This is a genomic window from Rhodoferax sp., assembly GCF_018780565.1.
Classification (GTDB): Bacteria; Pseudomonadota; Gammaproteobacteria; order Burkholderiales; family Burkholderiaceae_C; genus Rhodoferax.
In genome coordinates this window covers 57672-100587 of the sequence record NZ_JADMJN010000004.1, presented here as the reverse complement: position 1 = coordinate 100587, position 42916 = coordinate 57672, and the positions used below count along the sequence as shown (strand labels likewise).

Annotated in this window: 35 protein-coding genes (1 of these 35 running past the window's edge); 11 read left to right on the top strand and 24 right to left on the bottom strand. The window is 60.4% G+C overall.

What is annotated here, in order from left to right:
- Positions 1-910: FMN-binding glutamate synthase family protein (locus IV109_RS07485; RefSeq protein WP_296694489.1), on the top strand; the 910-nt coding region annotated here is incomplete at its 5' end.
- Here the strand turns inward: IV109_RS07485 and IV109_RS07480 are convergent.
- From IV109_RS07480 to argS, 8 genes are all read right to left on the bottom strand, one after another.
- On the bottom strand, positions 891-1301 hold the full coding sequence (locus IV109_RS07480) for a putative toxin-antitoxin system toxin component, PIN family (RefSeq protein WP_296694487.1): 411 nt from the start codon (positions 1299-1301) through the stop codon (positions 891-893). The two genes, IV109_RS07485 and IV109_RS07480, sit on opposite strands and share 20 nt — an antisense overlap.
- Positions 1298-2581: a class I SAM-dependent RNA methyltransferase gene (locus IV109_RS07475; protein ID WP_296694485.1), complete on the bottom strand. Its 1284-nt coding sequence runs from the start codon at positions 2579-2581 to the stop codon at positions 1298-1300. Before IV109_RS07475 ends, IV109_RS07480 begins: the two co-directional genes overlap by 4 nt.
- Positions 2578-4179, bottom strand: coding sequence for an RNA polymerase factor sigma-54 (gene rpoN / locus IV109_RS07470; protein WP_296694483.1), 1602 nt, complete (start codon positions 4177-4179; stop codon positions 2578-2580). The genes IV109_RS07475 and rpoN overlap by 4 nt, the downstream gene beginning before the upstream one ends.
- Before the next feature lie 85 nt (positions 4180-4264).
- Entirely contained in the window at positions 4265-5062 is a 798-nt protein-coding gene (gene lptB, locus IV109_RS07465; RefSeq protein ID WP_296694481.1) for an LPS export ABC transporter ATP-binding protein, read from the bottom strand.
- Positions 5059-5679: a lipopolysaccharide transport periplasmic protein LptA gene (lptA, locus tag IV109_RS07460; protein WP_296694480.1), complete on the bottom strand. Its 621-nt coding sequence runs from the start codon at positions 5677-5679 to the stop codon at positions 5059-5061. The genes lptB and lptA overlap by 4 nt, the downstream gene beginning before the upstream one ends.
- 101 nt (positions 5680-5780) lie before the next feature.
- The gene (locus IV109_RS07455) at positions 5781-6431 is read right to left on the bottom strand and encodes a thiol:disulfide interchange protein DsbA/DsbL (RefSeq protein ID WP_296694478.1); all 651 of its coding nucleotides are present in this window, start codon (positions 6429-6431) and stop codon (positions 5781-5783) included.
- A 71-nt stretch (positions 6432-6502) separates the two neighbouring features.
- Positions 6503-7117: an SPOR domain-containing protein gene (locus tag IV109_RS07450; RefSeq protein WP_296694477.1), complete on the bottom strand. Its 615-nt coding sequence runs from the start codon at positions 7115-7117 to the stop codon at positions 6503-6505.
- Positions 7118-7140: 23 nt separating this feature from the next.
- Positions 7141-8850, bottom strand: a complete 1710-nt coding sequence (gene argS, locus IV109_RS07445; RefSeq protein ID WP_296694476.1) for an arginine--tRNA ligase — start codon at positions 8848-8850, stop codon at positions 7141-7143.
- Positions 8851-8992: 142 nt separating this feature from the next.
- On the opposite strand from argS, the gene IV109_RS07440 reads away from it, so the two are divergent.
- From IV109_RS07440 to IV109_RS07430, 3 genes are all read left to right on the top strand, one after another.
- Positions 8993-9430 (top strand): hypothetical protein, encoded by a 438-nt coding sequence (locus tag IV109_RS07440; RefSeq protein ID WP_296694474.1) that lies wholly within the window; start codon positions 8993-8995, stop codon positions 9428-9430.
- Positions 9431-9493: 63 nt separating this feature from the next.
- Positions 9494-10513, top strand: a complete 1020-nt coding sequence (locus tag IV109_RS07435; protein ID WP_296694472.1) for a glycosyltransferase family 2 protein — start codon at positions 9494-9496, stop codon at positions 10511-10513.
- Positions 10510-10878 (top strand): GtrA family protein, encoded by a 369-nt coding sequence (locus tag IV109_RS07430; protein ID WP_296694471.1) that lies wholly within the window; start codon positions 10510-10512, stop codon positions 10876-10878. The genes IV109_RS07435 and IV109_RS07430 overlap by 4 nt, the downstream gene beginning before the upstream one ends.
- On the opposite strand, the gene IV109_RS07425 is transcribed toward IV109_RS07430, so the two are convergent.
- From IV109_RS07425 to IV109_RS07415, 3 genes are read right to left on the bottom strand one after another with little or no spacing between them, the layout of a single operon-like run.
- Positions 10807-12387 (bottom strand): glycosyltransferase family 39 protein, encoded by a 1581-nt coding sequence (locus IV109_RS07425; protein WP_296694470.1) that lies wholly within the window; start codon positions 12385-12387, stop codon positions 10807-10809. The two genes, IV109_RS07430 and IV109_RS07425, sit on opposite strands and share 72 nt — an antisense overlap.
- A gap of 9 nt (positions 12388-12396) precedes the next feature.
- Complete coding sequence (locus tag IV109_RS07420) at positions 12397-13212, bottom strand: ChbG/HpnK family deacetylase (RefSeq protein ID WP_296694467.1); 816 nt, start codon at positions 13210-13212, stop codon at positions 12397-12399.
- Positions 13209-14132 (bottom strand): LysR family transcriptional regulator, encoded by a 924-nt coding sequence (locus IV109_RS07415; protein WP_296694466.1) that lies wholly within the window; start codon positions 14130-14132, stop codon positions 13209-13211. The genes IV109_RS07420 and IV109_RS07415 overlap by 4 nt, the downstream gene beginning before the upstream one ends.
- A 228-nt stretch (positions 14133-14360) precedes the next feature.
- Between IV109_RS07415 and IV109_RS07410 the strand changes: the two genes are divergently transcribed.
- The 4 genes from IV109_RS07410 to IV109_RS07395 all read left to right on the top strand — a co-directional run bounded on the left by IV109_RS07410 (position 14361) and on the right by IV109_RS07395 (position 19711).
- The gene (locus IV109_RS07410; protein WP_296694465.1) at positions 14361-15377 is read left to right on the top strand and encodes a glycosyltransferase family 2 protein; all 1017 of its coding nucleotides are present in this window, start codon (positions 14361-14363) and stop codon (positions 15375-15377) included.
- A complete protein-coding gene (locus IV109_RS07405; RefSeq protein WP_296694464.1) occupies positions 15374-16879 on the top strand; it encodes a glycosyltransferase family 39 protein in 1506 nt (501 codons plus the stop codon). Before IV109_RS07410 ends, IV109_RS07405 begins: the two co-directional genes overlap by 4 nt.
- Positions 16880-17085: 206 nt before the next feature.
- A complete protein-coding gene (locus IV109_RS07400; protein ID WP_296694462.1) occupies positions 17086-19329 on the top strand; it encodes a malate synthase G in 2244 nt (747 codons plus the stop codon).
- Between the two features lie 166 nt (positions 19330-19495).
- Positions 19496-19711, top strand: a complete 216-nt coding sequence (locus tag IV109_RS07395; RefSeq protein WP_296694460.1) for a cysteine-rich CWC family protein — start codon at positions 19496-19498, stop codon at positions 19709-19711.
- Between the two features lie 43 nt (positions 19712-19754).
- Here IV109_RS07395 and IV109_RS07390 read toward each other — a convergent pair whose 3' ends face one another.
- The 6 genes from IV109_RS07390 to IV109_RS07365 form a co-directional block, all read right to left on the bottom strand.
- On the bottom strand, positions 19755-20450 hold the full coding sequence (locus IV109_RS07390) for a VTT domain-containing protein (RefSeq protein ID WP_296694459.1): 696 nt from the start codon (positions 20448-20450) through the stop codon (positions 19755-19757).
- Complete coding sequence (locus IV109_RS07385; protein WP_296694456.1) at positions 20434-24300, bottom strand: amino acid adenylation domain-containing protein; 3867 nt, start codon at positions 24298-24300, stop codon at positions 20434-20436. Before IV109_RS07385 ends, IV109_RS07390 begins: the two co-directional genes overlap by 17 nt.
- Complete coding sequence (locus tag IV109_RS07380; RefSeq protein WP_296694454.1) at positions 24258-26078, bottom strand: patatin-like phospholipase family protein; 1821 nt, start codon at positions 26076-26078, stop codon at positions 24258-24260. The genes IV109_RS07385 and IV109_RS07380 overlap by 43 nt, the downstream gene beginning before the upstream one ends.
- A gap of 70 nt (positions 26079-26148) precedes the next feature.
- Positions 26149-28242 carry a hypothetical protein gene (locus IV109_RS07375; protein WP_296694452.1) on the bottom strand — a complete coding sequence of 698 codons (2094 nt, stop codon included), beginning with the start codon at positions 28240-28242 and terminating at the stop codon, positions 26149-26151.
- 101 nt (positions 28243-28343) lie between these two features.
- Positions 28344-28769 (bottom strand): hypothetical protein, encoded by a 426-nt coding sequence (locus IV109_RS07370; protein WP_296694450.1) that lies wholly within the window; start codon positions 28767-28769, stop codon positions 28344-28346.
- A gap of 55 nt (positions 28770-28824) precedes the next feature.
- Positions 28825-30765, bottom strand: coding sequence for an acyl CoA:acetate/3-ketoacid CoA transferase (locus IV109_RS07365; protein WP_296694497.1), 1941 nt, complete (start codon positions 30763-30765; stop codon positions 28825-28827).
- Between the two features lie 93 nt (positions 30766-30858).
- Between IV109_RS07365 and IV109_RS07360 the strand changes: the two genes are divergently transcribed.
- From IV109_RS07360 to IV109_RS07350, 3 genes are read left to right on the top strand one after another with little or no spacing between them, the layout of a single operon-like run.
- Positions 30859-31050 (top strand): 4-oxalocrotonate tautomerase, encoded by a 192-nt coding sequence (locus IV109_RS07360; protein ID WP_296694447.1) that lies wholly within the window; start codon positions 30859-30861, stop codon positions 31048-31050.
- A gap of 7 nt (positions 31051-31057) precedes the next feature.
- A complete protein-coding gene (locus tag IV109_RS07355; RefSeq protein WP_296694444.1) occupies positions 31058-32536 on the top strand; it encodes a DHA2 family efflux MFS transporter permease subunit in 1479 nt (492 codons plus the stop codon).
- Between the two features lie 54 nt (positions 32537-32590).
- Positions 32591-33412 carry a class II glutamine amidotransferase gene (locus IV109_RS07350; RefSeq protein ID WP_296694442.1) on the top strand — a complete coding sequence of 274 codons (822 nt, stop codon included), beginning with the start codon at positions 32591-32593 and terminating at the stop codon, positions 33410-33412.
- On the opposite strand, the gene gshB is transcribed toward IV109_RS07350, so the two are convergent.
- From gshB to leuS, 7 genes are all read right to left on the bottom strand, one after another.
- Positions 33402-34349: a glutathione synthase gene (gene gshB / locus IV109_RS07345; RefSeq protein WP_296694441.1), complete on the bottom strand. Its 948-nt coding sequence runs from the start codon at positions 34347-34349 to the stop codon at positions 33402-33404. The two genes, IV109_RS07350 and gshB, sit on opposite strands and share 11 nt — an antisense overlap.
- A gap of 29 nt (positions 34350-34378) precedes the next feature.
- Positions 34379-36247 carry a potassium transporter Kup gene (locus tag IV109_RS07340; RefSeq protein WP_296694496.1) on the bottom strand — a complete coding sequence of 623 codons (1869 nt, stop codon included), beginning with the start codon at positions 36245-36247 and terminating at the stop codon, positions 34379-34381.
- Between the two features lie 171 nt (positions 36248-36418).
- A complete protein-coding gene (gene gshA, locus IV109_RS07335) occupies positions 36419-37714 on the bottom strand; it encodes a glutamate--cysteine ligase (RefSeq protein WP_296694439.1) in 1296 nt (431 codons plus the stop codon).
- A gap of 106 nt (positions 37715-37820) precedes the next feature.
- Positions 37821-39101 (bottom strand): glutamate-5-semialdehyde dehydrogenase, encoded by a 1281-nt coding sequence (locus IV109_RS07330; RefSeq protein WP_296694437.1) that lies wholly within the window; start codon positions 39099-39101, stop codon positions 37821-37823.
- A 26-nt stretch (positions 39102-39127) separates the two neighbouring features.
- On the bottom strand, positions 39128-40201 hold the full coding sequence (holA, locus tag IV109_RS07325) for a DNA polymerase III subunit delta (RefSeq protein ID WP_296694435.1): 1074 nt from the start codon (positions 40199-40201) through the stop codon (positions 39128-39130).
- Positions 40185-40709, bottom strand: coding sequence for an LPS assembly lipoprotein LptE (lptE, locus tag IV109_RS07320; protein WP_296694434.1), 525 nt, complete (start codon positions 40707-40709; stop codon positions 40185-40187). Before lptE ends, holA begins: the two co-directional genes overlap by 17 nt.
- A gap of 12 nt (positions 40710-40721) precedes the next feature.
- A protein-coding gene (leuS, locus tag IV109_RS07315; protein ID WP_296694433.1) for a leucine--tRNA ligase crosses the window boundary here: on the bottom strand, positions 40722-42916 show its 3' portion. It continues 472 nt past the right edge of the window; only the last 2195 of its 2667 coding nucleotides appear in the window; its start codon lies off the right edge, out of view — the gene reads right to left on this strand; the stop codon is at positions 40722-40724.

The window sequence follows — 42916 nt, the reverse complement described above, 5'->3', positions numbered from 1 at the left end:
GGTCAAGATGATCGAGCTCAAGCTCAGCCAGGGCGCCAAGCCGGGCCACGGCGGCATGTTGCCGGGCCCCAAGGTCACGGCGGAGATCGCCGCTGCACGCGGGGTGCCCGTGGGCGTGGACTGCATCTCACCGGCTTCGCACAGCGCCTTCAGCACGCCCGTCGAGATGATGCAATTCATCGCCCGGCTGCGCGAATTGTCGGGTGGCAAGCCGACCGGCTTCAAGCTGTGCATCGGGCATCCCTGGGAATGGTTCGCCATGGTCAAGGCGATGCTGGCCACCGGCATCACGCCTGACTTCATTGTGGTGGACGGCGCCGAGGGCGGCACCGGTGCCGCTCCGCTGGAGTTCACCGACCATGTGGGTTCGCCCCTGCAGGAAGGCTTGCTGCTGGTGCACAACACGCTGCGCGGCGTCGGGCTGCGCGACCGGGTCAAGATTGGTTGCGCCGGCAAGGTGGTCAGCGCATTTGACATCGCACGCCTGATGGCACTGGGGGCCGACTGGTGCAACAGTGCGCGCGGCTTCATGTTTGCGCTGGGCTGCATTCAGGCGCAGCACTGCCACACCGGGCAGTGCCCAACCGGCGTGACCACCCAGGACCCACTGCGTCAGCAGTCGCTGGTGGTACCGGACAAGGCAGAGCGGGTCTTCAACTTTCACCAGCAGACCCTGCATGCGCTCAAGGAAATGGTGCAGGCCATCGGCGTGGAGCACCCTCAGGACATCACGGCGCACCACATCGTGCGTCGCACGGCCGACCGCAAGGTGAAGTCACTGGCGCAGCTGATCTTGACGCAGCTACCTGCGGGCGCCTTGCTGAAAGACGACCTGAGCAGCCTGTCCATCATCTACCGCCAAAGCTGGCCAGTGGCCAGCGCCAACAGCTTCAAACTGCAAAATCAATAGCAGAGCAGGCCCGAACCTCAAGGGCTAGAAGCCGTTTGGCCATGCATAAAACGGCGCGATCCTTGCTCAGCAAGGGCGCTTTCAGCGCGACCGCCAGGTCAATGAACTTCTGGTCGTCGGGGTCGGTGCAGGTCACGCTGGCCTTGGCTGCCACGTCCACCATCCTGGCCAGCCCATCGAGCTGGCACAGCACGTCGGCGGCGACCAGCTGGTAAAAATTCATGCGGGCCAGAATCTTCGGGTAGGTCAGCACCCGCTCCAGTTCATCCCGCATGGGCTGCGTTGCCATCCACTGGATTTGTCTGGAGACCAGCGCCAGCTTCAATGGCTGCGTGGCAGGATCATTGAAAACAAACGTGTCCAGGACGATGTTGGTGTCAAGGACGATCATTTCACCCGCGCCGAACCTTTCACCATGTCAAAGCGGAACATGCGGCACTCGATCGGGCCATTCCACATCGGCACGCGGCGTGATTCTTTCAGGCGCATCTTGCCGGGCAGCTTGAGGTCGGGTGTCAGCACCCAGGCAGTCCAGCCAGAATAGTTTTTCTTCCAGTGCGTAGCCAGCTGGCTGAAAAACTCGCCGCCATCTTCGGTGTGGGCCAGCTCGCGTGCGCCAAAGCGGCCCACCGGTTCGTCCTGCTCATAGTCCATGTCCCGGTGCGCGCCAGATTTGCTCATGCCTGCGACACCCGCCACCTCGATACGCTCGCCATAGGGCGGGTTCAGCAGCATCACACCCGGTACTTCGGTGGGCGGCATGCGCTGCAGGGCATCGCCCCCGCGAAATTCGATCACATCGGCCACACCGGCGCGCTGCGCATTGCGCTGGGCAAAGTCCACCATGCGGTGCGCCACATCGCTGCCGAAAATGATCGGCTTCTGCCCCGGCTCGCGCACCACTTCCGATTCAGCCGCTTCCTTTTTCATCGCCTCCCATTCGGCGCGGCGAAACGGCAGATATTTCTCGAAAGCAAAGCGGCGGCGGCTACCAGCGGCAATGTTGCAGGCAATCTGGGCGGCTTCAATCACCACGGTGCCGCTGCCGCAGCAGGGGTCGTACAGCGGCAGTAGGTCATCCTCGCCATCGGCCCAGCCGCTGGCCGCAATCATGGCCGCAGCCAGCGTTTCCTTCAAGGGCGCGTCGCCCTTGTCCTCGCGCCAGCCGCGCTTGAACAGCGGCTCGCCCGAGGTGTCCAGGTACAGCGAGCAGCTGTCGGTGGTCAGGTGGGTGTAGATGCGGGCATCGGGCCACTGGGTGTTGACGTCCGGGCGCACGCCATTGGCCACGGCGCGGAAACGGTCGCACACCGCGTCCTTGATCTTGAGCGCCGCAAAGTTGAGCGAGGTCAGCGGACTGTGCTGCGCCGTCACCTCAACCTTGATACTTTCACGCGGCGTGAACCAGCGTTCCCACGCCACCTCGCTGGCGGCGCGGTACAGGTCCTGCTCGCTGCGGTACTCGGTGTAGGACAGCAGCACCAGCACGCGTTGCGCCAAGCGGCTGTACAGGTTCAGCAGCATCGCATGCGCCAGCGAGGTGCGTACGGCCACGCCCCCGCGCTGCTTGGTCACGCAGCCTGGCGGCAAGCCGGTGATGCGCAGCACTTCGGGCGCCAGGTAGTCTTCCACGCCGGCGGCGCAGGGCAAAAATAATTGAAGTTGGTTCACAAGGCTTTTCTCAGGGATGCGGGGGCAATGCGCAGCCCCTCACGGTATTTGGCCACCGTGCGGCGGGCGCACTCGATGCCCTGCTCTTTGAGCATCTCGGAAATCTGGTTGTCGCTGAGCGGCTTTTTCTCGCTCTCGGCGCTGATGAATTGCTTGATCAGTGCCCGCACCGCCGTACTGGACGCATTGCCCCCGGACTCGGTGCCCAGGCCGGAGCCAAAAAAGTACTTGAGCTCATAGGTGCCATACGGCGTGGCCATGTACTTGGCCGTGGTCACCCGGCTGATGGTGGATTCGTGCAGGCCCAGCTCGTCCGCGATCTCGCGCAGCACCAGCGGACGCATGGCCAGCTCGCCGTGCATGAAAAAGCTTTTTTGCCGCTCGACGATGGCATTGCTGACGCGCAGGATGGTGTCAAAGCGCTGCTGGATATTTTTGATGAACCAGCGCGCCTCCTGCAAGCGCTGCTGCAGGGCCGCGTAGCTGGCAGCATCGTTGCCACCGCCCTTGTGCTGGCGCAGCGCATTGGCATAGATGTCGTGCACCTTCAGGCGCGGCATGACATCGGTGTTGAGGCGCACCTGGAATTTGGCTTGGGCGCCCTTGCCGACCTGGACCACCAGCACATCCGGCACCACGATGTTGCGCTCCACATCCACAAAGCGTCGCCCCGGCTTGGGCTCCAGGCGCCCGATGAGCGTGATGGCTTCGCGTATGGCGGAGTCCGTCGCGCCACACAGCTGCACCAGCCGTTTGACATCGCGCCGGGCCAGCAAATCCATGGGGTGGGCGCAAATCCGCAGTGCAATCTCGATCAGCTTGTGGGTCGCCTTTTGGATGGGGTCGCGTTTCACCGGCTGCAGCAGGGCCTGCAACTGCAGGCTCAGGCACTCGGCCAGGTCGCGCGCGCCCACGCCAGCGGGCTCCAGGCTCTGCAGCAGGCGCAGGGCCACGGTAAAGTGGTGCACGAGTTGCTCGACCTGCTCCGCATCGGTGCCGGCCAGCCCCTCGGCCAGCGCGCTCAACGAGTCTTCCAGGTAGCCATCGTCATTCAGGGACTCAATCAGGAAACGCAGGGCCATCTGATCCTCAGGCCCCAGGCGCAAGGCGAGCGCCTGGCGATGCAGGTAGCTTTGCAGGGTTTCCTGGCTGCGTGCCATCTCGGTCACATCAGCATCTTCATTGCCGTTGAGGTTGTTGGCATGCGCCTTGGCGTCGCCGCCCCACTCGCTGTCATCGGGCGCGATGCTGGCGCTGCCGTCGCCCTCCCAACTCTGCCCATCATCGGCGGAGAGCGGTGTTACCTCAGTATCATTTTCGCCAGAAGTCTTCGTCTCCATTGCATAATCAGCTACGGTATTTGTAGCGGACTCGGCCTCGATGTCATCGTTGCGAACTGGCGCGTCGGCGCTTGTCACGCCGAATTCTTCGCGCAGCGGCTCGTCACTACCCAGCTCCAGAAACGGGTTTTCATCCAGCATCTGGTCAACCTCCTGGCTGAGCTCCAGCGTGGACAACTGCAGCAGCCGGATGGACTGCTGCAACTGCGGCGTGAGCGCCAGGTGCTGCGAAACCCGAAGGGAAAGACCTTGCTTCATCGGGTCACCATCGTGGCAAGCGCGAGCGCAGCGCGGTACATGTACTGTTCTCGAAGAGCGACGAAGTCACAAGCATGGGCCATCTTTACATCTTGAAATGTTCTCCGAGGTACACGCGGCGCACCTCGGCGTCGTTGACGATCTCGGCAGGTGTTCCCTGTGCCAAAACCCGGCCATCGCTGATGATGTAGGCATGGTCACAAATGCCCAGGGTTTCGCGCACGTTGTGGTCGGTGATCAGCACCCCGATACCCCGGTTCTTCAGGAAGCTGATGATGCGCTGGATTTCGATCACGGCAATCGGGTCAATGCCGGCAAACGGTTCGTCAAGCAGGATAAAGCGTGGCTGGGTGGCCAGCGCGCGGGCAATCTCAACCCTGCGTCGCTCGCCGCCCGACAAAGCCAGCGCGGGTGTCTCGCGCAGGTGATCCACCCTCAAATCCCGCAGCAAAGCCGTCAACCGCGTTTCGATTTCGGCCTTGGCCAGTGGCTTGCCATGGTCGTCGCGCTGCAACTCCAGCACCGCGCGCACATTGTCTTCCACATTGAGTTTGCGAAAAATCGAGGCTTCCTGCGGCAAATAACTCAAACCCAGCCGTGCACGCCGATGGATGGGCATGTGCTCCACCGACTCGCCATCAATCGTGATGTCACCCGCACTGGCATGGACCAAGCCCACGATCATGTAGAACGAAGTGGTCTTGCCCGCGCCATTGGGACCCAGCAAACCCACGATCTCGCCCTTGCGAACCACCAGGGACACATCCTTGACCGCCTTGCGACTGCCATAAAACTTCTGAAGGTGACTGGCTTCGAGCCGACTTTCCTGTGGCGAAGCCTGGGCGCGTGATGCCGTGTCACCCGCCAACGGGGTCTGGGTCACTTCTTCTCCCCTCCCAAGGCAGGGGTAGCGCGCAAGACGGGGGCCGGCGAAGCAGGATTGGCCGGTGCCGCCGTATTGTCCGGCTTGGGGGTGAGCATCGCCCGCACCCGGCCACCCGGCGCGCTCGGGGACCCCTTGGCCGCCCCACCGTCGATGGTGAACACATCCGTGATGTTGTCGTAAAGAATCACGCCACCGGTCATCTCATCGTTCAGCGTGGCGCCCCGGTAGCGACGCAACTGTGCTTTCTTGATGAATTTGACGGTGTCGGCGCGACCGTCGTATTCAATCGTCTCGCCCTCACCTTCAATGAACTCGTCCAGTCCTTCCCGCTTTTGCCGGTAGTAAGCCAGCTTGCCCGCCTCGGCGGTCACGACGCCGAACTGGTAGCCCTCCGCATCTTGACGAACCTCGACCCTGGCACCCCGGATGAGGATGGTCCCCTTGGTCAGGACCACCCGCCCGGTGAAGATACTGGTCTGCTTCAGGTCGTCGTAGCGCAAGGCATCCGACTCCACGTTCATGGGCTTGTTGCGGTCGGCTTTTTCAGCGCTGGCGGCTCCCCCGAACAGGGTCACAACCACAACGAGAAGCAGGTGGAAAAAGGATGATTTCATAAGGGCACGAATCTTGCATTAAAGTCTTGCCGTTTCATTGTAACGATCAGAAACAGCTCGACCCCTCAAAGGGGTCGAACAAAGGCTTTAAAGCGCCAGATTCATTGCCCTTTGCGAATCCCTGCGGCGAGAAACTCCACAATTTGCAGTGCCCGGTCCATGTTTTTGGCCAGCGTGCCATCGGTATAAAAGCGTCCGGCCACGCCCAGCGCAGGAACACCTTCAACCTTGTAGGCGTTTTGCAACTGCGTCCCGCGCGTCGCCTTGGCAGAGACCGAGAACGAATTGAATTGCTCCAGGAATTTGGCTTTGTCGACGCCCTGCTTGGCCACCCAGTCGACAATCGCCTCGCCCTTGGTCAGGTTCTGCTTCTCGGTGTGGATGGCCGCAAACACCTTGGCATGGAGCTTGTCCAGCAAACCCATGGCTTCCAGGGCATAAAACAGGCGCTGCTGGGGCACAAAATCATCCCGGAAGGAAACAGGTATCCGCCTCACCACCAGATCTTTGGGGGCGCGTTTGCTCCAGGCATCGAAGGCAGGCTCAAAGGCATGGCAATGCGGGCAGCTGTACCAGAAGAACTCGATGATCTCGATTTTCCCGGCTGGCGCATCGACGGTGACACGTTTGTCCAGGCTCAGATAGTCAACGCCAGACTCCGGGGACTTGCCCTGCGCCAGCGCCGTGGATTGAACAAATGCAGAACCCGCAACAACAGCACCGCAGGCCACAGAAAAATCACGTCGCTTCATATGCAAAAACTCCAGTTAAATCAGTCGGACCGAGTCGGTTTCAAAAAGTTCACCCCTGCCCGCGGGGCGCGCTAGCGCTGCACCCGAACCAATGCCGTCTCCAGCCCGGCAGCGTCGAGCTTTTCCTTGACTTTGTCGGCGTCGTCTTTTTTGTCAAACGGGCCGACACGCACACGATAGACCAGGCGACCGGATTGTTCGCGCTCGGACACCTTGGCCTCCACGCCGCTGAGGGAAAGCTTGGCGCGCTGGGTTTCGGCATCTTCGGGGGTGCGAAAGGCACCCACCTGCACAAAGTAGGAGAACGGTTCCACCACCGCGCCGGCCGAACGGGACTTGACCAGATCACCCAGAGGATCTGCCGTCACCGCAGGCTTGGATTCGGCTTTGGCCGCAGGGAGGGCAGCCGGCGGCGCGTCAGTCGCCGGCTTGGGTGCGGAGGCGGCTGAGGCAGGGGCAGCCGCTGCTGGCTTGGCCGGGTTCTTGCCGTACAAAGGCGTGTTGGGGTCCCAGTCCTTGTTCTTTTTGGTCTCCGCCGCATCCTGGTCAGCCGTACGGCTTTGACCCTTGTTGACAAACGGGATCGGCACTTTGGTGACGTAAACGGCTACCGCCAATGCTGCCCCAAGGCCCACCACCACCCCAATCACAAACCCCAAAAAGGTTCCACCGCGCTGCTTGTCCATGCATTGACCTTAAAAGACTTGAATTACATTTTTTGCGGTGCACTGACGCCCAGCACAGCCAGGCCGTTGTGCAGCACCTGCGCCGTGGCGGCGACCAGCGCCAGACGAGCGCGTTTCACGACCTCGTCTTCCACCAGAATACGCTCTGCATCGTAATAGCTGTGGTAGCTGGCAGCGAGTTCGCGCAGGTAAAAAGTTACATCATGTGGCGCGAAATCCACTGCGGCGGCCGTGAGCATCTCGGGGTATTTGGCCAGCAGCAGCATCAGGGCCTGGGCTTGCGGGCTTTCCAAAGGCGTCAGGTCGGCCTGACCCAGGCTCGCCACGTCGCCACCGTCTTTCTCACGCCAGGCCGCCAGCACGGAGCAGATCCGGGCATGGGCGTACTGCACGTAGTACACCGGGTTGTCATTGTTCTTGGCCACCGCCAGGTCCACATCGAAGGTGTACTCGGTGTCTGGCTTGCGGCTCAGCAGGAAGAAGCGCACCGCATCCTTGCTGGTCCACTCGATCAGGTCGCGCAGCGTGACATAGCTGCCTGCGCGCTTGGAAATCTTGACTTCTTCTCCCCCCCGCACCACCCGCACCATGGTGTGCAGCACATAGTCCGGGTAACCTTGAGGAATGCCGACACCGGCAGCCTGCAGACCCGCACGCACCCGGGCAATGGTGCCGTGGTGATCGGTACCCTGGATGTTGACGACCTTCTCGAAGCCGCGTTCCCATTTGGTGATGTGGTAGGCCACGTCCGGCACAAAGTAGGTGTAAGTGCCGTCACCCTTGCGCATGACGCGGTCCTTGTCATCGCCGTACTCGGTGGACTTGAGCCACAGGGCGCCGTCATGCTCATAAGTCTTGCCTGCATCGTGCAGCTTCTTCACGGCATCATCTACCTTGCCGCTGAGGTAAAGACTGCTTTCAAGATAGTAGTTGTCAAACTTGACGGAAAAAGCCTTCAGGTCCAGGTCCTGCTCATGGCGCAGGTAGGCCACGGCAAACAGACGGATATCGTCCAGCGCATCCACATCGCCCGATGCAGTGAACTCACGGTCATCGGAGCGAACCGTCTTTTTGGCGAGGAAGTCGGCAGCAATGTCGGCAATGTAGTCGCCGTTGTAAAAGCCTTTGCTCAGCGGGTTGTCCGGATCGGTCGGCCAGCAGTCATCTCCCGGCTTGAAACCTTTGGCGCGCAATTGCGTGCTGTGGGCCAGGGTGTTGATCTGCACACCGGCATCGTTGTAATAGAACTCGCGGTAAACGTCCCAGCCCTGGCTCGCGTACAAATTACAGATGGCGTCTCCCAGCGCAGCCTGACGACCATGGCCCACATGCAAGGGGCCCGTGGGGTTGGCAGAGACAAACTCGACCAGCATGCGATGCCCCGTACTGGGCTGGTAGCCAAACTGGGATGCCTGCGACAGCACCTCCCGCAGCACCTGCTGCTTTGCCGAAGGCTTGAGCTTGATATTGATGAAACCCGGACCGGCAATATCGACCGCATCCACCCAGGCTTGAAACGCCGGGTTGCCCAGCAAGGCCGTGCGCAGGCTCTCGGCCAGCTGCCGGGGGTTGAGTTTGAGCGGTTTGGCGAGTTGCATGGCGGCCGTGGTGGCCAGATCGCCATGGGCGGCCACCTTGGGCGATTCAAAGGCCGCTTTGGCGCCGGCGCCAGGAGACAGGGTTTCCAGCGCTTGCGCCAGGGCTTCGAGCAATTCAATTTTTACAGACAACATGGGCTGATTTTACGAGGGACGCCCGTGACGCCCGAGCAGGACGGCAGGCACGCCGTGTCAGCCAGTTTGCCAATCAGGGCGTTATGTGCTGGAATTCACCCCGGCATTCGCCTCACCCAACCATATTTTTTCAGGAAACACCATGAAGAAGCTACTGACACTCCTTGCCCTTGGCTTGACGATGACCTTTGGCGTAGCTCACGCAGCGGATGCCGGCGCAGATTGCGCCGCCAAGGCTGCGGAAAAGAAGCTGGCCGGTGCGGCCAAGGCAAGTTTCGAGAAGAAATGCGTGGCCGATGCGGCCGGAGCCGCCGCGACCACAAGCCCCGTATGCGAAAAGTCTGCCGCGGACAAAAAGCTCGCAGGTGCCGCCAAAGCCAGCCACATCAAGAAATGCATGGCCGATGAGAAGGCCGGCCCTGCAGCCGCCCCATCCTGTGAAACCGTTGCCGCAGACAAGAAACTCGCGGGTGCCGCCAAGACCAGCTTCATGAAGAAGTGCCAGGCCGACGAGAAGGCTGGAGCCAAACCTGAAGCAGCGGCCAAGCCGGCAGCCGCGGCACCCGCCGCGAAAAAATAAGACTCGACCCCAAAAACCCCGCCGGTTCCGCCCGGCGGGGTTTTCTTTTGGCATGATGCGACCATGATTTCCCGTTCTGACCGACCCTCCTCCATTTCCTGCGTCATCCCGGCCTTCAACGAAGCGCGCAATCTGGGCGTGGTGATCCCCCACATCCTGACAACGCTCGCCACCATGAGCGACCACATCGAGTTGATCGTCGTGGATGATGGGAGCCGCGACGACACCACGCAGGTCATGCAAACCCTGTGCGCGGCACACCGGGAGGTCGTCTACCTGAAGCTTTCACGCAACTTTGGCAAGGAACCCGCACTGACGGCCGGCATTGACGCGACCCGGGGCGAAGTGGTGATCCTGATGGACGCCGACGGTCAGCATCCCGTGGCACTGCTGCCGGAGATGCTGCAAAAGTGGCGCGCAGGTGCGGACGTGGTGTACGCCGTTCGCAAGACCCGCGACGACCAGTCGGGGCTGCAGGTCAGTCTGACCGGGCTGTTTTACAAACTGGTCAACTTTGGCAACCGGGTGAAGATCCCGGCCAATGCGGGCGACTTCCGGCTGATGGACCGCAAGGTGGTCGACGCCCTGAAAAGACTGCCCGAGCGCAACCGCTTCATGAAGGGCCTGTACGCCTGGGTCGGATTCAACAGCACGGCCATTGACTACCAGCCTTTGCCGCGCGCCGATGGCCGCAGCAACTTTGGTTTGCGCGGATCGCTTTCGCTGGCACTGACTGGCATTCTGGCATTCTCCATTGCCCCCCTGCGTGCTCTGACGCTGGTGGGCTTGGTGTTGTCTGCTGTGGCCCTGGGCTACGGCGCCTGGGTGGTGATCGAATATTTCTACACCGGCATCGCCGTTCCGGGTTACGCCACCATCGTGGTCGGCATGATGTTTTTCAGCGGCATTCAACTCCTCTCCATCGGCGTACTGGCCGAGTATGTAGGTCGCATTTACGAGGAAGTGAAACAGCGCCCGGCCTACCTCATCAGCCAGCGCCAAGGCCATGGCCTGACGACGCAAACTTATGCCGGCAATAGCGAGGATTCCCAGTCCCGGCAACAGGAATCCTCCCTGCTTTGAACGCCTCGACTTTTTGGTTTCTGGCGGTGGGAGGCAGTGCGGCACTGACGCACATGCTGGTATTTGCGTTTTTTCAGCATCGCATGCTCCCTGAAGTGGCCAATGCGCTGGGGTTTTGTATTGCCTTCTTTGTCAGCTTTGCCGGACACCGGCTTTTGAGCTTCAAGGATGCCGGCACCAGCGTTGGCACCAGTCTGGGCCGGTTTATCGTGACCGCCCTGGCGGGCTTTGTCAGCAATGAACTCGTCTTCATGCTGCTCTGGCGCGGGCTGGGGGCGCCCTCGCTGGCGGCGCTATTCGTGGCGCTGGTTTTTGCAGCCGGGCAAACCTTTGTGCTCAGCCGATTTTGGGCCTTCCGCCGCTGATGTCGTCACGGACTGGTACAACACCCAGCCCGCCCCCTCGTAGAAAAGTTTCCAGCCGGTCACGCCTTCGGCAACCGGGTTGCCGCGCTGCGTGACAAACCAGTTGCCCGGCACAGCCCCTGCCTTGGCCAACTCCGAAGGCGACTGCAAAACCCGGGCAGCGTGCGCGTCAAAATCTGCGCCTTCAAACAATTCGCGCTGCCAGCCATCTCCCACCGCTTTGCGCCATGCGGCCCATTCGCCCAGCACCACCATGGGTTTGCTCGTTTGCGCGTAAAAAGGAAGGTCGTAGGGGAACGCTCCCGCCACGTAGACGGTGTCGGAGGGTCTGGCCGCACAAGCCAGCGCCTGCGCAACATCCTGTGCGCGCCCGGTACGGGTCACATCACCGACCTTGAGAACCAGGGTGAGCGCGATCCCGAGGTTGAGCACGCACAAGCCCGCGAACAGCTTGCCTGAAAAGCTTCGATGGCCCAGAGTCCGCTCCCAGCCCAGCGCCGACAGCAATGCCAGCGCCGGCATCACCGGCAGCACATAGCCCACCAGCTTGGAATTGGGAATCGAGAAAAAGACCATGATGGCCACGACCCAGATCCAGCACAGGCTCCACCACGCCCTGCTCATCGGCAGCGCAGCGCCAAGAGCGCGATGCGCCGACCGGCGGACCTGGTTGAGTGCAAAAAACACCCAGGGAAACATCAGAAGCACCAGCGTCAGGAGATAGAACCACCAGGGCTGGGGGTTGTTGTAACTGGTGGCGGTGTAGCGCTTGAAATGCTGGTTGATGAACATGTAATCAAACAGCTGCGGGTACTTCTGCTGGGCAATGACAAACCACGGCAGCGCAATCAAGGCAAACAGGGTCAGGCCACTGAGCCACGGCAGGTAGAGCACTTTTTTGAACTGGCGCGTCCACAACAGCCAGATGAAGATCACCAGGCCGGGCAGGGCGATACCGATCAAGCCCTTGCTGAGCATGCCCATGGCACAGGCGATGAAGCCCACGCGGGCCAGCGTGGCGTGGGGCCTGTCGCCCGCCATGAATGCAAACGCAAAGCACCATATGGCCACGCCAATCCATGAAGCCACCAGCATGTCGTGGTTCACGTACTGGCCGCCAATCAGGAAAGTCAGGCTCGTGCCCAGCATCATGGCCGCACGCCGGGCAATCTGCTCGGTGCTGATGATCCTGGCCGAAACATACAGGGCCACCAGCATCAGGCCCACATGCAGTGCCGGAATCAGGCGCAAGGCCAGTTCATGGGTGCCCAAGGTGGCCACCGACATGGCCTCCAGCCAGTACAGGTACGGCGGCTTGTGAAAGAAGGGAATGCCGTTGAGACGCGGCGTGAGCCAGTCTCCGCTTTCCAGCATCCAGCGTCCGATTTCGCCGTAGCGGCCTTCGTCGGGCACTGCCAGAGGCCTCAATACAGCCAGCGTCAGCAACACGAGCCAGAGTCCGGCCAGGATCAACCAGGATTTTTTTTGTTCAGTCAGGGAGGTATTCACCGCCGGATTTTAGCGGCCACCCCGCACCAACCGCACCCCGGCCCGGGTCAGCGCTGCAGGAAAGTCGGCGCCCGACAAATAGGAAAACTCCTGCGCGCGGGCCACACCGATGGCGTCCTGCGGCTCTGCGGCCTGCGCCGGGTGGCACATGATGATGCTGCCTGCAGGCGCAACATTCAGCCAGTGCGCCATCTGTCCGGCATACCGGAGCTCGTTCCCCGAAAAATCATAGATACCCAACAGGCCAGGAGATCTCGTGATATCTGAATTCATTGCTATATTTTCAAGAGCGGATGCACCCATCGCCGCGATCACGCGACTTTTCAGGTCAACCGCCCCACGTGGGGCACGCGAAATCCGCAGGTAAGGCTTGCGCTCGCCGTAGCGCCTGGACAACACCTGGACCAAAGCGTCCCGAATGCCCGCGAACTGCTGCACGTGCTGATGGCCATCCACATAGTCTGGCGCTGCCTGCCACTGCGCCTCGAAGGCATCCAGCTGGCGCTCGATCACGCCACGCGCCGCACCGACGTCAAAACCACCCAGTACCGCCTTGAGCATAGCCGAACCCAGCGACATGCCATGCCCGGCCGACAGGGCAAATTCACTGGTCCAGTCCAGGTGCAGACCCACATCGATGCGCCCTCGCAGGTCTTGCAACAGGGCCACGTCCCGGGGCCAGCGTGGCGACAGGACCATGACGCTGGTCGCGCTGATGCGCCTCATGGTCGCCAGCTTGGCAATGCCGAGGGACGCACTGGCATGCACCGCAAAGTCATCGGCGCACAAGATCACGCCTTTCGAGTCCACTTGCTGGCGCGTCATGGTTGCGCCCGCCAGAATCCGGCCTGGCTGAAATGGTGCTTCAAGAAGTCAATCCACAAGCGCACCCGCAGGGGCAGGTGTTTGGCGTGGGGAAATACCGCATAGATGCCGTTGGGCGGTGCCGCGAAGTCTTCCAGTACCGCCACCAACGCGCCGCTCGCGATTTCCGCCTCGACCTCCCAGGTGCTGCGCCAGGCAATGCCGTAGCCACTCAGACACCAGTCATGCAACACCTGTCCATCCGAACAATTCAACGGGCCACCGGGTTTGAGGTACATCAGCTCCCCGCCCTTGCCCTGCGGTATCTGGAATGCCCAGCCCCGGCTCTGGGAGGCGTCGCTGGACAAAGTGAGACAGTCAAACCGGGACAGATCATTGGGATGAGCGGGCATGCCGTGGTGCTTCAGATAGCCGGGTGTGGCCACGCACAAACGGCGATTGTCTGCCAGGCGCACACTCACCAGGGACGAGTCCGGCATATCACCGACCCGGACAGCGCAGTCAAAGCCCTCGGCACCCAAATCGACCACGCGATCACTCAGGTTCAGGGAAATGGTGACGTCGCTGTGCAATTCACGAAAACGCGGCACCAGGGGCGCCACATGCCGACGTCCGAAACCCGCAGGCGCAGTGATGCGCAGGTGCCCACTGGCTTTCACGCCGCCCGCAGAAACACTGGCCTCGGCATTGGCCACATCGGCCAGCAAACGCTGGCAATCCTCCAGAAACGCGCTGCCTTCGTGCGTCAGGCTGATGCGACGGGTGGTGCGCACCAGCAACTTCACGCCCAACCGTTCTTCCAGTGCATCAAGCCGGCGCCCCATGATGGCCGGGGCCACACCCTCCGCATTCGCAGCAGCGGTCAGACTACCGCGAACGGCAATCGATACAAAGGATTCGAGCTGTTTGAACTTGTCCACCGATCAAGATTACCGGCAATTTTGTAAAAAATCAATCGGAAAACTCAATTATTACGTCCACTTTTTTAAATCCAAGGTGCCGTGCGTCTTCGACATCATGGATTCGTCGACCTGCACGGCTTTGCTTTTCTTTACCTGTTTCAACGATTCCCGCAGGCAATTTCCCTCCGGGATTGCCACAATACAGGCCTCGCACAAAACAAAAAAGCAAAAAATTCCGGAGGTTTCATGCCCATTGACATCAACGTGTTGGCAGGCCATGCGCCCGCGACACGCCCAGCGCCCGTCACCCCCATCTGCCAGCTCAGCGTCATCGTACCGATCTTCAATGAAGAGGCTGTCATTGCACAATTTCATGCGCGATTGATCCAGGTTTTGGCGTCGTGCCCCGGTGTTCATGAAATCATTTACGTTGACGATGGCAGCACCGACAGCTCGCGACAGGTGCTTGAAGGCCTTCGGCAGGCCTGCCCGCAAGTCGGGGTCGCCCGCCTCAGCCGCAACTTCGGCAAAGAGCGCGCCATGACCGCGGGCCTTGAAATGGCCCGGGGTGAGGCCGTCATCATCCTGGATGTGGATTTGCAGGACCCGCCCGAACTGATCCCCCGCATGCTCGACGCCTGGCGCACTGGCGCAGACGTCGTCAACATGCGACGCACCGGACGGGATGGCGAAACGATGATCAAAAAAGCCACAGCCCACTTTTTCTACCGCATCATCAACCGGCTCAGCGACGTATCCATCCCCAGCGATGTCGGGGATTTTCGTTTGTTCAGCCGACGTGCCGTGGACGCACTGAACCGTCTGCCCGAGTCCAACCGCTTCATGAAAGGCCTGTTCGCCTGGATTGGCTTCTCCCAGGTAACCCTGGAATACCACCGTCAGGCCAGGGCTGCCGGCGACAGCAAGTGGCCCTACTGGAAGCTGTGGAACTTCGCGCTGGAGGGTGTGACCTCGTTTTCGACCGTGCCACTGCGAATCGCGTCCTACATCGGGTTTGCAAGTGCCTTCGGCGCATTCGTGTACGCCCTCTACTTCCTGGTGAAGACCTATATCTGGGGTGATCCCGTCAAAGGCTTTCCGACGCTGATCGAATTTGTGCTCCTGCTGGGCGGACTTCAATTGATGGCGATCGGCATCATGGGCGAATACGTTGGGCGCATGTACCTGGAGTCCAAGCGGCGTCCCGTCTATCTGCTGGACGCCTACCAGCCCGCCCTCCTGGCCGCAGACCCATCGGCATGAGCAAGGGGATGGCGCGCAGCGAAGCATCGAGCGAAACCCTTGTCGGATGGATGATCGCGGTTTTGCTGGGGGTGCGCCTGATCAGCCTGGGGCTCTACCCGCTGATGGACAAGACCGAGGCGCGCTACGCTGAAATTGCCCGTGTGATGTTTTCTCTGGGCGACTGGATCACACCCTGGTACGACACCAACATCCCGTTCTGGGGCAAGCCGCCGCTGTCCTTCTGGGCCACGGCGGCGAGCTTTGGCGCCTTGGGCGTCAACGAGTTTGCTGCGCGCCTGCCCCACTTTCTCGCGGCACTGGGGGTCGGCTGGTTGGTATGGAACTGGGCCAGACGACACGCACGCCAAGAGGCACTGACAGCCATCGCCTTGCTCGCGGGCTGCAGCCTGATGCTTGTTGCGGCGGGCGCTGTCATGACCGACATGGTTCTGGTGCTGGGCACCACCCTGACAATGCGCGGCTTCTGGCTGGGCCTGCACGGTGACGAAGACCAGCAACAGCGCGAGGGCTGGCTGTTTTTTCTCGGTCTCGCCATTGGCCTGCTGGCCAAAGGGCCCCTGGTGCTGGTGCTGGCCGGCTTGCCCTTGGGCCTGTGGACCCTCTGGAGCCGGCAGCTGCTGCCGGTCTGGCGCAAATTGCCGTGGGTTGGCGGCACCTTGCTGACCCTGCTGCTCGCCGGCCCCTGGTATCTTGCTGCGGAAGCTCGAACGCCTGGTTTTCTGGATTATTTTTTGCTCGGTGAGCACTGGCACCGCTTCGTGACGCCCGGCTGGGCGGGCGACCGCTATGGCGGGGCACACTCGGCGCGCCGGGGCAGCATCTGGGCGTATGCCTGGATTGCCTCGCTGCCCTGGTCCGTGCTGGTTCCCGTGGCTTGGTGGCGCTGGCACCGAGCCGCCGCAAAAAAGGCCCTGGAGCCAGCCACGCCAGCCCGCGACGAGGTGCCTTTGCAGCGCTATCTGGCCCTATGGAGCCTGGCGCCGCTGGTATTTTTCACGTTCGCCGGCAATATTCTCTGGACCTATGTGCTGCCCGCGCTGCCCGCGCTGGCCATGCTGGGTGCGGCTTGGTTGAGCCGCCGTCAGGAACCTCAGCGCATCAATTCCCTGCTGGTGTCCGGATTGGCCGTGAGCACTTTGCTATTTACAGGTTTCGTCGGCGTACTGAATTTGAAGCAGGACGAAGATCTGCAGACCACCAAGCGACTGATCGCGCACAATGTGGCCTTTGACGGCGACCAGCGCCCCTTGTTTTTTTATCCCGCGCGGCCTTACTCTGCGGCGTTCTACAGCCAGGGCAAGGCGCAGCAGATCTCTCAACCGGCCGATTTGCTGCCCCGCCTGACGCAACAAGCAGCACACTTGGCCGTGAAAACCAGCGACGTGTCCAGGCTGCCGCCCGAAGCTCAAACCCAGCTGAAGCCTTTGGCACAACACGGGAGTTACACACTGTTTTCCATGGGCACCACCGTACCTGCGCCCACCCGGACAGCACCGTAGCCAGCAGATTCGGACCTCGGCTGTTGATGGATTACATCTGTTTTTATCAGGGATAAATAGATTTATCGAAAGTCAATCACTTGACAGGTATCGAATAAAGTCGTGCGGATGTTCAGTAAACTCAAGGGTCAGGCTGTTGTCTCCCACCTGCTGGGCAGCGACGCCCCTTCGTGTTGAACGACACAAAATCCTCTGAAGAGCACACCATGACCACACGCATTCCCGCCCATCGCCTGCAAGTTGCCAGCGCCCTGCACCAGTTCATTGAGACCCGTGTCCTGCCAGGCACTGGTCTGAGCCCAGCCAAATTCTGGAAAGGCTTTGACGCCATCGTGGCTGATCTGGCACCGAAAAACATCGCCCTTCTGGCCGAGCGCGATCGCCTCCAGACCGAAATGGACACCTGGCACAAAGCCAACCCGGGCCCCATCACCGCAGGTGATCCGTCCAAGCCCTCGGACATGAGCAACTACCGCGCCTTCCTGGAAAAGATTGGCTATCTGGTTCCCGCCCCGAAAAAAGTGCGCATCACCACTGCCAAGGTAGACGCGGAACTTGCCGTGCAGGCCGGCCCGCAACTGGTGGTGCCCGTGCTCAACGCCCGCTACGCCCTGAACGCCGCCAATGCGCGTTGGGGCAGTTTGTACGACGCGCTGTATGGCACCGACGTGATCTCTGAAGCCAATGGCTGCGAAAAAGGCAAAGGCTACAACCCCAAGCGCGGCGCCAAGGTCATTGAATACGCACGCTACGTGCTGGACCGCACCGCCCCCCTGCGCAAGGGCTCGCACATTGACTCGACGGGCTACCGCATCAAAGACGGCAAACTGGTCGTCAAACTCAAGGACGGCGGCACCACCAGCCTGCTGAATGCGGCGCAGCTGGTCGGCTTCCAGGGTGAGGCCAAGGCGCCTTCATCCGTGCTGCTGCAGCACAACGGCCTGCACCTGGACATCCAGATTAACCGCGCTACGCCGATCGGCGCCAGCGACGCCGCCGGTGTCAGCGACCTGGTGCTGGAAGCGGCGCTCTCCACCATTCTGGACCTGGAAGATTCCGTGGCCGTGGTGGACGCAGATGACAAGGTGCTGGCCTACAGCAACTGGCTTGGCATCCTGCAAGGCACCCTGACCGAGAGTTTTGAGAAGGGCGGCCAGACACTCACCCGTGGCCTGAACGCCGACCGCGTCTACACCCCGCCAAGCGGCAAGGGCAAACCCGTCACACTGCACGGCCGCTCCCTCATGTTTGTGCGCAACGTCGGCCACCTGATGACCAACCCGGCCATCCTGTACACCGACAAAAAGGGCGAAACACGCGAGATTCCTGAAGGCATTCTGGACGCGGTGGTCACCACCACCATCGCCATGCACGACTTGAAGCGCAGCGCCAAGGACAGCATCCGCAACTCGCGCAAAGGCTCAGTCTACATCGTCAAGCCCAAGATGCACGGCCCGGCCGAAGTGGCTTTTGCCGCCGAGCTGTTCAGCCGTGTCGAAAAGATGCTGGGCCTGAATGAGAGCACCGTTAAGCTGGGCATCATGGACGAAGAGCGCCGCACTAGCGTTAACCTGAAAGCCTGCATTGCCGCGGCGCAAAGCCGCGTCGCCTTCATCAACACCGGCTTCCTGGACCGCACCGGCGACGAGATGCATACCGCCATGCAGGCCGGCCCCATGATCCGCAAGGGCGACATGAAGACCAGCGCCTGGATCCAGGCCTACGAGCGCAACAACGTGCTGGTGGGCTTGTCCTGCGGCCTGCGCGGCAAGGCACAGATCGGCAAGGGCATGTGGGCCATGCCTGACCTGATGAAGGCCATGATGGAGCAGAAGATTGGCCACCCGCGCGCCGGTGCCAACACCGCCTGGGTGCCCAGCCCCACCGGCGCCACGCTGCATGCGCTGCACTACCACCAGGTGCTGGTCAGCGACGTGCAAAAGGATCTGGAAAAAATCAATGCCGACAAGGAACGCGACACGCTGCTAACCGGCCTTTTGACTATTCCCGTGACCGCCACCCCCAACTGGACCGATGCTGAAAAGCAGCAGGAGCTGGACAACAACGCACAGGGCATCCTGGGCTATGTGGTGCGCTGGATCGACCAGGGCGTAGGCTGCTCCAAGGTGCCCGACATCCACAACGTCGGCCTGATGGAAGACCGCGCCACGCTGCGCATCAGCAGCCAGCACATGGCCAACTGGCTGCACCATGGCGTGGTGACAGAAGCCCAGGTCAAGGAAACCTTCGAACGCATGGCCGCCGTGGTGGACAAGCAGAACGCCGGCGACCCGCTGTACCAGAACATGGCCGGCAACTTTGACACATCCATGGCCTACAAAGCGGCCTGCGATCTGGTGTTCAAGGGTCTGGCCCAGCCCAGCGGCTATACCGAGCCGCTGCTGCATGCCTGGCGCTTGAAGGTGAAGGCGGCTGCAGTCCAAGCCTGATTGCTCTCAAATCAGGAGCTAATCAGGTAATAGATACGAAGGCCAGGGGCCAATTCAGTATCAAATCACGATCAAAACGGCATCTTCGGATGCCGTTTTTTCTTGGCATTTCGCCTACGCGGCCTACACTGTGCCCATACAGCCATTCACAGCCAAGGAGGTTCCCATGCAAGTTGCCCTGCCCGCTGATCCCAACCAGTGCCCGCTGTGCGGCCAAACCAACGAATGCGCCATGGAGGTGGAACGCACTACCGGCGTGAAACAGCCGCCCTGCTGGTGCAGCCAGATCAAATTCGAGGCCGCCTTGCTGTCGCGCATTCCCGAACACGCGCGCGGCAAGGCCTGCATTTGCGCGACCTGCGCCCAGGAAGAGGCACCATGAGCACCGCGCAGATGGATCACACCCAGAATGGTGGCTGACCTTTTTATTGTGCGCGGGAATGACGCATCCAGCGGCGCAGACCCCAGACCCCCAGAACGATCAGCAGCAGCGTCAGCGCCACCATCCAGATGCGTCCTGCAGACGGTTGTTTCAAGGCAACCATGATCTGCTCCATGAAGATCATCATCGCCACCGTTCCCGGCGTCATGCCCACGGCAGTCCCAAGCAGCAGATCCCGCAGCCGAATATGGGACGCCCCCGCAATCATGTTGACAATGGCAAAGGGGGCCACGGGCACCAGGCGCACCGCGATGACGGCCAACACCCCGCGGCGGGCCAGTTGCTGGCTGAGCGCATTGACACGTGCGCCGCCGAAATGCTCCAGGGCTTCGCGCCCCAGATACTTCCCCAGTCCATAACTGAGGCACGCGCCGACCAGGGCACCCAGCAAGGTGCAGGCAGCCCCGATCCAGGGACCGAAAGCAACGATGCAGACCAGGGTCAAAAAAATCAAGGGCACGGCAGCGGCCACCGCCAGCGCAAAAATTGTCACAGCCGCCACAAAGCCGAAGCTCTGCCCCACGCGCCGCAGGCTCGCCACCATCAGGTCCATGTCAAGCCAGGTCCGCAAAGGCGACCAGGACCAGGCCGCCGCCAGCCCGATCAGGACGACCAGCGCCGCCAGCAGCCACAGCAGGCGTAAACGCAAGCGCTTTTGCCGGTCATGCGCCATCGACATGGGGCAAACCCAGTGCTTCGGTCATCACCGCAGCCAGCTCACCGACATTGCCAGTCTCGAAAATGGAGCCATGCAAACCCGCGACCTGGCGCTGCGCAAGTTGATCGGCAATGAGCCGCTGCCAGGGACGAAAAAACCAGCGATCCCAGCTCGCCAGTCCTGAGGACTTGATCAGCAGCGTAGGCGCGTCAAAGCCGACAGGACGATAGTCACTCAAAGCCATCACCTGTCCCACCAGCCCCGGATCATTGAACATGGCGCCCAGCCGTCGGCCATTCATGCTCAATTCCTGCACATGCAGATTGCGCACCAGCCAGCCCAGCATGCGCCAGGACCTTGTGCCACCGAAGACAGCCTTGGGATAGATGGTGTCAATCAACACCAGCCCTCGCACGCCGATGCCGCGTTGCCTGAGCAGCCGGGCCGTCTCCAGCGCAGCAATACCTCCAACCGAGAAGCCCGCCAGGAAACCAGGCTCACGGCCCTGGGCCTGAATGCAGTTGGCATACAGTTCGGCCAGTTCGGCCACGGTTTTGACCACCCGGTCCATGGGTGGCTGCAGCATTTCTGCATCGCAGGTGTTGCCCAAGGCCCGTGCCAGGTTCTGGAAGCGCAGCAAGTCGCCATGTCCGGACGCCGCCAGGTAAAGCGGCACTCGCCCATGACCCCCGACCTGTTTGCCCAGATGGATCATCAGCTCCGGGGAGTAGGGGGCGGCCGTCCCCAGTGCGCCAGCGAGACGCTCTATGGTGGGATTTTCAGTCAGCAAATACATCGGCACCTTGCGCCCCAGTTTTTTTTCGACCCCCGCCAGGATGCTGACCGCCGCCAGAGAATCTCCTCCCAGGTCAAAAAAGTTGTCCTCCATGCTGATCGGGCGCGGCTCAAGCACGCTCTCCCACAAGGTCAGCAGATCACGTTCCAGCGCGGTGGTCGTCGTGCGCGCCACCGTCGTGCGCACCATCAACTCAGGCTCCGGCAGGGCCGCATAGTCAATCTTGCCAGCACTGCTCTCAGGCATGACGGGCACAACACTGATGCTGCCAGGGATCATGTAGTCTGGCAAACGCGCACGCAATATCCGCTGCAGGTTATCCGTGTTCACGGCGCCGGGTGCCGCGACCCACACATGAATCATGGCTTTGTCGCGACGCGTCACCAGTTTGGCCGCCGCCTGGCTTACCCCTTCGACCGCGATGCACGCGGCTTCAATTTCACCCAGCTCAATACGGTAACCGCGCAGCTTGATCTGACGATCGAGTCGGCCGATGAAGTGAAGATTGCCATCAACGCCCAGCCAGCCCCGATCCCCGGTCCGGTACATCCGTGAACCGGGTCGAAACGGATCGTCCAGGAAAACTTCCCGGTTCAGTTCAGCCCGGCGGAGATAGCCCTTCGCAATGGCATCGCCGCCAATGAATATTTCGCCCGCCATGCCCAGCGGCAAGGGCCGCAAGCCCGTATCCAGGACGTAGATACGCGTGTCGTCAATCGGTCGCCCAATGGGCAAAGCCTGATCGCCTGAATTGACGCTGCACTTCCAGGCGGTGGCAAAAATGGCCGTCTCGGTCGGCCCGTAGACGTTGTACAGGTGCGCTCCCGTTTCGACGATGAAACGACTGGCCAGCTCGGGCGGAAGTACCTCGCCTCCGCAGCAGGCCACGCGCAATCTGAGCTCGGGCCGGCGACCCGCAGCATCCAGAAAACGGGCCAGGGTAGAAGGCACAAACGCCATGATGGTGACGCCGTGACGCAGGACAAACTCCGCCAGCGACTCGGGCAACAATCGTCCGGGCGCTGGCAAAGCCACACTGGCCCCGTGAATCAGCGGCAGGATGATTTCAATCAGCGAAGGGTCGAATGTTAGCTGGGTCGCCTGCGCCGACCGGTCACGCCAATTGACGGCGAAGGCTCGTGAAAGCCACGCCAGGCGGCGCGACAAGGTGGCGTAGTCGACCGTCACGCCCTTGGGCCTGCCGGTCGAGCCTGATGTGAACAGCACATAAGCCAGGTCTTGCGGAGCCGGCCGCTCCCGCATTGCGATCTCGGGGGCAAGCATCGAATCCGGCGGTGAGTCATTCCAGTCAATGAGCACCGTGCGGTGATGAAGCTGGGTCAAACGCTCATCGCCCGGCGCTTGAACCAGCAGGGCCGCGGCATCACTTTCCTTGAGGATTTCGGCCAGACGTGCCACGGGCGCATCCATGTCCAATGGCAAAAAGGCAGCGCCCGCCTTGGCAATGGCCAGCAACGCCAGCACCATGTCGGGTGATCGCGCAATGGCCAGGGCCACGATCGCGCCATGCGCCACACCCAGGACCGCCAAGCGACCGGCGAGCCGGGTGGCGCGACGGTCCAGCGCAGCGTAGTCAAGGCTGCCGCCGTCCCACACCAACGCAATCGCCTCGGGGCGCAAGGCAACCTGATGCTCAAAGAGCGCAATGTAGGGCTGCGTCACTGCGTGGCAAGCGATGTCTTTGTGCAAGCCTTCGATCAAAGCCCATTGCTCTTCGGGCGGCAGAATACCCACGTCCTCGATCCGCTCATCCGGTTTGGCCATGAACGACTCCACCAGATGCCACAATCGCCGGCCTAGCAGTTCAGCTTCGCCCGCTGCAAAACAGGCGCTGCTTGCGTCCAGCACCAGCTCCAGATCCTGCTGCGGGTGAAACTCGCACACGGTCACACCCAAGGGGTAACGAGCGGTGCCGGAGAACAGCTGCCGTGAATCAAGCAGCCGGGCATCGCCGAACGACACGTCGTAGTCCTGCCGTTCAAAGGAAAGCAGAACGTCAAACAGGCCGTCACGGCCCGAGCGAATCAACTGCAACGAGCGGCCAAGCTCGCTCAAGGGGTAACGCGGATGGCGCAATGCCCCCCGCAGGGCGCTTGCCGCCGCGCCAAGCAGCTCCCTGGCCGTCATGCCGGGTTCGATGCGCACCTGCAGCGCCAGAACCCCCACAAACATGCCCAGGGTTGACTTGAAACGCCTTCCGCCCCGGTTCAGGCTGGGGATGCCAATCACAACATCCTGGCAATGGTTGACCCGCGCAAAATACAGAACCAGCGCGGCCAGGAAAAAATTGAAAGGCGTTGCGCCAAGCCCGTTGGCGCATTGCTCCAGGTGCGCGTAGTCGGCACGGGAAATCCGCTGCACCGAAAGCCGCGACGGCGGCAACTGTGCGGCCCCTGCTGTTGCGTACTGACGCGCTATCAGCGGCGCCGGCAAGGCCGATATCTGCGCACGCCAGTAGTCCGCATCGCGCGCAAAGGCGCTCGACTGGCGATAGCTGTTCGACTCTTCGATGAACTGGCGATAGCCGGGCTCCCCGAGTGGCAGGAGTTCACTGGATGCCTGCAGCGCGTTGTAGATTTCGCTCCAGCGTTGCATCACCCGCGATGTCCCCCAGCCGTCCATCACCAGGTGATGGAACTGGATGGTCAAACCATGCAAATCCTCACCGGCATGCAACAGGGCAAAACGCCAGGGCGGCAAGCCATTCAGGGCAAAAGGCTCCCGAATACGGCGTTGCCACCAGACGCGTATCGCCTCCATCGGATCCGGCAGCTTGCTCAGGTCGACAATTTCAAGCACGGGCACGACCTGAGCCAGCAACAATTGACTGCCATCCGCACAGGGAGCAAGTCGCAAGGCCTCGTTTTCGGCCACCAGATGAGCCAGTGCCTGTCTAAACAGTGGCAGATTCAGCCGACCTTTTAGAAAAGCACCGCCGCCGATATTGAGGTGCGTGCTATCGGGCCAGGCACGCTGATCGAGCCAGACCTCATGCTGACTCAGGGACAAACTCAGTTTTTCGTGTCCTGCCGCGATGCTTTGAGGTGAGTCCATTGATCAATGTTTTCCATGGCATAGCGGTAACCGACTTCGGAGATTTCCTGCGCACGACGATAGCTCATGAGGGAAAATTCCGCCACCGGGGGTTCCAGATAGTGATCAGCCTGCGCAATCGTGCGCGCGCGTTGATTGGCACCCCCGATATGTCCAGCGCTGTACAGAATATTTCCAATGCCGGGTGACGGATGCGTATCGGGTGAAAAATACCCCTTGATCGTGCTCCAGACGGACAGCCGACTCAGGGTAGGGTCCGCACTCAGGCTGTCCCGCACATCCACATCAATGGCAATGATGGTTCCGTTGCCGCGGCGCTTCTCCAGCGGTGTCCCCAGGCGCATGCGCATGGCGTCCACGGGCACGTTCTCAAGAATCGCGCCGTCGACGAGCAAATCGCCACGATCCAGCACCGGCGGAAAAAGACCTGCAGGAGAGTTACTGGCCAGAACGGCCTGCCACAAGGGGCCGCTGTCCCGCACCGTCGTGACACCCTTGCTCAAATTGCAGGCAGCTGCGAAAAATGGGCGCCACAGATCGTCAATCGTGGTGTCGCCAAACATGCGCTTCAGATCGCGCTCCACCCGCCGACCTGAAACCAGGGAAATCACAGGCAAAGTCGGCCGCTCGCCCCCGGCTGCAAACTTCTGCGTGCGTGTCCGAATCTCATCCAGCGGTACGCCACAAACATATTGGGCACCGATCAAAGCGCCCATGCTGTTGCCACCCACCAGGTCAACCGGTATGCCGGATTCTTCCAGGGCCCGCAGCACCCCGAGGTGCGCAAATCCGCGCGCACCACCTCCGCCAAGAACCACACCCACCGCCGTACCCGTGAGAAAACGCGCCAGGCGCGCAAAATCGCCGTTGTGCTGTCTGCGCAGGGGATAGATTCGTTCGAATTCACGCACACTGCGCCAATCCGCGACGCCATCAGGCGTGCTGGCCGTGGCCGGATGCAGCAATACCAAATGTTTACGCTTCATGGGAAAGCCGGGCTCTTCGGTGAGTCGGCGTTCCAACTCGCCCATGCTGTTTGATGCACCCGCCGAGGCCACAAAAATAACCTGATCCGCCTGCCGGAAGGCGCGCCGCGTCCAGGACGACGGACTCGCTTCAGCCTCGTACACCAGAAAATCAAACCTGTCTTCAAGGTCGTCGTGCACGTCCGGTTCAAGCGCCGCAGGCATGGTCGCGACTTCGTGCGCTCTGCCCGCCGCAGGCCGCAGATGATGCACCCGCCCCTGGGCAGCAAATGCCTTGACCAGCGAATTCGCGACTTCATCGGCCCCAGCACCCTCGTGCAAGGGAACGACCACGAATGTCTGGGCATCATGCCGCTCCTGCACTGCGGTGGCATGGCGCATGAAATCGTAAATCGTCTGCACAAAGACGCGGTTCAGGGCCAGGGGATGTCGCACCAGCAAAGCTTCATAGCTGGCCCGATTCAAAACGGCCAGCAAAGAATCACGCACCGCCGTGACGTCCGCTGTCCGCGACTGCTGAAGTATCAGTCCAACCTCTCCCACACTTTGACCTGGACGGATTTCGTTGTACAGATTCAGGCCGCCAGCCTTGTCCCGACGGGATACCCGAAGACCGCCGCTGACCACAAAAAGCATGCTGTCAGACGCTTCCCCCTCCCGCAGGACCAATGCCCCACCGCGTACATCCTGAAAGGCAAGGCATCGCGCCAGATCCTCCCGGACATACTCGTCGAGCGCCCCAAAGACGCGACTCGCGCGCAACACCTTGATAACCCGGTCATGCAAGTTCATTTTGCTGCGGTGCACGCCAAGATTGGAATTCTCAACTCCTTCAGGCTGGCAAACCCAACGCAGGCCATGCCTATTTGACAGACTTGCTATCGGCAGGCCCAGGCAGGTTTGGCTCCATGGGCAAATCAAAATTCAATAAATTGTCATCATGAGGCGCCGGAGATCCACCCATGGTTTGACCTTCAGACGGGTGATCGCCTTGCATCAAGGATGGAAACTCCGAGTCTGCTGCCACCAGGGGATTGATGGCAACCTCGTCCAGGGTCGTGTCAGACAGGTCCAGATCGAGCTCATGCGGAAGCGCAATATCCACGACCGGCGACGAAGGAACCGCATTGCCGGAATTGGAAAAGTAAGTCGGCGTAACAAGCTGTGGCGCAGGGCTGACCGACGCGCGAACCGTGTTCTCACCGCCTTTGGGCGGGGTACCCTGCACAACGCTCTGGGCGACCGCATGTAAAAACAGCAGGTCGCGGAATGCGGCCAAATCAAACGGTTCGTTCTTGGCGTCCCAGGGGTCCCGGAAAATGCATGCCTCAATCACCTCCAGGACTTTGGCAGTTGGCCACAATGCGGTGATGTGGGCCAGCACCTCAGGGTAGGCGTCCAGGCTCTTGCCCTGCTCCCGGAACTGGGCAAACTCAGGCACGCGGCCATTGAACAGGAGGTTGAAATCTTCCCTGAACTGACGGAAATCGACCTTCAGGCTCAAGGAATGGAAGATACTGAGCAGATCCAGGTAGACAAGCGGATTGGGCTCGTCACTTTCGTTGATTTGTCGCTCGAGAATACGCACCGCCTGATCAGTTTGTCCAAGCGAAACAAAAAACTCAGCCTGTTGCCGGATGTCAAACACGGCCTCCGAATTGAGGTTGCGTGCGATCCCCTTCTGCGCAGGAGCAGGTGACGGCTGCTTGCGAATCGCACTGTGCGCCGCGCCGGACTGCATGAGGTTATCGAAGTTGGATTCACTCATTTCCACCAAGCTAACATCCACTTGCGATGCCGGACCGGCGTTGTCCAACGCCTCCGACAAGGCAGTCGTACGGGCCATCCTGGCTTCGAGCGCATCGCGCGCCTCTTGTTCAGTAGTATCTGCCCGGGTGACTTGTGCAGCCAACGGCGGCGGCGACGCTGCGGACGGTTCCTCCGCAGAACTGTTCCACCAATCACCACCAAAGGCTTGCACACGACGCTGTCGATTCCAGAGATAAGCGATCGCCGCCAGACAGAGCAATACCAGAGCACCTAATCCGTAAATCACGCCATTGGGGAAACGCTCCGACTCGGCTTTTTGCAAACGAGTTCTCAAATCTGCGAGATTCGCTTCATTCTTTGCCGCCAGCGCCAATAAGGCTTTGACATCGCCTTCCAGTACGCGCATTCGCTGCATGTCACGCAAAGCCTCTTCCGAAGGTGGGGGCGGCGTGACTGGCACCGAGGACTCCAGGCTGGCAACCCGGCCCGAGAGCGCCTCCAGGGGGTCCAGCTTCAGCCGCGACTGGCCGGAAGCACGCACTGCCTTGTTCTTTTCCTCCACCATCGGTCGCTTGGCAGGCGCCGCGGCGGCCGGTTTTTCTGCGGCGGGCTTACTGGCAACGTCCTGCGCGACAGCCGGCTTGGGCCTGGAAACCGGCTTCACCCTGGGGGCCGGAGCGGACTTGCTTGAAGGGGGCGCAACGGGTCGGGCTGGTGCAGCCGTCACTGCTGACGACGACCAATCCGTTGGCGCAGGCGGTGTTGCCGGTGCCGCCACCGGGGCAACCAGTGGCACGGCAGGTGCCGCGATTTCGCTGGGAAAATCGGCCAGCAAAACATAACGCCGCGTTGTTTTTTGGCCGCAACCGGTACGCAAATACACGGTAACAATGGGCTCATCTACAAGGGCTGAAGACTGAATTCGCGCGTTGGCGGTCGTCGACTGGGGGCTTGTCTCGACGACCACGCGCACGCGATTGGCGTCCTGACGGGCATCGGCATGAAAGACGTCGGCATCAAAACACAGGGAGGCGGCATCATCTCCTGCGTCCATTTGGACCTGGATCGTGACATCCAGGGGCTGCCCAATGATTGCAGCGCCACGCACGCGACCCAATGTGAGCGCCGAACTGCCAAAGGCAACACAAAGTAACGCAACCCCAACAATTTTGGCTCTATGTTCCAAGATAGCCTTCCTAAGTAGCAAATATTCTCTCACAGCCAGCGGGCAATTGATTCAAAAGGTAACAGAAATTGACTCACAGACCCCAAACCCTGATGCACTCCCTATGTCAGCCAGGCAAACACAACCAGCACCAGATACGGGAAAGCCACGGTCGGTCGGCATGCACTTGTCCCATACTGCACCAGCAAACCGGTGAAGCCTGGTCGTCCCGCCAGCCATTCCGTATGAAGCTGAAACGCATCACCACCCGACACCGCACCCTGCTTCAGCAGCGACTCCAAGCGCAGGAGACGTGAACCCAGTCTGGATTGATAGGTCCTGAAAATAGCCTCCTGAGCCCACAAGAGCAAGACCAGCGCGCTGATCCAAAAACCACTGAAACCCATCGCGAACCCGACAGCGAACAGCACGACACAAGTGAGTTTGATCAACAAGCCACTTTTTTCATACTGCTCATAATTGTTTTGAAGGGTGCTCCATTCCTCACCCCATCCTGATATTTTGATATCCATTGCGGATTGGTTCATAGCTGCCTTTGAAGGATTCCTTGAGTCTACTGTGTGTCACTTCTGAGAGGTCGATTCAGGGGCTGGCCGATGGCAGCCTGCCCGCATCAAGCCGCGCTTTGAGGAATCCACCCGTGCCATAGCGCGTCACCCGGCTGTAAAACCGCTCTGTCAAATGCTTGACCATGGCCGAGTAGTCGTCCACCAGGTTGGGCAGGATGGTGAAGCTGTCGTAGTTCACAACCACTGCGACCCGCTCAGTCGGCGCAGTCACCACAGGCTCAAGCAAGTCCTCAACGGTGCGCGCCACCTCGTCAATATCGGCCATGGAATCGATCGCCAGTCCCTCGAAGTTGATGAAGAGCATGCGATGCGCCAGATCAAGTTCAAAACGCTGCGCCAGCGGCGTGGCCAGCAAGTGAGCACGCAAGCCCATCGCGGCATCCGTGAACAGGGCCGCGCCCATCAATTTCAGGTGGGGACTGATGGCCGGCATGAAATCCATATGTGCCAGAACCTCGCGCTCCAGGTCAATGCCAGGGGCAATTTCAATCAGTTCCAGTCCGCCGCTGTGTGCGTCACCGATCAGGCGAAAGACGCAACGCTCAGTCACATACAAGACCCGCTGACCTCTCCTGCGCGCTTCACGCCCACTGAAAGTTCGGTGCTCCACCTCCTTCACAAACTTGCGCACCGTGCCTTCACTGATCACTCGCAGCCGACCCCCTTCCACGCGCACATCCGGATCACCTGCGGTGAAGGTCCCGACAAAAACGACCGTCTTGGCGTTCTGGCTGATGTTGATGAAACCACCAGCCCCGGCCAGGCGATCACCGAATTTGCTGACGTTCAAATTGCCATGCGCATCCGCCTGAGCCAGGCCCAGCACGGCAATGTCGAGTCCGCCACCGTCATAGAAATCAAACTGGCTGGGCTGGTCAATCACGGCCTGCGTGTTGACCGCTGCGCCAAAGCTCATGCCACTGGCGGGAATGCCCCCGATCACGCCAGGCTCGGCCGTCAGGGTCATCAGGTCGATCACTTTTTCTTCCGCTGCGACGCCCGCCACGCCCTCGGGCATGCCGATGCCAAGATTGACGACGCTGTTGGATCGAAGCTCCATGGCGGCACGCCGGGCGATGACCTTGCGCAGCGACATCGGCAATACCGGCAGAGTGTCCATCGGCACACGAATCTCGCCGGAATAGGCCGGGTTGTACTGCTCTGAAAAGGTTTGCATGTGGTGGGCCGGGTCAGTTGCCACCACGACCGCATCCACCAGCACCCCCGGCACCCGCACCTGACGCGGATGCAGCGTGCCGCGCTCGGCCAGGCGTTCAACCTGCGCAATCACAATCCCCCCTGAATTGCGCGCAGCCATGGCAATCGCCAATGCTTCCAGCGTGAGCGCCTCACGCTCCATGCTGAGATTACCGTCCGGGTCGGCCGTTGTGGCGCGAATAATGCCGACCGATATCGGAAATGCCTTGTAAAAAAGATACTCCTGGCCGTCAATTTCCATCAAACGCACCAGGTCTTCGGTCGTACGCGCATTGACCTTGCCACCACCCAAGCGCGGATCCACAAAGGTGTCCAAGCCCACATGCGTCAGCGTGCCCGGCTTGCCTGCGGCAATGTCCCGAAACAGATGGGAGATCACGCCCTGGGGCAGGTTGTAGGCCTCAATGAGATTGCCCACGGCCAGTTTTTGCAATGCCGGCACCAGGCCCCAGTGCCCACCAACAACACGGCGCACCAAACCTGCGTGCCCTAAATGATTGAGCCCCCGCGCCTTGCCGTCGCCCTGCCCGGCGGCATATACCAGCGTCAATTGCCCCGGTGCGCCAACACCTGTATCGCCTTGCGTGGCCAGAAAGCGCGCCTCCAGCGCCACGGCGATTTCTTCCGCAAAGCCGATGCCGACAAATCCGCCCGTGGCCACGGTGTCGCCATCGTGAATCAAACGCACCGCCTCCGCAGCCGTCACCACCTTGTTGCGCCGCGTACCCAGACCCATGTGCTCATTGAGATTGAAATTGGTGTGCAAAATCTCTCCTCGTCAAGGGCTCTATCATGCTTGATATTGCCTGCAAACCATTCAAAGGAAACCATGCCGACTTACCATATCGAAATGCTCGAAGGCCGCACCATCGAACAAAAGAAAAAACTGGTGCAGGAAATCACCCGTGTCACAGTGGAAGTGCTTGGCGGCAAGCCTGAATCGGTCGACGTCTTGATCACCGACGTCAAGCGTGAAAACTGGGCTACCGGCGGCGTGCTCTGGTCCGAACCCCGCCCGTGACCCGGTCTTGACACGTCCTGTCACCCTGACTGAGCTACAAGCGCATTACGGGGAGCGCTATCGCTGGCTCTTGCTGCTGGCCGTCATGGTCGGCACCATGGCCTCCATCATGTCGGCAACCATCGTCAATGTGGCTGTCCCCGACATGAGTCGGCACTTCACGCTCGGGCAGGATCGGGCTCAATGGGTGTCGTCGGGTTTCATGATTGCCATGACAGTGTCCATGCTCACCACACCGTGGCTGCTGGCACGCCATGGCTACCGACGCACTTACTCCGGCAGCATGTGGCTGCTGTTGATTGGCAGCATCATCGGCGGCTTGGCTGGTGACTTCACATTGCTGCTGGCCGCCCGTGTCATGGAGGGTCTGGCGGCCGGCATCGTGCAACCCATCCCGGCCATCATCATCCTGCGCGCATTCGGGCCACATGAGCAGGGGCGTGCAGGTGGCATCTTTGGCATGGGTGTGGTGCTGGCGCCCGCGATTGGTCCAAGCGTCGGGGGGCTGCTGGTGGACTGGTTTGGTTGGCGTTCCATTTTCTTCATGGTGATCCCCTTTTGCCTGGCCTCTCTTTGGCTGGCCCGGCGTTTTGTTCCCACAACAGCACCCGGCAACATCCCCGCCGGACGAACAGGCGGAAAACTGGATTGGCCGGGCCTGCTGCTGGCGAGCGTGGGCACACTGTGCCTGCTCAATGGCTTGGTGCAATTGCATGCGGGTCCGACAAGAGAATCAACCCTTTTGCTGATCGGGGCAGTCGCCGCGTTGATCGCGTTCATTGCACGGCAGAAACGGCTCGGCCACACACTCGCTCAAGGTGCCGATCCCCCTTTAATGAACCTGGCAATTTTCCGTCAGCGGGAGTTCGCCATGGGCAGCATTGTGGCTTTCATCTATGGCACAGCCTTGTTTGGCTCAACCTACCTGTTGCCGGTCTACATGCAACTCGGCCTTCAATTGTCGGCATCCCATGTGGGCACCGTGCTGCTTCCCGCTGGGCTGGTACTGGCAATCACGATTCTCCTGGTCGGGCGACTGGCAGACCGGCACCCAACCCGCCGGCTGGTGAGCGTTGGTCTGGCCCTGCTGGCTGCGTCATTCCTTCTGATGGGCACCGTAGGCCTCAAGGATGGCCTGTGGGTGCTGATGGCCTGGGCCATTCTGGGCCGTATCGGCCTGGGCTTCATACTGCCTTCGCTCAACTCGGGCTCCTTGCGCAGCTTGCCCAAAGAATTGATTCCCCAGGGATCAAGCGCGATCAATTTCCTGCGCACACTGGGCGGCGCGGTCGGGGTCAGCGTGTGCGGCATCGTGCTGGAGTGGCGGCTCGCCGTGCATGGCGATGTGCTGTCCAACCCCATCAGCAGCGCCGCACGTTTGGCAGCATTCAATGAATCCTTTGCCATGCTGGCAGCGCTGTGCGCGCTGGCGCTGGCAGCGGCCTGGAAACTGAGTCCGGACCGGCCAGCCAACCGCCCGTCCTAGCCCAGCCTGCATCCAAGACTTTCCCCCTCTTGCAGAGCGAAGTAAACTTGCGGCATGTGTCAATTGCTTGGAATGAACAGCCGCCTGCCCGCCAGTTTGACCTTGAGTTTCACCGGGTTTTCGCAGCGAGGCGGCTGCACCGACCACCATTCCGATGGCTGGGGCATCGCCTTCTTTGAGAGCGATGGCTTGACACCCGGCAAGGCCGCGCGTTATTTCGTTGACAAGGAAAGCGCCTCCACGTCGGCCATTGCGCAAATGCTGCGCACCTACCCCATCAAGAGTCACAACGTGGTGGCCCATGTGCGCAAGGCCACAGTGGGCGCGGTCACCCTGGAAAACTGTCACCCCTTTGTCCGCGAGTTGTGGGGGCGCTACTGGGTATTTGCCCACAATGGCGACTTGAAAAACTATGCGCCGCCGCTGCACGGCAGCTTTCGGCCGGTCGGCAGCACCGACAGCGAGATGGCATTTTGCTGGCTGCTGCAGGAGTTGGCCAAGTCGCATGCCGGCGTCCCCAGTGTGCAAGAGCTGACCCGTACACTGGCTGAACTGGTGCCGCAGATCGCAAAACATGGCAGCTTCAACTTTCTGCTGAGCAACGGTCAGGCTCTGTGGGCGCACGCCAGTACCAAATTGCATTATGTGTTGCGGCAACACCCTTTCACTGAAGTACACCTCAAGGATGACGATGTGAGCGTCGATCTGGCGGATCTCAATGGCCCGGAAGACCGCCTGGCAATTGTCGTGACCGAGCCACTGACCACCAACGAGGCCTGGGTTGCCATGGCGCCCGGCGAACTGCAGGTGTTTGTGGAGGGTGTCCCGGCAGAATTTGCAGGATCAAGGCCGCAAGCTGCGAGTCTCAGCCCTTGAGGGCCTGTTCGAGCGCATCGACAAACATCGCCGCGACATCAAATCCGGTTTGGTCAAAAATTTCCTGAAAACAGGTCGGGCTGGTCACATTGATCTCGGTGAGGCTGTCGCCAATGACGTCCAGCCCCACCAGCAACAGGCCACGGGCATTCAGGACTGGCCCCAGTGACTCGGCAATAAAGCGATCACGCTCCGTGAGAGGCATGGCCACCCCTTTGCCACCCGCCGCCAGATTGCCGCGAACTTCCCCGCCCTGAGGGATACGTGCCAGGCTGTAGGGCACTGGCTTACCTCCGATCACCAGCACCCGCTTGTCACCTTCACTGATGGCGGGCAAAAATTTCTGGATCATCACCGTCTCGGCACCGTCCTTGTTCAGGGTCTCGATGATGGAGCCCAGGTTCAGTCCGTCGCCCTTCACCCGGAAAATACCCATGCCACCCATGCCATCCAGCGGCTTGAGAATGATGTCCTTGTGCACCGCATGAAAGTCCCGCACGTCTTGTGCCGAGCGCGTCACCAGGGTGGGGCCAATGAACTGGGGGAACTCCAGGATCGCCAGTTTTTCGGGGTGATCGCGAAGCGCACGGGGTTGGTTGAACACCCGGGCGCCCTCGCGCTCTGCCTGCTCCAGCAAGTGCGTGGCGTAGAAAAACTCGCTGTCAAAGGGCGGATCCTTGCGCATCACAATGGCATCGAAGTCCTTCAGCGCAAGGCGCGATCCGCCATCGACTCGGTACCAGACATGAGGATCGCCCGTCAGCACAATGCGCCTGCAATCCGCTTGAACCCGTCCGCCCGATACCCAGGACATCTGCTGGGGCTCGCACACTGAAATGGAATGATGTCGGGCCTGCGCCTCGCGCATCATGGCAAACGTCGTGTCCTTGTAGATCTTGAACGAGTCCAGTGGATCGGCAACAAAAAGAATCTTCATGGGAAATGAGTGACTTGCATCGGATGGAATCAGATCTCGATCTTCGAGCCCAGTTCCACCACTGAATTATTGGGCAGTTTCAGGAAATCTGCTGCACCGCTTGCATTGTGGTGCATTTGCGCAAACAGCTTCTCGCGCCAGTGCGACATCCCGCTGCCAATCGTGGGAACGACCGTATCGCGCGACAGGAAATAGCTGGTGGTCATATCCTCCAGCTCGCAGCCCCGGCCTTTGATCTGCTGCAAGGCTTTGGGAATGTTGGGATCGTTCTTGAACCCATAGTGAATGACCACCTGCCAGCAATCGTGCCCCAGGCCTTCAATCTCCAGGCGCTTGTCCATCCCGATCCAGGGCACCTCATGATTTCGCACCGTCACAAACAGGTTGTTCGCGTGCAAAACCTTGTTGTGCTTGAGATTGTGCAACAGGGCATTGGGTACCGTGCCAGGCTCTGCGGTGAGAAACACCGCCGTACCTTCAACACGGGCCGGCGGACTGACGAACACGGCTTCCAGAAAACTGGGCAAGTCGATGGCGTCAGCCCTCAGCTTTTCATTGAGCAAGCGCCGTCCGTCTTTCCAGGTGATCATCAGCGTGAAGATCGCGCCCCCGATCATGAGCGGGAACCAGCCGCCGTCAAAGAGCTTGAGCAGGTTGGACGCCCAGAACGCGAAGTCCACGATAAAAAAGAAACCAGTGGCAGCAAGGCACAGCGCCAGGGGATATTTCCAGCTGTAGCGGATCACATAAAAAGTCAGGATCGTGGTGATCAGCATATCGGTACACACGGCTATGCCATAGGCGGCTGCCAGGTTGCTGGACGACTTGAACATGACCACCGCCACCACAATGGCAACAAACAAGCCCCAGTTGACGAAGGGCAGGTAAATCTGTCCGGTTTCCTTCACACTGGTGTGCATGATCTGCAGGCGTGGCAAATAACCCAGCTGGATCACCTGCTTGGTCACCGAAAACGCGCCCGAGATCAAGGCCTGCGACGCGATGACAGTGGCCATGGTGGCCAGACCAACCAGGGGCAACAAAGCCCAATCCGGCGCCATCATGAAAAAGGGATTCTTGACGGCCGCAGGGTTGCTCAGCAACAGGGCGCCCTGGCCAAAGTAATTCAAGGTGAGTGCCGGCATGACGATTGAAAACCAGGCCACGCGGATCGGTTTTTTCCCGAAGTGGCCCATGTCGGCATAAAGGGCTTCCCCGCCCGTGACGCATAGCACCACGGCTCCAAGAATGATGAAAGTGATGCCCGGGTTTTCCCAAACAAAGCGAAGCGCGTAGTGAGGGCTGATAGCCCACAAAATTTCGGGATGGGTCAAGATTTGCATGACGCCGAGTAGCGCAATGCAGGCAAACCATACCAGCGTGATCGGTCCAAAGAGCTTGCCGATCCCGCTGGTGCCGTGCTTCTGCACCGCAAACAAGCCAAACAGGATGATCAGCGTAAGCGGGATCACATATTTTTTGAAGGCGGGTGATATTACCTCCAGGCCCTCCACGGCGGACAGCACGGAGATCGCCGGCGTAATGACACCGTCGCCATAAAACAGACAAGTGCCGAAGATGCCGACCAGCAACAGCATTTGGCGCAAGCGGGGTCTATCCTTGACCGACTGGGAGGCCAGCGCCAGCATGGCCACCAGTCCCCCCTCGCCATTGTTGTCTGCGCGCAGCACCAGCACCACGTACTTGAGAGAAACAATGACCGTCAATGTCCAGAAAAAGATGGACAAAATGCCATACACGTTTTCGTGGGTAAAGGGGACATGGCCGGAGCCAAAGACTTCTTTGACCGCGTACAGGACGCTGGTGCCGATATCGCCGTACACAACGCCGATGGCGCCCAGAGTAAGCGCCGTGAGAGACGATTTGGATGCTGACACAAGTTCACCCCGTCTTGAGCTGGCAGCGGGGTTCCATTCCATTTGGGAGCTCTATTTTGCGCCCACCGGGAAACTGGACAAGGGGGTGTGCGACTCTAAAGTCGAAAACCTTTCAAATGTTGCACTGCAACAACTATAAGGGGCCCGTCTCTCAATTCACACGGACGGTGCTCAGTCATAGACCTCGGCATCTGGATCGGTCGCCTCAAGCTCATAACTGGCGGCCAGCATGGCGAGCCGCCCAACGACGCCGTACATATAAAACCGGTTAGGTGCACTGGCACCAGGCTTGACACCCGGCTGAGGTAAGTGCGTACTCTGCTCAAAAGCCAAAGGAACAAAACTCGATCCCGGCGCACTAAGGTCCTCATCCACTCCACGCCCCGCATGGACCCGGTAGAAACCTCCAACCACATAGCGGTCCATCATATAGACCACGGGTTCGGCCACGGCGTCGTGCATGCGCTCCTTGGTCAGCACACCTTCCTGCACCAGGATATCCTGGGATGCCGGGCGCACGCCTTCACTTTGAGCCTTCACTTGCACTCTTTGGCATAACTCCTCCAGGTCCTTGGCGTCACGCACCGTCACAATGCCCATGCCGTGCGTTCCGTTGTCGGCCTTGACCATCACGAACGGCTTCTCCTTGATGCCGTATTCCTTGTACTTGCGACGAATTTTTGTCAGCAAAGCATCCACATTGGTACTCAGGCAGTCCATGCCCACGCCCTCGGTCAAATTGACTTCGCCACATTTTTCAAACAGAGGATTGATGAGCCAGGGGTCGACCCCGAGGAGCTTGCCCAGTCGTTTGGCGACTTCCTCATAGCACTTGAAGTGCTTGCTCATCCGCCGTGTTGCCCGACCCGCATGCAGGGGTGGCAACAGGTATTGCTCATGAATGTCTTCCAGAATGCCCGGCACGCCGGCACGCAGGTCATTGTTCAGCAGGATGGTGCAGGGGTCAAAATCTTTGACGCCCAGGCGACGCTTGCCGCGAATGACCGGCTCAAGCGTCACGCTCTCTCCGTTGGGCAAGTCGACCGTGGTGGCTTTCTTGATCGCAGGATCGATGGAGCCAATGCGCACATTGAGCCCTGCCATATGGAAAATTCGCCGCAACTGGGCTACGTTCGACAGGTAAAACGTGTTGTCCGAATGGTTCTCGGGAATCACCAGCAGGTTGCGCGCCTCGGGACAGATTTTTTCGATAGCGGCCATGGCCGCCTGCACCGCCAGAGGCAGCATATCGGGCGTCAGGTGGTTCCAGCCGCCGGGGAAGAGATTGGTGTCGACCGGGGCGAGCTTGAATCCGGCATTGCGTACATCGACCGAACTGTAAAACGGCGGCGTGTGCTCCATCCACTCCAGACGAAACCAGCGCTCAATCGCGGGCATCGAATCGAGAATGCGCTGCTCAAGTTCGTTGATGGGACCGGTGAGCGCCGTGACGAGATGCGGAACCATGCAGCCCCCCTTTGGATGAATGAAATGAAAAACTTCTGCGAATTGTAGGATTTGGGGGCAAGCCGCTCAGTTGCAAGAGATACGCAGTCCAACGGGCGCAGTAGCGCTAGATGCGTACCTCGCCATCACCCATAACCACGTATTTCAGGGACGTCAGACCTTCGATACCCACCGGACCGCGCGCATGGAATTTGTCGGTGCTGATGCCAATCTCTGCCCCCAGACCGTATTCGAAACCATCGGCAAAGCGGGTACTTGTGTTCACCATCACGCTGGCCGAGTCAACTTCCCGCAGGAAAGCCTGGGCATGCATGTGGTCACGCGTGATGATGGCATCGGTGTGATGCGATGAATACTGGTTGATGTGGGCAATGGCTTCAGCCAGTCCGGCCACGATTTTGATGCTGATGATAGGCGCGAGGTATTCCTCGTACCAATCCTGCTCCGTGGCGGGCGTGCTGCTCACGCCGGGCACAGTAGCCAGCAAGGCGTGGGCTTGTGGATCGCAACGCATCTCCACCCCCTTGGCTGAATAGATGGCCGCAATCCGGGGAAGAAACTCTGCCGCCACACCTTGCGCCACCAGCAGGCCTTCGGTGGCGTTGCAGGGGCTGTATTTACTGGTCTTGGCGTTGTCCGCCACCTTGACGGCCATCGCCATGTCACAGGGATCGTCCACATACACATGGCAGTTGCCATCCAGATGCTTGATGACCGGCACTTTGGCATCGCGGCTGATGCGTTCAATCAAACCCTTGCCGCCGCGTGGGATGATCACATCCACGTACTGCGGCATGGCAATGAGTTGCCCCACCACCTCGCGATCGATGGTTTGCACCAGTTGCACCGCATCCGCAGGCAAACCAGCATCATGCAGCGCCTGCTGCACCAGTTTGGCCAGGGCCTTGTTGGATTCGATGGCTTCTGAGCCGCCACGCAAAATGCAGGCGTTGCCACTCTTGATGGACAAGCTGGCCGCCTCGATCGTGACATTGGGCCGACTCTCGAAGATCATGCCAAAAACACCAATCGGCACTCGCATCTGCCCAACCCGGATGCCACTGGGCTGCTGCTTCATGCCTATGATTTCACCAATCACGTCCGGCATGGCCGCAAGCTGTTCGCACCCCTGGGCACAGGTTTCGATTGCTTGAGGACTCAATTTGAGTCGATCCACCAGGGGTCCGGCCAGACCGGCGGCCAATGCCCGGTCCAGGTCCTTGGCATTGTCGATTTGCAGCGCTGGGATGTTCTCGCGCAGCAGAACCGCCAGACGGCGAAGCGCTCCATTTTTAATAGCTGTTGACGCTTTAGCCATCAGGGCAGAGGCTACTTTTGCCTGAAGACCAAGCGTCTGGGTGTATTCAACGATAGTGAGCGTGTTCATGGTTCATTTTCTCACGACTGTGCCAGCTACCGCGTCCGCAGCGAAGACGTCTGAACCGCACACCGGCTGCATAACTGCAGCGCCAGCCGGTGCAGGGCCTGCCAGCCGTCGGTCGGCCAGTCGGGCTGTTTCAATCCTTTCACAATGCCGTCCACCTGATGCGCCGCCTGCAGCAGGTTGAGCAGATCGACATCGCTCAGGCGGGGCAGAACCCGTTCAAACAAACGCTCCTTCACACCCCAGACCCGTTGCTCACGCAAGGCCATCGGCATGGGACGGCCCTGCGCCATCGCGTCCTTGACGCGCTTGAGGGCGCGAATGTCTTCACTCAGCGTGTAATGCACCAGCACTTCCGCCTCGCCTTCAGCCTGCAGACCATCGAGCATGCGCTGCACGCGGGCCGAGTGCCCCCCCAGCACAGCCTCGGACAGTTTGAAAACATCGTAGCGCGCCACATTCAGCACCGCGCTCTCGACCTGATCAAAACCCAGCTCACCCGCTTCAAACAGCAGGGCGAGTTTTTGGATTTCCTGGTGGGCCGCCAGCAAATTTCCCTCGACCCGATCGGCAAAAAACTGCAGAGTGCGCTGCCCGTCCTCGCCGGAGGCCACACGCTGTCCTTGCGCGGCCAGGCGTTGTGCAATCCATTGTGGCAAGGCATTGCGCTCGATCGGATCAATCTGGATCGTGACGCCAAAACTTTCCAAAGCGCCAAACCAGGCACCGCTCCTGGTCATTTTGTCCAGGCGCGGCAACATGACCAAAGTCAGCGTCGAATCATTGCCACGCGATTGCTCGGCCAGTTGCTGGATGGCCGGGCTGCCCTCCTTGCCGGGTTTCCCGGAAGGGATACGAAGTTCGACAATCTGCTTGTCGGCAAAAAGGCTGAGCGAGCCGCCCGCTGCCAGCACCTCGCTCCAGTCGAAATGCGCGCCAGCCACGGTGTGCGAGGTGCGCTCGGTGTAGCCCTGCGTTCGTGCCAGGGTGCGAATGGTGTCCGCCGCCTCCTGCATCAACAGGGGCTCATCGCCATGCAGGGTGTAAAGGCTTTTCAGGCCCTTCTGCAAGTGCGCAGCGAGCTGGCTAAGGGCTAGCTGCATAGCTGACAACCGCCAGGCGACGGCGGAGCTGCTGCACGATGTCCGACTGCATGTCCCGGTACAACAAGGCCTCCTCAGCCTCCTTGGCCAGCACGGCTGATTCATTGAAACTGATATCGCGCCGCTGCACGATTTCAGTTTCAGGCAACAGTTCCTTGCCATCGCGGCCCCGCACCCGGAAGTTGACCCGGATACGCAACTGGAACTCGCGCACCTGGCCCGAGCTGTTCACGCCCACGACCGTCTTTTCGCGCTGCTCCTGCAGTATGTCGACCACCACCTGCGCCTCTGCGGGCGGCTCGTCAGGCCCCAGCACACGCACGGCGCCACCAAAAGAGCGGCGCAACTCCCCAGCGACGGCCCCGCCCGGATTGGGCGTGATCTCAATGGTCGAAAAAGCAAAATTCTGGTTGCCGCGCAGCTTGAACCCGCAGCCTGCGGCTGCCAGAGTGAAGAGACTTGCCAGACTGACCTGACCCACCAGCGCGAGAGCGGAGCGACGTTTCATGTGTATTTGGTTTTAAACCACCAGATTGACCAGCCGCCCCGGCACCACGATGACCTTTTTGGGTGCGGCACCCTCGGCCAGCTTCACAAATATCTCGCTGTTGATCGCGGCTTGCTCTATCGCCTGCCTGGACGCACCTGCAGGCACCACCACCGAGCCCCGGAGTTTGCCGTTGATCTGCAACATCAGCTCAATTTCGTCCTGTTGCAGCGCAGACTCATCCGCCTTGGGCCAGGGTGCATCGAGCAAGTCACCGTGCAGGGCTGCGTAGCCCAACTCCGCCCAGAGCGCATGCGTAAGGTGAGGCGTGGCCGGGTAGATGGCACGCAGCAGAATGCCAAAACCTTCCCGCACCGCTGCCTGACTACCGCGAGAACCATCGCTTTTGAAGTCTTCCAGCGCGTTGAGCAGCTTCATTGCGCCCGACACCACGGTGTTGTATTGCATGCGCTGGTAGTCGTAGTCGATCTGCTTGAACACGGTGTGAATATCCAGCCGCAGCGCCTTGGCTTCCTTGCCAAATTCGATCTTCCCCTCCGTATTTTCTGCCTCAGTTGCTACATTTTCAATAGCAGACAGCTTGACGCCAAAATTCCAGACGCGGCGCAGGAAGCGGTAGCTGCCCTCGACCGCCGCATCGTTCCACTCCAGTGTGGCTTCGGGTGGCGCGGTGAACATGGTGTACAGGCGAGCCGTGTCGGCGCCGTATTTTTCAATCAGGTCCTGGGGGTCAACGCCATTGTTTTTACTCTTGCTCATCGTACCCACACCCTCGTAGGTGATGAGGGTGCCCACAGGCAGATCACCCTTGGCGGCCTTGAGCTTCGCGCCAAGGACCTTGCCCGTCACGTCGTGGAAGTCTTCCACCTCATGCGGCCAGAAATACTCGATGCCACCCTTGTCAGACTTGCGCGAGTAAATGTGGTTGAGCACCATGCCCTGGGTCAGCAGTTTGGTGAACGGCTCATCCACCTTGACGAGGCCGAGGTCACGCATGACCTTGGTCCAGAAGCGCGCGTACAGCAAGTGCAGAATCGCGTGCTCAATGCCCCCGATGTACTGGTCCATCGGCATCCAGTAATTGGCGCCCTCGGCCACCATCTTCTCGCTGTTGCTCGGATCACAGTAGCGCATGAAATACCAGCTGGAGTCCACGAAGGTGTCCATGGTATCGGTCTCGCGACGCGCCTTGGCGCCACAAACAGGACACACCACGCCGGCATGAAAGCCCTCGTGCTTGTGCAAGGGGTTACCCGATCCGTCAGGCACGCAATCCTGTGGCAACACCACGGGCAAATCCTTCTCGGGCACGGGAACGGCACCATGTTCGGGACAGTGGATGATGGGAATCGGCGTGCCCCAGTAGCGTTGCCGGCTGACACCCCAGTCGCGCAGACGCCAGGTGGTTTTTTTCTCGCCCAGGCCCTTGAGCTGCAGCGCGTGGCTCACGGCATTGACCGCGTCCTTGTAGGACAGGCCACTGAAACTGTCCGAGTTGATCGTGACGCCGCGCTGCTTGTCGCCATACCAGTCCTGCCACTGATCGTAGTCATAGGTCTGACCATCCACCAGCACCACTTCAACAATGGCAATGCCGTACTTCTTGGCAAACGCGAAATCACGCTCATCATGCGCAGGCACGCCCATGACAGCCCCATCGCCGTAACTCATCAGGACGTAGTTGCCAACCCAGACCTGCACCTTGTGGCCATTGAGCGGGTGAGTCACGTACAGGCCTGTCGGCATGCCTTCTTTTTCGCGCACCGCGAGTTCCGCCTCGGTGGTGCCGCCTTTCTTGCACTCTTCAATGAAGGCTGCGAGTTTCGGGTTCGTCTGCGCGGCGTGCGTGGCCAGCGGGTGCTCGGGTGCCACTGCACAAAATGTGACGCCCATGATGGTGTCTGCACGGGTGGTGAAAACGTACATCCGTCCATCGTCAATCAATTCACCAGATGCATTCCTGATGTCATGCGGGAACGCAAAGCGCACACCTTCAGACTTGCCGATCCAGTTTTCCTGCATCAGCTTGACGCGCTCGGGCCAGCCCGGCAAACCGGTTTTCACATGATCCAGAAGCTCTTCGGCATAGTCGGTAATCTTCAGGTAGTAACCGGGAATCTCGCGCTTTTCCACCACGGCACCAGTGCGCCAGCCCTTGCCATCGATCACCTGCTCGTTCGCCAGCACAGTCTGGTCGACCGGGTCCC

Coding starts and splice junctions, on each gene's coding strand:
- IV109_RS07420 (WP_296694467.1), bottom strand. CDS start 13,212: ATGACGCGCCAGCAAGTGGACTCGAAAGGCGTGATCTTGTGCGCCGAT.
- IV109_RS07450 (WP_296694477.1), bottom strand. CDS start 7,117: ATGGACAAGCAGCGCGGTGGAACCTTTTTGGGGTTTGTGATTGGGGTG.
- IV109_RS07395 (WP_296694460.1), top strand. CDS start 19,496: ATGCAAGTTGCCCTGCCCGCTGATCCCAACCAGTGCCCGCTGTGCGGC.
- IV109_RS07400 (WP_296694462.1), top strand. CDS start 17,086: ATGACCACACGCATTCCCGCCCATCGCCTGCAAGTTGCCAGCGCCCTG.
- IV109_RS07370 (WP_296694450.1), bottom strand. CDS start 28,769: ATGAACCAATCCGCAATGGATATCAAAATATCAGGATGGGGTGAGGAA.
- holA (WP_296694435.1), bottom strand. CDS start 40,201: ATGCAGCTAGCCCTTAGCCAGCTCGCTGCGCACTTGCAGAAGGGCCTG.
- lptE (WP_296694434.1), bottom strand. CDS start 40,709: ATGAAACGTCGCTCCGCTCTCGCGCTGGTGGGTCAGGTCAGTCTGGCA.
- IV109_RS07410 (WP_296694465.1), top strand. CDS start 14,361: ATGCCCATTGACATCAACGTGTTGGCAGGCCATGCGCCCGCGACACGC.
- IV109_RS07435 (WP_296694472.1), top strand. CDS start 9,494: ATGATTTCCCGTTCTGACCGACCCTCCTCCATTTCCTGCGTCATCCCG.
- IV109_RS07385 (WP_296694456.1), bottom strand. CDS start 24,300: ATGGACTCACCTCAAAGCATCGCGGCAGGACACGAAAAACTGAGTTTG.
- IV109_RS07360 (WP_296694447.1), top strand. CDS start 30,859: ATGCCGACTTACCATATCGAAATGCTCGAAGGCCGCACCATCGAACAA.
- lptA (WP_296694480.1), bottom strand. CDS start 5,679: ATGAAATCATCCTTTTTCCACCTGCTTCTCGTTGTGGTTGTGACCCTG.
- IV109_RS07440 (WP_296694474.1), top strand. CDS start 8,993: ATGAAGAAGCTACTGACACTCCTTGCCCTTGGCTTGACGATGACCTTT.
- IV109_RS07330 (WP_296694437.1), bottom strand. CDS start 39,101: ATGAACACGCTCACTATCGTTGAATACACCCAGACGCTTGGTCTTCAG.
- IV109_RS07350 (WP_296694442.1), top strand. CDS start 32,591: ATGTGTCAATTGCTTGGAATGAACAGCCGCCTGCCCGCCAGTTTGACC.
- IV109_RS07405 (WP_296694464.1), top strand. CDS start 15,374: ATGAGCAAGGGGATGGCGCGCAGCGAAGCATCGAGCGAAACCCTTGTC.
- IV109_RS07455 (WP_296694478.1), bottom strand. CDS start 6,431: ATGAAGCGACGTGATTTTTCTGTGGCCTGCGGTGCTGTTGTTGCGGGT.
- IV109_RS07390 (WP_296694459.1), bottom strand. CDS start 20,450: ATGTCGATGGCGCATGACCGGCAAAAGCGCTTGCGTTTACGCCTGCTG.
- IV109_RS07380 (WP_296694454.1), bottom strand. CDS start 26,078: ATGAACTTGCATGACCGGGTTATCAAGGTGTTGCGCGCGAGTCGCGTC.
- gshA (WP_296694439.1), bottom strand. CDS start 37,714: ATGGTTCCGCATCTCGTCACGGCGCTCACCGGTCCCATCAACGAACTT.
- IV109_RS07365 (WP_296694497.1), bottom strand. CDS start 30,765: ATGGGTCTGGGTACGCGGCGCAACAAGGTGGTGACGGCTGCGGAGGCG.
- argS (WP_296694476.1), bottom strand. CDS start 8,850: ATGTTGTCTGTAAAAATTGAATTGCTCGAAGCCCTGGCGCAAGCGCTG.
- rpoN (WP_296694483.1), bottom strand. CDS start 4,179: ATGAAGCAAGGTCTTTCCCTTCGGGTTTCGCAGCACCTGGCGCTCACG.
- gshB (WP_296694441.1), bottom strand. CDS start 34,349: ATGAAGATTCTTTTTGTTGCCGATCCACTGGACTCGTTCAAGATCTAC.
- IV109_RS07480 (WP_296694487.1), bottom strand. CDS start 1,301: ATGATCGTCCTTGACACCAACATCGTCCTGGACACGTTTGTTTTCAAT.